Source organism: Rhizobium sp. BR 315, assembly GCF_050577975.1.
Lineage (GTDB): Bacteria > Pseudomonadota > Alphaproteobacteria > Rhizobiales > Rhizobiaceae > Rhizobium > Rhizobium miluonense.
On record NZ_JARWKZ010000004.1, the window covers coordinates 284,798 to 330,503 of the forward strand.

46 protein-coding genes and 5 pseudogenes (1 of these 51 only partly in view) are annotated in these 45,706 nt (G+C 54.0%); 24 read left to right on the plus strand and 27 right to left on the minus strand.

The window, feature by feature from the left end; translation table 11 throughout:
- Both QD409_RS07470 and QD409_RS07475 read left to right on the plus strand, forming a co-directional pair.
- Positions 1–166: the final stretch of a hypothetical protein gene (locus QD409_RS07470; protein WP_430762269.1), read on the plus strand. It extends 251 nt beyond the left edge of the window; the window shows 166 of its 417 coding nt (coding positions 252–417); its start codon lies off the left edge, out of view; it ends in the stop codon at positions 164–166.
- 69 nt (positions 167–235) lie between these two features.
- A complete protein-coding gene (locus QD409_RS07475) occupies positions 236–514 on the plus strand; it encodes a hypothetical protein (protein WP_430762270.1) in 279 nt (92 codons plus the stop codon).
- Between the two features lie 46 nt (positions 515–560).
- On the opposite strand, the gene QD409_RS07480 is transcribed toward QD409_RS07475, so the two are convergent.
- Together QD409_RS07480 and QD409_RS07485 are read right to left on the minus strand one after the other, a co-directional pair.
- A complete protein-coding gene (locus tag QD409_RS07480) occupies positions 561–800 on the minus strand; it encodes a hypothetical protein (RefSeq protein WP_430762271.1) in 240 nt (79 codons plus the stop codon).
- A 633-nt stretch (positions 801–1,433) separates the two neighbouring features.
- Complete coding sequence (locus QD409_RS07485) at positions 1,434–1,868, minus strand: hypothetical protein (protein WP_430762272.1); 435 nt, start codon at positions 1,866–1,868, stop codon at positions 1,434–1,436.
- Positions 1,869–1,919: 51 nt separating this feature from the next.
- Between QD409_RS07485 and QD409_RS07490 the strand changes: the two genes are divergently transcribed.
- Entirely contained in the window at positions 1,920–2,825 is a 906-nt protein-coding gene (locus QD409_RS07490; RefSeq protein WP_430762273.1) for a lysozyme inhibitor LprI family protein, read from the plus strand.
- A 69-nt stretch (positions 2,826–2,894) separates the two neighbouring features.
- Here the strand turns inward: QD409_RS07490 and QD409_RS07495 are convergent, their stop codons facing one another.
- The gene (locus tag QD409_RS07495) at positions 2,895–3,902 is read right to left on the minus strand and encodes a serine hydrolase domain-containing protein (RefSeq protein ID WP_430762274.1); all 1,008 of its coding nucleotides are present in this window, start codon (positions 3,900–3,902) and stop codon (positions 2,895–2,897) included.
- Positions 3,903–4,282: 380 nt separating this feature from the next.
- On the opposite strand from QD409_RS07495, the gene QD409_RS07500 reads away from it, so the two are divergent.
- Entirely contained in the window at positions 4,283–4,765 is a 483-nt protein-coding gene (locus QD409_RS07500) for a hypothetical protein (protein WP_430762275.1), read from the plus strand.
- Here the strand turns inward: QD409_RS07500 and QD409_RS07505 are convergent.
- Positions 4,762–4,998: pseudogene (locus QD409_RS07505) on the minus strand (Lrp/AsnC ligand binding domain-containing protein); the annotation flags it as partial. The gene QD409_RS07500 and the pseudogene QD409_RS07505 sit on opposite strands and share 4 nt — an antisense overlap.
- Between QD409_RS07505 and QD409_RS07510 the strand changes: the two are divergent.
- Positions 4,988–5,131: pseudogene (locus QD409_RS07510) on the plus strand (transposase domain-containing protein); the annotation flags it as partial. The pseudogenes QD409_RS07505 and QD409_RS07510 overlap by 11 nt on opposite strands.
- Here QD409_RS07510 and QD409_RS07515 read toward each other — a convergent pair.
- Positions 5,070–6,056 carry a recombinase family protein gene (locus QD409_RS07515; protein WP_430762276.1) on the minus strand — a complete coding sequence of 329 codons (987 nt, stop codon included), beginning with the start codon at positions 6,054–6,056 and terminating at the stop codon, positions 5,070–5,072. The pseudogene QD409_RS07510 and the gene QD409_RS07515 overlap by 62 nt on opposite strands.
- A gap of 372 nt (positions 6,057–6,428) precedes the next feature.
- Here QD409_RS07515 and QD409_RS07520 point away from each other — a divergent pair, with 372 nt between their 5' ends.
- Positions 6,429–7,304 (plus strand): acyl-CoA thioester hydrolase/BAAT C-terminal domain-containing protein, encoded by an 876-nt coding sequence (locus QD409_RS07520; protein WP_430762277.1) that lies wholly within the window; start codon positions 6,429–6,431, stop codon positions 7,302–7,304.
- A gap of 140 nt (positions 7,305–7,444) precedes the next feature.
- On the opposite strand, the gene QD409_RS07525 is transcribed toward QD409_RS07520, so the two are convergent.
- Positions 7,445–8,008, minus strand: a complete 564-nt coding sequence (locus QD409_RS07525; RefSeq protein WP_430762278.1) for a 3'-5' exonuclease — start codon at positions 8,006–8,008, stop codon at positions 7,445–7,447.
- A 374-nt stretch (positions 8,009–8,382) separates the two neighbouring features.
- Here QD409_RS07525 and QD409_RS07530 point away from each other — a divergent pair, with 374 nt between their 5' ends.
- The 4 genes from QD409_RS07530 to QD409_RS07545 all read left to right on the plus strand — a co-directional run bounded on the left by QD409_RS07530 (position 8,383) and on the right by QD409_RS07545 (position 11,039).
- Positions 8,383–9,438 carry a dipeptidase gene (locus tag QD409_RS07530; RefSeq protein ID WP_430762279.1) on the plus strand — a complete coding sequence of 352 codons (1,056 nt, stop codon included), beginning with the start codon at positions 8,383–8,385 and terminating at the stop codon, positions 9,436–9,438.
- A 160-nt stretch (positions 9,439–9,598) separates the two neighbouring features.
- Complete coding sequence (locus tag QD409_RS07535) at positions 9,599–10,123, plus strand: adenylate kinase (protein WP_430762280.1); 525 nt, start codon at positions 9,599–9,601, stop codon at positions 10,121–10,123.
- Between the two features lie 127 nt (positions 10,124–10,250).
- Entirely contained in the window at positions 10,251–10,565 is a 315-nt protein-coding gene (locus tag QD409_RS07540) for a hypothetical protein (RefSeq protein ID WP_430762281.1), read from the plus strand.
- Positions 10,566–10,634: 69 nt separating this feature from the next.
- Positions 10,635–11,039: an NUDIX domain-containing protein gene (locus tag QD409_RS07545; protein WP_430762282.1), complete on the plus strand. Its 405-nt coding sequence runs from the start codon at positions 10,635–10,637 to the stop codon at positions 11,037–11,039.
- 62 nt (positions 11,040–11,101) lie between these two features.
- Here the strand turns inward: QD409_RS07545 and QD409_RS07550 are convergent, their stop codons facing one another.
- The 3 genes from QD409_RS07550 to QD409_RS07560 form a co-directional block, all read right to left on the minus strand.
- A complete protein-coding gene (locus QD409_RS07550; protein WP_430762283.1) occupies positions 11,102–12,094 on the minus strand; it encodes a carbon-nitrogen hydrolase family protein in 993 nt (330 codons plus the stop codon).
- Positions 12,095–12,887: 793 nt separating this feature from the next.
- Positions 12,888–13,211: a hypothetical protein gene (locus QD409_RS07555; RefSeq protein WP_430762284.1), complete on the minus strand. Its 324-nt coding sequence runs from the start codon at positions 13,209–13,211 to the stop codon at positions 12,888–12,890.
- A 717-nt stretch (positions 13,212–13,928) separates the two neighbouring features.
- Positions 13,929–14,318 carry a hypothetical protein gene (locus QD409_RS07560; protein WP_430762285.1) on the minus strand — a complete coding sequence of 130 codons (390 nt, stop codon included), beginning with the start codon at positions 14,316–14,318 and terminating at the stop codon, positions 13,929–13,931.
- 110 nt (positions 14,319–14,428) lie between these two features.
- Between QD409_RS07560 and QD409_RS07565 the strand changes: the two genes are divergently transcribed.
- A complete protein-coding gene (locus QD409_RS07565; RefSeq protein WP_430762286.1) occupies positions 14,429–14,884 on the plus strand; it encodes a hypothetical protein in 456 nt (151 codons plus the stop codon).
- Positions 14,885–15,068: 184 nt separating this feature from the next.
- Here the strand turns inward: QD409_RS07565 and QD409_RS07570 are convergent, their stop codons facing one another.
- Positions 15,069–15,353, minus strand: a complete 285-nt coding sequence (locus tag QD409_RS07570) for a hypothetical protein (protein ID WP_430762287.1) — start codon at positions 15,351–15,353, stop codon at positions 15,069–15,071.
- Between the two features lie 124 nt (positions 15,354–15,477).
- Between QD409_RS07570 and QD409_RS07575 the strand changes: the two are divergent.
- Both QD409_RS07575 and QD409_RS07580 read left to right on the plus strand, forming a co-directional pair.
- Positions 15,478–15,666, plus strand: a pseudogene (locus QD409_RS07575) (transposase domain-containing protein); the annotation flags it as partial.
- Positions 15,667–15,793: 127 nt separating this feature from the next.
- The gene (locus QD409_RS07580) at positions 15,794–16,078 is read left to right on the plus strand and encodes a barstar family protein (RefSeq protein ID WP_430762288.1); all 285 of its coding nucleotides are present in this window, start codon (positions 15,794–15,796) and stop codon (positions 16,076–16,078) included.
- Between the two features lie 503 nt (positions 16,079–16,581).
- On the opposite strand, the gene QD409_RS07585 is transcribed toward QD409_RS07580, so the two are convergent.
- From QD409_RS07585 to QD409_RS07600, 4 genes are all read right to left on the minus strand, one after another.
- Entirely contained in the window at positions 16,582–17,088 is a 507-nt protein-coding gene (locus tag QD409_RS07585; RefSeq protein WP_430762289.1) for a hypothetical protein, read from the minus strand.
- Between the two features lie 86 nt (positions 17,089–17,174).
- Positions 17,175–17,951, minus strand: coding sequence for a GNAT family N-acetyltransferase (locus QD409_RS07590; protein ID WP_430762290.1), 777 nt, complete (start codon positions 17,949–17,951; stop codon positions 17,175–17,177).
- Positions 17,952–17,982: 31 nt separating this feature from the next.
- A complete protein-coding gene (locus QD409_RS07595) occupies positions 17,983–18,867 on the minus strand; it encodes an ornithine carbamoyltransferase (protein WP_430762324.1) in 885 nt (294 codons plus the stop codon).
- Between the two features lie 320 nt (positions 18,868–19,187).
- The gene (locus QD409_RS07600) at positions 19,188–19,955 is read right to left on the minus strand and encodes an IS5 family transposase (RefSeq protein ID WP_430762291.1); all 768 of its coding nucleotides are present in this window, start codon (positions 19,953–19,955) and stop codon (positions 19,188–19,190) included.
- Between the two features lie 53 nt (positions 19,956–20,008).
- Between QD409_RS07600 and QD409_RS07605 the strand changes: the two genes are divergently transcribed.
- Positions 20,009–20,428, plus strand: a complete 420-nt coding sequence (locus QD409_RS07605) for a hypothetical protein (protein WP_430762292.1) — start codon at positions 20,009–20,011, stop codon at positions 20,426–20,428.
- 69 nt (positions 20,429–20,497) lie between these two features.
- Positions 20,498–20,830, plus strand: coding sequence for a DUF6966 domain-containing protein (locus QD409_RS07610; protein WP_430762293.1), 333 nt, complete (start codon positions 20,498–20,500; stop codon positions 20,828–20,830).
- On the opposite strand, the gene QD409_RS07615 is transcribed toward QD409_RS07610, so the two are convergent.
- From QD409_RS07615 to aspS, 6 genes and pseudogenes are all read right to left on the minus strand, one after another.
- On the minus strand, positions 20,827–21,327 hold the full coding sequence (locus QD409_RS07615; RefSeq protein WP_430762294.1) for an HIT family protein: 501 nt from the start codon (positions 21,325–21,327) through the stop codon (positions 20,827–20,829). The two genes, QD409_RS07610 and QD409_RS07615, sit on opposite strands and share 4 nt — an antisense overlap.
- 120 nt (positions 21,328–21,447) lie before the next feature.
- Positions 21,448–22,146: pseudogene (locus tag QD409_RS07620) on the minus strand (amidohydrolase); the annotation flags it as partial.
- A 170-nt stretch (positions 22,147–22,316) separates the two neighbouring features.
- Complete coding sequence (locus QD409_RS07625) at positions 22,317–23,126, minus strand: DUF1963 domain-containing protein (protein ID WP_430762295.1); 810 nt, start codon at positions 23,124–23,126, stop codon at positions 22,317–22,319.
- 211 nt (positions 23,127–23,337) lie between these two features.
- Complete coding sequence (locus tag QD409_RS07630) at positions 23,338–24,147, minus strand: class I SAM-dependent methyltransferase (protein WP_430762296.1); 810 nt, start codon at positions 24,145–24,147, stop codon at positions 23,338–23,340.
- Between the two features lie 174 nt (positions 24,148–24,321).
- Positions 24,322–24,999 carry an HAD family hydrolase gene (locus QD409_RS07635; protein ID WP_430762297.1) on the minus strand — a complete coding sequence of 226 codons (678 nt, stop codon included), beginning with the start codon at positions 24,997–24,999 and terminating at the stop codon, positions 24,322–24,324.
- Positions 25,000–25,264: 265 nt separating this feature from the next.
- Complete coding sequence (gene aspS, locus QD409_RS07640) at positions 25,265–26,665, minus strand: aspartate--tRNA(Asn) ligase (RefSeq protein ID WP_430762298.1); 1,401 nt, start codon at positions 26,663–26,665, stop codon at positions 25,265–25,267.
- Positions 26,666–27,133: 468 nt separating this feature from the next.
- Here aspS and QD409_RS07645 point away from each other — a divergent pair, with 468 nt between their 5' ends.
- A complete protein-coding gene (locus tag QD409_RS07645) occupies positions 27,134–27,928 on the plus strand; it encodes a class I SAM-dependent methyltransferase (RefSeq protein ID WP_430762299.1) in 795 nt (264 codons plus the stop codon).
- Positions 27,929–28,008: 80 nt separating this feature from the next.
- Here the strand turns inward: QD409_RS07645 and QD409_RS07650 are convergent, their stop codons facing one another.
- Positions 28,009–28,743, minus strand: a complete 735-nt coding sequence (locus tag QD409_RS07650) for a hypothetical protein (RefSeq protein ID WP_430762300.1) — start codon at positions 28,741–28,743, stop codon at positions 28,009–28,011.
- 244 nt (positions 28,744–28,987) lie between these two features.
- Positions 28,988–30,160 carry an MFS transporter gene (locus QD409_RS07655; protein ID WP_430762301.1) on the minus strand — a complete coding sequence of 391 codons (1,173 nt, stop codon included), beginning with the start codon at positions 30,158–30,160 and terminating at the stop codon, positions 28,988–28,990.
- A 355-nt stretch (positions 30,161–30,515) separates the two neighbouring features.
- Here QD409_RS07655 and QD409_RS07660 point away from each other — a divergent pair, with 355 nt between their 5' ends.
- Together QD409_RS07660 and QD409_RS07665 are read left to right on the plus strand one after the other, a co-directional pair.
- The gene (locus tag QD409_RS07660; protein WP_430762302.1) at positions 30,516–30,704 is read left to right on the plus strand and encodes a hypothetical protein; all 189 of its coding nucleotides are present in this window, start codon (positions 30,516–30,518) and stop codon (positions 30,702–30,704) included.
- A complete protein-coding gene (locus tag QD409_RS07665; protein ID WP_430762303.1) occupies positions 30,701–30,913 on the plus strand; it encodes a ribbon-helix-helix protein, CopG family in 213 nt (70 codons plus the stop codon). The genes QD409_RS07660 and QD409_RS07665 overlap by 4 nt, the downstream gene beginning before the upstream one ends.
- Before the next feature lie 110 nt (positions 30,914–31,023).
- On the opposite strand, the gene QD409_RS07670 is transcribed toward QD409_RS07665, so the two are convergent.
- The 3 genes from QD409_RS07670 to QD409_RS07680 are packed head-to-tail and all read right to left on the minus strand — an operon-like array spanning position 31,024 to position 34,818.
- The gene (locus QD409_RS07670) at positions 31,024–31,779 is read right to left on the minus strand and encodes a hypothetical protein (RefSeq protein ID WP_430762304.1); all 756 of its coding nucleotides are present in this window, start codon (positions 31,777–31,779) and stop codon (positions 31,024–31,026) included.
- Between the two features lie 44 nt (positions 31,780–31,823).
- Entirely contained in the window at positions 31,824–33,560 is a 1,737-nt protein-coding gene (gene herA / locus QD409_RS07675) for an anti-phage-associated helicase HerA (RefSeq protein WP_430762305.1), read from the minus strand.
- Positions 33,561–33,567: 7 nt separating this feature from the next.
- Positions 33,568–34,818 carry a DUF4297 family anti-phage-associated protein gene (locus tag QD409_RS07680; protein ID WP_430762306.1) on the minus strand — a complete coding sequence of 417 codons (1,251 nt, stop codon included), beginning with the start codon at positions 34,816–34,818 and terminating at the stop codon, positions 33,568–33,570.
- Positions 34,819–35,738: 920 nt separating this feature from the next.
- Between QD409_RS07680 and QD409_RS07685 the strand changes: the two genes are divergently transcribed.
- Together QD409_RS07685 and QD409_RS07690 are read left to right on the plus strand one after the other, a co-directional pair.
- On the plus strand, positions 35,739–36,290 hold the full coding sequence (locus tag QD409_RS07685) for a PIN domain-containing protein (RefSeq protein ID WP_430762307.1): 552 nt from the start codon (positions 35,739–35,741) through the stop codon (positions 36,288–36,290).
- 150 nt (positions 36,291–36,440) lie between these two features.
- Positions 36,441–38,708, plus strand: a complete 2,268-nt coding sequence (locus QD409_RS07690) for a DNA cytosine methyltransferase (protein ID WP_430762308.1) — start codon at positions 36,441–36,443, stop codon at positions 38,706–38,708.
- Here QD409_RS07690 and QD409_RS07695 read toward each other — a convergent pair.
- Positions 38,705–39,370 carry a hypothetical protein gene (locus QD409_RS07695; protein WP_430762309.1) on the minus strand — a complete coding sequence of 222 codons (666 nt, stop codon included), beginning with the start codon at positions 39,368–39,370 and terminating at the stop codon, positions 38,705–38,707. The two genes, QD409_RS07690 and QD409_RS07695, sit on opposite strands and share 4 nt — an antisense overlap.
- 1,233 nt (positions 39,371–40,603) lie before the next feature.
- On the opposite strand from QD409_RS07695, the gene QD409_RS07700 reads away from it, so the two are divergent.
- The 4 genes from QD409_RS07700 to QD409_RS07715 all read left to right on the plus strand — a co-directional run bounded on the left by QD409_RS07700 (position 40,604) and on the right by QD409_RS07715 (position 45,570).
- On the plus strand, positions 40,604–41,455 hold the full coding sequence (locus QD409_RS07700; protein ID WP_430762310.1) for a hypothetical protein: 852 nt from the start codon (positions 40,604–40,606) through the stop codon (positions 41,453–41,455).
- On the plus strand, positions 41,452–43,746 hold the full coding sequence (locus tag QD409_RS07705) for a Mu transposase C-terminal domain-containing protein (RefSeq protein ID WP_430762311.1): 2,295 nt from the start codon (positions 41,452–41,454) through the stop codon (positions 43,744–43,746). Before QD409_RS07700 ends, QD409_RS07705 begins: the two co-directional genes overlap by 4 nt.
- A gap of 83 nt (positions 43,747–43,829) precedes the next feature.
- Positions 43,830–44,855 (plus strand): ATP-binding protein, encoded by a 1,026-nt coding sequence (locus QD409_RS07710; RefSeq protein WP_430762312.1) that lies wholly within the window; start codon positions 43,830–43,832, stop codon positions 44,853–44,855.
- The gene (locus QD409_RS07715) at positions 44,848–45,570 is read left to right on the plus strand and encodes a TniQ family protein (RefSeq protein WP_430762313.1); all 723 of its coding nucleotides are present in this window, start codon (positions 44,848–44,850) and stop codon (positions 45,568–45,570) included. The genes QD409_RS07710 and QD409_RS07715 overlap by 8 nt, the downstream gene beginning before the upstream one ends.
- 46 nt (positions 45,571–45,616) lie before the next feature.
- Here QD409_RS07715 and QD409_RS07720 read toward each other — a convergent pair.
- A pseudogene (locus tag QD409_RS07720) lies at positions 45,617–45,706 on the minus strand (ATP-binding protein); the annotation flags it as partial.

Below are 45,706 nucleotides of genomic sequence, written 5' to 3' on the forward strand. Positions count from 1 at the left end.
GCGACGGGAGCGATGCCATCCGACCGCTCGAAGGCAAATAGATAAACAGATCCGGACGGCAAGAAGACGAGAAGGTCCGACTATCTTCGACAATATCGTTGAGATTTTCGAGCGCCACAGGCCGGAAAAGAATGAGAGGTATAGCGTTGATTTGCGACTTCTTTAGGCCGGGACAACAAGGTGAGGTCTCGGTCGCCTAAACCGAACGGCATCAATGGCTGAAGCGAGAATCCAAATGACCGAAGCGCCACGTTTAGATCTTGAGCCGGAATGGAAATCGTTGGAAATATTCCCTGACGAGACAGCCTCACTCCGAGTTATCGTCGAGCAGAGCGAGGAGCACGGTCTGTTTAGATTTTCCTTAGAGCGATTTTTCGGTCCCGCCAGCGAAGATGAAGGCCAATGGCCTGACGGATTCTGGCAAAGGATAAAGGCGTCAGGACTCTATGCGTCTGCCGTCGAAGCAATGGAGGAAGCACGCGCTTCCTTAAAGTCGCTGGGAATTCGCCGGTAGAATGCCCAACCGCACTACGTTGGAAACAATCGAGATCGGCACCCCATCACGAGGTGGCGAATTTCACGGTCACCCCACGCTGCCGAAAGTAGGCCTGCATAAGTTTCCTGCCAGAACGATTGTTATGCGCAAGTCTGCTCGAATCGAACTCGGCTTCCTTCAAACCCGCCCGCGCCAAGGCTGCCTTGAGGGTCGCGATATGCAAGTCAATGTCGGCATTGTCCGCCTGAAGCGATTCATAAATGCGGTTGATTGCATCTGCTACGGTCGGTTCAGTCACTCTCATACTCCTGTTACGGCTTCGCTCGCGCTTATCACATTTGTCGGCCTGACCTTATTGTGGTGAAGTGCGCCGACGTCAATGAGTAACGATCGAGTGGTACGCCGCATTCGCGGTTCGAACTGGGCGACAGAAGTCGATCAGCATGCTGTACCGTTCAGGACTAATGTCGAACGCTTCATATCCGTTGCCGACGATAGATGTTCAACCTTTCTGATGAAGTTTGCAGGCCCTTCAAGAGGCCATACCGACCGGTTTCAACCAAGTTTCCGAAAGACGTTGGGTAAGCGATCCTGGTAACGCAATCCGTCGGATCATCGAGTTCCAGGCACTTAAAGGCGCTCAGTATTCGGCGCGATGGGGTTTCTCAATAGACTTTGTTCCTCGGCTCCGTAGCGGTCGCCTGTCCTGGAAACGCACGCTAAGAGCGGCAGACTTTGATCTCAGTATCGACCCTATCGATATCGAGGGCGTTGTCCCCAATTGGTGCTCTTTTTCCTTCGATGTGGGAATCCGAGATATCCGGAAGATCGCGCCTGCCGTATCACCGGCACCCGGTCGTGAACTGGCGACAGCGCTTCGCTGGTGGCGGTCATGGCATCGGAGAAGACTGGCCCCATCCGTCGGGAAGCTCACGAGCTAAATGTTTTCACATACAGTCTGAACCAAGCGGTCGTAATCGGCGTAAAATTGCGGGATCGTTGCGACCGCATTGCCCATCGTTTCCGGATTCGGATAGCGCGGCATCTGTGTAGACAAAGGCTCGTTGATGAATTCAATCATCTTGGCGACGCGCTCATCGTTGGGTAAGCCGAGGACGACAGACTGGCGAAGCAACTTCACCAGCCGGTGACCGTACTCTTTCCGCAATGTCTCTCGGTCTATTCCCTTGGAGAGCAGATACGCCTTCAACACCAACTCGATTGCATGGCCAAACAATGCGTGTTGGGGCCACATCGACATGAAGGCAGGATGAAAATCCGGCAGCACTTTGCATGCACAATAGAAGTCGTGGGCGCGGGTCAGATAATCGCGCGGAATAAATAAATCGGGATAATCTTGGCCATTGCTCATTGGCAAAGATGTAATACAGAGTTGCATAAATTTAGATAGGAATTTCGTTTGATGTCGAACGCTGAAAGATGCGCGTCAGGTCCCGCAATTGCCGCCCTTGCCGTTTTCGCACTGATAGCCTTTCCCCACGAAACCCTGGCGCTCGACTGCCAACGCGCGACGCAATTGCTGGACAAAGTCATTTGCGGGGACAGCGATTTGAAGGCAGCAGACGCAAAGATGGCAAAAGCTTACTTCGATCTCCTCAAGTCGACAAAGGACAAGGAGGTCCACGACCTGATCATCCTTAGCCAACGTCGGTGGATCGATGCCCGATATCAGCAGGACGTAACCGATCCGCTCGCCAAGCCAGAACCGAACTCCGACGATCTCGACGATCAGAAATCCATGCTTCTCGACCAGATGAAGGACCGCACCCGTACGCTGTCGGCTCAGCCATCAACGATGGCGCTGAACATAAGAGAAGAGCGAGAATTCATTTCCAGGTTTTCCGGAGGCTCTTTCTCCGGATTTCGTACCGGATGCTTTTTCGCTCCAAAAGGTTTTGGCGACGGCGCATATATTTGTCTGGGAACACAAGTTGCTCAGAACAATGATCGGATTTGTACAACTATCCAGGAATGGGCGAGCGGCCACGACACCGAATATCGAACCGTGTCTCAGGTTGTGGATGGCAAAGCGAAACTAGTTGCGGAGTGCTCGACAGGCTATGCGTCAACCGACGAGACCTGCCCTGATGAGGGGAGCCCGGCAGATGGTACCCAATCTGTGGGCTGGAACTTCCACCTAGATTCAAAGGACCCAACCTTCGATCCGAACGTCCAAGATGGGCCAAGCCTCAAACTTGATCCCGATTTTCCATTTGACGACATTTCGCACGGATGGACGGCGCAATGTTTGACCGATCCGAACTTTCCGCCGCAATCCCTGGAGAGCCCTGCTTCTCGGAGCCAGTAGGCACAAACTCAGCAGGACGATCTTAAGGCTCGGCCAGGAATTCCTTTAACTGCGCGAGGATGCGCTCTGTCAGGAACTCTCGCCATGCCTGCGAGATACCGCTTCCATCACCAACGACACCGCTTCCCACAATTTGGCCTCTTGCTCGGGCGATCTCTCGATGGACTGGGCAAGGTTGGCGATTACTACCTGCTTGGCAGGCATGACGGCAATCATTTGTCCAAAGGCTCCATGAGCGAAATACCGAAATGGGGGGAGATGGGCGCGATACTTCGATGCTTTCTCATTTTGAGCCTCTCCACGGTGGCCGGTCGTCCACCACATATAGCCATAGCCTGCTTGCCCGTCGAAAGAGTGCGCCGACACGCTTTCATACACCCATAGCTCGGGGACGACCTGCACACCGTCCCAACGCCCTTGGTTAAGATAGAGCCATCCGAAACGAGCTAGGTCCCTCGCCGTCATATGCAGGTGGTAGGCGGGATGGTGCGATTGAGGCCCACGCATGTAAGCACCATCCGATGGTTCAAAATCCTGCATGCCGACCTTGCCTGCGATGTCCGTCATGATGCCATCAAACACGGATCGTCCTGTGGCCTGCTCGTAGACGGTTCCCAGAGCGTTGAAATCCCAATTGTTGTAGTGCCAATAGCTTCCTGGTACCTGGCTTCCTCGCGGCGGCTTTGCGGCGGTCATCGCTTTCGTCTCGGCGAGTGCCGGGTGATAGATGCCTGATCGTGCCTGGAGAAGATGTCGAACGGTTGCCTGGCCTTCAGCTTCCGTCAGCCCTTCCACATCATCGATGTCCAGCCCCTCCATGGTGGCATCCAGACGAACATTGCCGCGTTGCACCTCAATGCCGATCAATGCACTGAGAAAACTTTTGCGAATGGAACGGATGAGAACCTTCTGGTCAGTCGCACCGGTTGCCTGCAGGACGCCCCCCTGATGAACCACGACGGTCCCGATGGAGCCAAACGCCGCAAATGCCGCTTCAGCTTGCGCCAGGAGTTCGCTGGACCAACCAGTTAGGCTAACCTCCTCCCATTTGCCATCCGGAAACATTGTGCTGTTCATGAGGTCTCCTCGTCAGGATGAAAACGGAAATGTTTGCCTATTCTTGAAAGCCAACAGACGGCAATCAGCCCATATCCACAAGGCTCTTTCGTCTCGCCTGCTGAGATGCCATGCGCTTGTCGCTCGCGGAAATGGCCCGCCACGCCGGTCCAACTCAGCAGACGTTAGGTTGCACAACTTTTCGACGTTTCCAAGCGAGACCCGTTGAACGGCATCGTCGTGCTCAATAGACCCTATAACCGGGCCGGGACGTTGATATAAAGTGGCAAGCCGACGACGTCAGAAGGGCAACGATTGCGTTCAATTCGAGAACCATGGCACTCAGGCAAACACATCGAGGCAGCCGTCGATCATGTGATGGCAATTTGAGGAATTCAAAGATGTTCATCAAACACCGACGACAGAAAGCCTGGCAATTCCTCTTGCTGCCCTTGCGGCTCGTCATAGCCGTGCTCGTCATCATCAGCGAGATCGCCCGACCGGTGTACCGGCCGCTCGTGCGCTGGTTCGCCTCGCTTTCCATCGTAAAGCACTTCGGCGAGTTTGTCGGTTCGTTGCCACGAGGCGTTATTCTCGTTCTTTTCGTCGTGCCGCTCGCGATTGCCGAGCCCTTAAAGGTCTACGCGTTGATCATCATCGCCAAGGGTCATGTGATCTCCGGGCTCGTAATCATTGCATTGGCCTACCTGATGAGCTTCCTCTTGGTCGAACGACTTTTCCACGCAGGCCGCGAAAAGCTGCTGACTTACGGCTGGCTCAAATGGATTATGGATCGCGTTGAGATCGTTCGAAACTGGGTCTCCGAGATCAAAGAAAGCGTCGTCGCGTCGGTGCGTGGCTGGCTTGGGTACCCCGGAAGCTAAGACGCCAAGGGCAACTCAAAGCTTCGCTTCAGCGTTTCCATCGGCACATCAGTCTTGACGTTCAATACGCTCGGGATACGCGTCAAATGGTCAGCCTGAAAGCGCCAGTAGCTGTGAAGGCCAGCCGTGACGATGCGCAGGACAGCGTCACGCTCTCCTGTCGTCAGATAACATTCCATGACCTCCGGGAACCTCCGGACGGCCTCGGTAAATTGCAGAGTGACCATCGCCTCGCTCATAGAGACCTTCAAGCTCAATTCCGTCGATCCGTTTGGCTATCTGACCAGCACGCTCACGGCCCTCATTAATGGCCATAAGCAGAGTCAGATCGGGCAACTCTTGCCTTGGAACTACAGGGCGGGGTAGACGCGCTCAACAGCTTCATTCGGCCCGATGTCGTTATCTGATGGCGCGGTGAAGCTTGCCTCCGTTTCACTCTTTTCCAGAGCGCGTCCTGGACAATGCGAAGCGTCGGAACCTCCTGAATGATGTGCTGTTCCGGCGAGTTGAGCCGAGACACCCGGCGTTCGCTTACGGGGTTCTTTCGGTAGGCGAGCCTGTTGAACACCAGGCGACCGATGTACATCTGGTTGTTCAGAATTCCGGTTCCTCTTCGGCGGTGTCCCCGGATCGCCGTTCCTCTCCAGGCCTGTCCGCGAGGGCCTGGTATACCCTGGCCATTGAGGATTTCCGCAATTGCGTCGGGGCTGAAGCCATTCGCATACTGTTTGAATATCCAGACGATTACAGCCGCTTCGTCGACATTGATCTCCCTCAGGCCCCGGATCGGATCACCGTCGGCCCCGATCACCTTTTTGATCGAGTAGCCATAACAAATGCCGCCGGGCACTCGACCCTTCCTCGCTACCGTTTTCATGCCTTCCCTGGTTCGGTATCGAACCTGCTCCAGCATCTCGTTGTTCAGCACTGCTCTCAGGCCAAGCTCCATAGATGACACCTGGGAACTGCCATAAACGGTCCAAAGCTCGATTTCGTGGAAATGGAGCAGCTTCAATACTTTAGCGCTGTGTTCAAGGTGTCGCGACAAGCGGTCAAGGGTCAGGCAAAGAAGTACGTCATATGCTCCCTCTCGTGCGCCCGTCAGCGCAGCCTGAAGGCCTGGCCGTGTTTCAAAACTAGAGCCGCTGACGCCAGCATCGACAAATGTCCCGCACAGCTTCCACCCACGCTCTGCTATAAACGAATCCCCCAGATCAAGCTGGGTTTCAATGGATGCAGGGTTTTGCTGATCCGTCGAATACCGCGCGTAGATAACCACTCGTTTGCACATTTTGGCCTCCCAATAACAATGGCAGGCCAAGGTATCACGACGCAGATGTGTTCGAGTGTTGGTCTAACCCTGCAGTCCTCGAAGGACCTGTCAAGGTGCGGGAGGAGCAACGCTTACACCCAACCTCACCCCAGCGCCGGAGAACCGGCATGAGCAAAGGGCTTTTGAATGCAATGGCTTGCAATTCCGCCTGTTCGCTTGTCCTCATGACCCTACCCTTCTGAAAGTGGGATACCCAAATTCTGGCCCAGTGCGGCGCTGAAAATGATGAACCGAGAAATCGTTCCGTTCACAATTCGTCGTTGCATCCTACTTGCCGATCAAGGAAAGAATATCGAACATCAAACGTGACCTTCAACCCCGAGAAATCCAATGCAGGGCCCCCGACAATCGACGCTCACCGGAAAGGTACAGGGCGAATTTTTGACACCCGCCGAGCCGAACGAATGGGGCATCCTCGTTCTGGGTGGATCGAGCGGTCGTGTGGATGTTCGGAGAGCTTCCCTCTTCGCCGATTTGGGCCTGACAGCACTTGCCCTACGATGGTTTGGCGGCAAGGATCAAACCCCGGGCGTCTGCGAAGTACCGTTGGAAACGTTCGTCGACGGGATAGACGAGCTTCATCGACATGGCTGCAAACGTATCGCGATTATCGGGACATCAAAGGGAGCAGAGGCTGCTTTGCTTACCGCCAGCCTGGACGAACGCGTACAAGCTGTTTTCGCCATAAGCCCCTCCTCCGTCGTTTGGGGCAACATCGGGCCGGGTCTTGACGGAGTTTCTTGGCCAGAGCGGTCATCATGGTCATGGAAGGGCGAACCTCTTCCGTTTGTGCCTGCTGATCCATTCTGGCAAAAAGAGTACCATCAGGCTCTCGTTGTCTATCGAGGCCTTTTCGAACACTGCCTCCGAAAATTTGCCTCATCTGTTCCGGCAGCCGCTATTCCGGTGGAAGATACCCGAGCCGATGTCATCGTAATTGCAGGCGGAAGGGATGCCTTATGGCCATCAGATTTGTTTGCTCGTGAGATTGTTGAGCGCCGACGCCAATTTGGAATGGACACCAAATTGGTTTGCGATCCAGATGCGGGACATCGCGTTCTTCTTCCAGGTGAATCCACGCCTCGGTCATCCCTTCATGCACATGGCGGCGACGATGAGGCCGATGCCAGGCTCGGTATCGCCGCCTGGGCTGTAATCACCAAGACCCTACGTGCTCCGCCAGGTATCTTTCCGCGCCATCGATAGGGGGCGCACAGCAGCATTCCAAAATGCGCGTTCGTGGCTCGCGATTGCGTTCGAATGCGCGAAGACACCGTTCCCGGAGGAGCGTGGCAATCGGGTGGTGCTCCCGGGTAACGCCCGACTTGCGGCCACGACAGGCCACATTACAGAAAGGACAATTGCGCAGGAGTAATTCCTCGGAGAGCAAGGAAGACCTTCATGCACAAACGCGCGTCGTCCCGGGCATTATGCATGTCGCTTGCGGCGATATCCGGAACCTTCAATGCCGAAGCGACGCTACGGAGGCTATAGGATGGCAGACCCGGCAGCGCCTTCCGAGCCAGGATTAGTGTGTCGATTGTTTCCAGCGGTCTCCATCCCGGCAAGTGACGCTTTAAAATGCCAACGTCAACAGGCGCGTTATGAGCCACGATCCAGCGATTGGACACTGTGGCAAGAACGTCCGATGCGAGATCGCTAAAAAGCGGTTCAGCTCGAAGTCTCTCTGCAGTAAGACCGTGGACCCTCCAGGCATGATAAGAAATCTGTGCGACTGGCCTGAAATACCAATGGTGTTCAGCTCGCTCTTGGCCCGCCAAATCGAACTCGAACGCGCTAAGCTCAAGGAGTTCAGGCTCATGCCCGCCACTCCCCTCGGTGTCTATCGCAAGATACTTACAACTTTCAGTCGTCACCCTGAAGCATCCGATGTCGGCCGGAGCATACACTCGAACTTACGAGGTATGATTGTCATGCAATTGGAAGCCAATTCCGTGCTGCAGATTAAATCGGGGAGATGCGTCCAATCCTACTTTGAGCGGTCCTGCTGAATCTGTGAGGAACTTTGTTATTGATCTGTACGACGTAGTCTCGAACATCGTCCGTATCAGTTCAAAGCCGAAAACGGGCGGGGGTATCAATCTGAGCGTCTCCTAGCGCCCAGTTTGCGCCTTTCGTCGGTATCCAACTGAGGCCGACGGCCTGAACAGAACATACGGTAGTAGCGCTTCTTGCACAACACCGAGGGTTGACGAGCTACGGCGTCGTCAAACAGGATACAATCCGCGTAACCAGGCCGCATTTAGCAGGGAGATCAATTCGCATGGACAGCGTCAGCATATTCGATGGGCACAACGACGCAATCATATCCATGGTCGAGTATACGGCTCAAGGTCGAGACTTCCTGTCACGCTCGGAAAACGGTCACCTTGATCTCCCTCGGGCGCGAGAAGGACAGATGGCCGGTGGGCTATTTGCAATCTCTGCCTATCCGGAGCGCGAACCAGAAAATGATCTGACGATTACCAATAATGGATACCAGGTTCGTTACGCTGATGCGTTAGACCCTGAGCATGCCCGTCGGCAGATTGATGGCCAGCTTTCTGCGATAAAATCCTTGATCGGCCGATCGGGTGGGCAAATGCGCCTCGCAGCGAGTGTGGATGAGATTCGGTCTGCTCTGAACTTGTCGGCCTTTGCTGTGGTGCTTCACATGGAGGGTGCCGAGGCTATCGACATCGATCTGAGCTTTCTTGACACCTTATACGATCATGGTCTTCGATCTCTTGGCTTAGTTTGGAGCCGTCCCAACATTTTTGGTTTCGGCGTGCCCTTTGCATATCCACGGTCACCTGACACTGGACCTGGGCTGACCGACGCAGGCAAGAGGCTCGTAAAAAGATGCAACGATCTCGGGATCATGATTGATGTCTCGCATCTGAATGAGCGCGGATTCTGGGACGTAGCTGCACTGAGCACTGCTCCACTCGTTGCCACGCATGCTTGCGCTCACGCCATCTGTCCATCGACCCGAAACCTGACGGACCGGCAGCTGGACGCCATCCGCGACACGGACGGCGTCATTGGGCTGAATTTGGCCGTCAATGACCTCCGTGCGGATGGCAACCTCGACAACGACACCCCGCTTGACGTCGTCGTCCGTCATATTGAGTATCTGGTCGAGCGCGTGGGCATAGACAGAGTTGCCTTGGGATCGGATTTCGACGGTGCTGTCACGCCACGCGAAATCAAAGATGCGAGCGGGCTGCAACGTCTTATCGAAGCCATGCGCAAGGCGGGGTTTAATGAAGAAGATGTCAGGAAGTTCGCCCTCGACAATTGGCTCCGCGTATTCCGGCTGACATGGAAGGATAGTTGACCCCTGGAACTAAGGTGCGACTGGACTTCTTCACTTTTGCCATAAGGCTTTCGCTGATGATAATTTTCGGCGGACGCACATCGGAAACCGCTTTTCAGGTCTGAATTGTCCGCTGCGTTGGCCATGCCGCAGGAAGGCACTCAATTAAGGTCGCTAGCTTATGTCGCGCATCATCATTCTTGGAAATGCCGGGGGCGGAAAATCGACCCTTGCTCGCAAGATCGCTCGCAGTCGCGATCTCCCTCATTTCGAAATCGACAAGTTCCTATGGCTGGAAGGATGGGCCCCCGCCCCAATGGAAATCTATGCCAGTAAGCACGGGGAAGTCATTTCGGGCGACACCTGGGTGATCGATGGCGTCGGACACTGGAATTCGATACCCGCCCGGGTGGAGCGCGCCACAGAGATCATCCTTATCGACATGCCTCTGTGGATGCATTTTTGGCTTGCTGCTGAAAGGCAAATTGTCTGGGCTTCTGGCGAACTGGCAGATTCCCCCGGTGGCTTTTCGGCGATGCCGCCGACCCGCGACTTGTTTCGGACGATATGGGAAATCGATCAGGAACGGATGCCCGGCATCCGTGCCCTCTGCACGAACGCTGAAAGGGACGGCAAAACCCTTCATTGTATTCGCAGCGTCGATGCGCTTGAGGCGTTTTCTAACGACCTTGATAAATCGGAATGACAGGCTCACCATCACACGGCGTTTGCCAGCCAAGGACAGCGGACCGAACAGCAGAACTCCGACTTGACTTAGATCGATCAGCGACCAACTTTGACGCGAGGATTTTGGTTGCGATTCTAGGATCACCGTGAGCGCCACAACAGATTTTATTGCCGATCTTGTGCGAGCAGCAAATGCGGTCGAAAAGCTGTCCCCGAACGAGGTCAGCGATTTGCTGGACCGGTCGGTCGATACAATCCGGCAGCTGCGGCAGGAACTCGGCATCATCCCTGTGCCTGGCAAGGACGCGCTGATTTATATCCGCACCGTAGCGGCGGGAGCTGCGAGGGTGCCGCCCGAGGAGTGGCACCACGGTCTCCTACACGCCGCTGAGATGATCCGCAATCTCCACATCGTTCGCGATACGGGTACCGAGTTCCGATTTTCCGAAATCGAGTCCTGAGGGCCTTGAAATCTAGACTTTCGTGAAGTCCCCAGGACGATTCTGCATGTCGAGACACCGAGGAAGATCATGACGATCATCGTGCTTGCAGCTCTGATCGAAAACGACAGGGTGTTCATGGCGCGACGTGCCGCGCATAAGCAAGCGTACCCTGAACTTTGGGATCTGGTTGGTGGCCATGTCGAGACTGGTGAATCCTTTGAGATCGCACTCATCAGAGAGGTCCGCGAAGAAGTCGGCGTGACACCAATCACCTTCCGACCTTTGGGTTCGTTCGAAGACAGTCAACGCAAGATAGCCTACCACCTTTACGCGGTTACCGACTGGTCGGATGGGCCGCCAAGATTGATTGGGGATGAGCACACGGATTTCAAATGGGTGCCGATAATCAATACGGGCACCGTCGCGCCCCTTGCCCACCCAGAGATCTGGTCGTTCCTTGCCTTAGCTAGGCCCGAACGCGCCACATCGTGACTATAAGTCGCGAGGCTGTGGTGTCAGTGGGACCCTGTCGCCCCACTGACCAGCATGTTTCCTCAGAAATGATTGCGACCGTCACTCCGGGGATCGTCGTTCACCTGGTGGGGAATGTAGAGATCGGAACGAGCCTTTCGTCTCCAAGGCCGCGCCAGGTTCTCCGGATCTGTCTGGATATCAGCAAAGGCGACGCCGGGACTTCCATTCGTTGGGCAAAGAGCCGCCCAGCGGCCATCCGGAGCGGCAATTCCGGAAGGCATGATGACGCTTTGCGGCGCATGTGCTGCGTAGCTTACCCAATATGTATTGCTGGCGGCATGCCCCAACACCTCCGCAGCAAAGGCGGGAGCGGCTTCCGGGAGTTCCCCTGTCGTCGAGAACAGGACGCAATCAACACCAAGTCGCTCGTATTCGAGAAATATCTCTGGGTAGTGAGATTCCATTCCCATGGCGCAGCCAAAGCGAAAGCCGTTGATATCGAAGGTGATTGGAAATTTGCCTGGCGAATACATGAAAGAAATCTTGGTGTGCGACAGCAACCGTTCATCGTAACGGGTAACGATTTCGCCACGATCGGAAATCACATACAGACTGTTATGTGGTCGGTGCGGTGGCGTCAGTTGATGAACCGAACCAAGAACCACCCAAAGCTTGAGATATTTCGCGAGTTTTGCGGTCTCTTGCAATTCTTCCTGCAGGACAGCCCATTGGAAACGGCTCCAATCGGAGGGACCGATTTCCCTCGGGCCGATTTCGGACATGATGCGCTTATGAGGAGAGCATGTGGTGCCTTCGGAAAAATGAACAAGCTGCGCACCTCCTGCCCTCGCCTCCCTCATCAGCTGTCGTATCTCCAACCCGCAGGTGCGAAGCCCTTGCGTATCGCGAGGGTCATTAAACAGGCTAGTTTGGGCCACGGCTAGGCGCAAAGTTTTGGCAATGGGGAAGCTCGGTGGCATACGACGAACATGCATGAGTGCCGTGGTGTAGGATTCGCCGGTTTTTGCCGAGCGGGCACGGACACGGCGCTTGAGATTTCCATTCTTTGTCATTGTCAGACCTTCCCGTTCGAACGAAAGCTCCCCGGCAACAACGCCCAAACGATAGGACCAAGACAACGACCCGAGACGGAAGTCCCTTTGCCTCCGTTGAACGCCATGCTGGGGAAGGCTCTGGGAGGTTTGGCGAAGGTCACGCCGAATGGAAGATTGTTTTGTTGACGCCGATTCGTCAAGTTGCCGCAGCGACCGCATTTGAGAGATACGAATGAAAGAATATTTTAGAAGTTTAGTAGGCGATTTCATCGCGATGGCTTGGTTCGCCCCACCTGATAGCGGAACGGAGAAATTACTCCGCCTTGTCCTATCCGGTGCCTTGATTATCCTCGGAGTGCATTTTTCTTATCCAAGGTTACGAACAAGCTTACAGCGGTGATGGTTCGTTTTTTCGACCCGACGGGAATGGCGATCATTATTATTTCGGCGTGATCGGCGGCTTTGCTTGGATTGCCGTTCTTCTTGGCAATCGCCTTAGAGCTTTGGCATGGGCATTCGTGATCTTTCTCGCGTGGTGGTGCTATGGAACGATCAGCGACTACCTTAAAGACCAATACTAGGTCTTGGGAAAAGACGGCTGTCCCGCCTGTATGGGGTGGGCTGCCGAGCTGCATTTGGGCGCTGGGGCGTTTGGTCTCTGTGCGTTCGTGTTCGTCGCCATTCTTCGATTCAGAGAGACCCCGGATTGGCAGTTTTTTGCTGCACCCGTGTTAGTATTCATGTGGCTTTTCATGGGCGTGGGGCTCGGCTAACGACGGAGCATTGCTACAGAGCTTATCGCCCCATGGTATTAATCAGGGAGCACGACGGACGGTTCACCGCGCAGGTAACGATCAGCGGCAGTGCGCAAGAAATGCTCTGCCTCGTCACGGGGCATATATCCGGCCTGAAAACGCTCGCCGACATGGTAAGGCTCTTCGTACTTCCACTCTGGCACAGCGATGGGGCTTTTGCCGATTGACAAGGACCAATAGCTGCCACGGGCACGAAAATAAAACTCTTTGCCGTCAATGCCACCAAAGCCCTGAACTGGGGTGATGCCTCCTAGCCAAGCAATCACCACCTTGCCGCCGTTGCTTTGTTCGGCCGCTTGAGCCATCTCCTCTTCATACATGTCCAGTGCACCGCGTCCGCCGAGATATACTTTTACAGTACGCCTGTGATTAGCTGGGCTGTCGGATAGCAGTTCACGCTTAGGATCAAGTGGCAGTATGGAGCAGAGCAGCGATTATCAAACCGGCGAGCAATACGCCGACGCATGCGGGTGTCCCGAAATACCGCAAACTCACAAACCATCCCTGACGATGGATCTCGGAGCATCTCGCCACGATTCCCACTCGCAGTTAACCTGCGACCGGACAATGCGATTATTGTCTTTATTGCACACATGAGATTGCTCTCTATTTGTGAAATCCACGAAATCCGTTCCAGACGTATCTGGATATCTCAAAGACCCATGTGAAGCGTAAATCTGGCTGCGGCTTATACGCTTCGTTTCGAAGAAACGGAAAAACATATCGAGAAAATATTCCGGGCAGAATAAATATAAACCATATTACCAGAACATCTTTAGATCTGCTGTAGCACATATAGAAGACCACCAAGGCAACAACAATAATTATTCTGCATACCAAAAGATATAATCGTGTCGGCATTCCTTGCCTTTCCCTCTTACCAACTTGGGCACCCCTTGCGGCAGCCGAACCAGCCACCAGGTTCAGCGAAATGAAGCCAGGATCCGCGAAATTCCTTGGACCTGTGGACGCCGCGCCAACGGGCTCCGATGGCGATGACACAAAACCTACCGGATTCTCAGCGCCCCTACCCGAGGTTAATCGAATAGCCGTTTATCTGGCAAAGGTGGCTGCTGCAACAACGCCACCGTAAGAGAAGAAATTGTCCAGAGAACGCCCAACACGCCGGACACAAAGCATAGCTGAGAGATGCCTGCCAAGAAATTAGCCCTGTTCGGCGCAATGAATTCGTACAGCCAGGGAATACCCGCGCCGACGAAGGGGGTTGCGATCCAGGCCAGCCATCTGACGCCGAGCCGGGCGGCGACATATTCAATTGGCGCGAAAATGAACACGGACATCCCGATTGCAGGTACCACGAGAAATAGGGCCACTATCCAGACCAGACCGCCACCTGCCAACGGAACGAGCACCAAGCCAAATAGAAATATGAGGGCCACTCGCCCGAAAAGTCCGCCAAGCGTCATGTTCGATCACCTCTCCTGCATCACTATTATCCCAGGTGGAGTTGCAATCGCATTTCGTGCACGCGTAAAATGCGAACGATCCGGCGAATGTTAGGGAGATCATAAGGCGTATGGGACTGTTCGACTTTCTAAAGCGCAGGAGAATGCCAGCTACAATCGAAGACGCCATGGCCTCTCAGGCAGCGGATTTTGTGAATGCGTTCTCTCGCCCCGGAGCACCCATCGATGGATCGAAACTCGATTACTCAGAAGACTCGTTGAACCTGGTGGATCAGGTGCTACAGGACTTCTACCAAAACCAGGCACAGCTCCCTGACGACCTTCATTTCGTAGCCTCTGCTTATGTTTTCGAGACTGCGCGACGTCGGTTTGGCGGACGCTATCTTCGCGGCGATCAAGACAACCCATTCGTCCTGGTTGTCGGCGAACCGGATTGTCGTATCGGCGTAATGGTAATGGGAAAAATCAGAGGCCGGACTACGAATGGACCGGAAGACAATATTCCATTCTTCTTTGCAGGTATCGCTCCGCTGGTTGAAGGGCGCAAGGACGCAACGCTCGAATAGGGAGCGCTGCGCCCGGTCGTCGACGCCTTGATTGCCGATCTGAAGCGGTCGATGAAGCTGTTAATGGATGAGACCCGTGCGTAAGCGGTGGAGCGACCACACATGGCTACGAGTAAAGGGCCGCCTTGACGAGCGGCCTTCAAACCACAGTGGCTCTGGATTGTTCGCGGCCAGTTCCACAAATTCACATGCTATCCATAAAGGAGCGTTGGATTAACACCCATGCATCAGGATATGGCTCGTGATCCTGCCTGTGCTCCGTCCGGTATTCGCCCCAACCCTGGAGCTTCCAGTATTTCGTCATGACATCGAAATGGCTATGCCCAGCTACCTCGCCGACTTTCACAGCGCCCTCATTAAGTAGCGCTCTAAAGCCGTTCCCCATGGGACCAGCAAGACAGAGACCGGGTAGCAGTTGACCATCTGGCTCGGGATCGAGCCAGATTTCGTGGATCAGTTCGTTTTCCATTGAGGTGTCTTACTTCATGAACCGCCCTCTCGGAAGAGGCACCTTGGAGACAAAGGTGGCTACAACTACATATGGGAAAGGTTTGCTACGCCCCGAAATTCCACGGTAAAAGCTTATCGATCTGGCTCTGTTTGTGGCCGTTGACGATGCCGGGGCCGAGAACTGGGCGACCATCGCGTCGCTCATCGAGACCTGCAAACTCAATACTGTCGATCCGCTCTCCAATCTAACCGGCACGCTCACCGCCATCGTCAACGGCCACAAGCAGAACCGGATTGAGAAATTGCTGCCGTGGCATCATGCGGTGATATAACAAGCAGCCATAGGCTACGGTTGGTCGCCGTGCTTGGCCGATGTGACGCGAAACAGTTATGTGGCTATTGCCTCCACCGGCGAGAGAACGGGGAAGAAGGCACAAACGAGAATCCGAAGGTTGACTAATGCCATTAATCATAGATTGCGATGGGATCGTGAATGTCGAAGAATTCTGGGACCGGTACGAAAGCTACGTCGGTGCAGAAAGCGCACGTTTCTTTGGCCGTAATCTTAACGCTCTTTGGGACGCCCTGGAGGGCGGAGGACCAGGCTGCCCAGATGCCGCCCATGTCATCTTCAAGAATGCCGCAAAGCTTCGCGATCTGAAAACGCACTCTGGCGATAATTTCCTGGCGATACTTCGCGAAATCACGACCAACGTGTCCAGCATCCGAGTCGAAGTGCTTTAGATCCAAATCAGTCAAGGTGATAGCGGAACGCCGCTTACTCATTGCTTTAGGATGGAGATTGAAATTCGGACCCCTTTCGTCCGACCAGACGCCTAACCAGCCACCAAATCAGCGCAATAACATAGCCGACGGCTATGACTGCTGTTTCCAGCAGTATTGGGAGCACCAAGAATCCATCACCTGGGCCTGGCTCCTCGTCTGGCGCTAGCTTCGGCATGCCAACTAGGTCGAAGGTGTATACTGAGGTTAGCACCCATAGAAACGCGAGCGTATGTGGCAGCCATTTTCGGCGCTCCGCAGCACGCGCACGAAGAAATGCCAAAATCAGCGCAAGGATGTTCAGAGCAAGAATTAGGGGTTGCGCGATAAGGGGAGGCAAAAGGGTGGGGTAATACGGGTCATAGTGCACAATTTTCTCCCGGGGTCTGCTTGTCTGGCATGAGCCGTGCCACGCGTGAGATGACAGATCAAACCTATCGCACCAATCCCTGGTCGATCCTACCTTAAGGAGCTGGCCAATGATGAGAAATTTCCCCATCCTCCTTAAGGCGGGCGTCGCGCAGTCGCCCCTCGCCCATAAGGGTGCCGAATACTTCGTGGTATCTTTGCAAGAACACGCCTCGATCTGAGATCACTTCGTAGCCACCTTCATGCTCCCCGCCACGTCTCCAAAACAACTCACCCTCTCCAGACTGAGAGCGCCAGTGTCCTCGCAGGGTTACTTTATAGGAATTCCCCTCTCGCGAACCGAGCGCAAACGTGCGTCCATGATTTTCGGGCGCAAACCAAAGTGTTTCACCAGTTGCCGGGTCGTCCATGGTCAAACGGCCGCAGGCTGAGCATTGATAGATTGCATGCATACTGCGGTGGAGGTCGTAAATTGACTTCTGATCGGCATCGGGCTCCTCAGCTACTGTGTCCCAATCTTGATCTGGAAGCAGCCAACTCTTGTAGGGCAATGCGTCGGTTTGATCGACGATGATGTTGTCGCAAAGACATCTAAATTTCATGGCAGTTCAGAAGCCTTACTTTCTGATGTTGTGCAGGGTGGCCTGTTCCAGTCGAACAGTGGGCGTCTGTTGGCCGAAAACAAATCTCATACCACGTTGCCAGTCGTCGATCGCTTCACGCGGTAATGATAGTCATAGACGTGGAGATCGAAGCCGCAGCTACGATAAAGCGCAAGTGCGGGAGTGTTGTCTGCTTCGACGGAAAGACAGGATTGTCGAACACCCTTTCCATTGGCCCAATCCTGGAGCGCGGAAACCACCAAACGGGCATAACCACATCCTCGGTGGTCAGATCTCGTGGCTACAGCGTCGACACCCAGACGACCTTGATGAAGGACACCATAGGCCATCGAGACTATCTGTCCGCCGACCTTGAACGCCGCGTAAACTTTCGGCAAGACGATCTTTCTCATCGAGTTTTCAAAAACGGAACGCGCTTCAGCCGACATGGGTTTCGCGATGGTAGCCCATGCATCGAACCACTCGTTGTCTGCGTTGCCGACCTGAACTTTCGCAATCGACGTGTCAGGACTGCGTGCTGTATGTTCCGCAAGAAGAACATGGCTACGCCCCTCGCTCCTATATCCCCTCTCTTCGAGCAACCCATCGATGTCGTCTCCCATGGACAACACCTTGACGATGGTAGGGCGGCCCAGTCTTTGGAAAAGATCTTCACTCGTTTTCAGTACCGTTTCAAAGCGCGATGAGCGAAATTGCGTGGCGCAGATGGCATTGATGCGCCGAACAGGTCCTCCGGAGGCCCGTATCAGCCATCCTTCCATGTACGTTTCGACTGGGGCCGGGCGGAGGTTCAAGCCAACCTCCTCGACCTGCCAGGCCACATCTACCAGAGACCGTTGCATCACTTTACCTCCGCGTCGCATCCAACACACCTCAGTCGGATGGTTGGGACAGCGCCCATTCCATCAAGGCGTTCTGTGCATGAAGTAGGAATGCCTTGGCCGGGCGGCTTTGGCAGGCTCGGTGTAACATGGCATCGGCCGCCACTTCCTTACCCCGCGCGACTGGAGGGCACGGCAGAAAGATCGCATCTTTTCGTCCGCTGTCGAGAAGAGAAGCCGTCACCTGGTAAGGCAAAAACTCGTTCTCTGTCCCGTCACTGGGCCAGGAATCTGTGACGATCACGTCGGCTTCCGAGACGTCGCGTATATCGATGCTAGTCTGGAAATTCTCGTTCAGCAGGTCGGGATCGGTAACGTGCCAGCGTTCTGGATAAACCTGCGTGACGTGAATAGGCATGACCTTCGATGCCTCGACCCAAGATCGAAAGATGTTGGCATCCGCAGCAACTCCGACGACCTTCAGACCGTCCAATGTTCCTCTGACACTCTTGATATAGGCAAGATCGCCGAGCGTCTCACAGGGATGATTGGTCTTGGTTCGGGCATTGATGACAGGCGCTTCGGCTATGAAAGCAAGCTCTCGCAATGTGGCAAGCTCCTTTGTCCGGATGACAAGAAGGTCAAACCAGTTGTCGAGGTATCCAGCAAGATCGGCAGTAGTTTCGCGGACATTGAAGCTGATCGGAGATTGAACGCATATGCCGCCCATCGCCTTCGCGCCAAGATCGAACGCCGTCGTATTTCGCCATCCCGTATCATCGACAATAATGCCAATGCGCTTTCCCAGCAGCGATTGCGGCATGGTCCGCTCGTGCCAATGAATCGCAAGTTGGCCTGCTCGATCAATAACCGCAAGGATGACGTCCAGCGGCAAGGAGTGAAATTCAAGAAAGTCCCTGTTCAGTATAGAAATCATAGTGCTTCCAGGATGGAATTCGACAGGTTCCGAGTAATGGAGGTTCGGCTGCCACCTTAGGAGATTTTGTGCGCTGCGCAACGACCTCACCTAACGTGCTCGGTCAAATACTTAGCCTCCATTCCCTTTGCGGCCATGCGTTTGGGGTCAGGCTCGTTCATGCAAAAGGGTGATGACGGTGAAATAGAAGGACTTCTGACAGGCGGCTGCTTTGGCCGTTAGCAAACTCGCGCCAGACGAACAGCCTCATCTCCGCACTGTCCATAGCCTCTACAATCGGCTCATCGCTTCGGAGGTCAGCCAGCCATCCAACATTCGATTTAGGCTGTGGACTCGTTATGACGGAGTGTGATGCGAATGCAAGCAAGCTTCGTCATTGCGAGAAAAGTCATTCCCAGCTTGTCGTATCGGGTTGCGACCCTTCTGTAGCATTTGAGCTTGTTGAAGAAGCGCTCGATGAGATTACGCTTTTTGTAGAGCCAAGGGCTGAAGACGACCGGCTCTTTTCGATTAGACTTTGGCGGAATGTTTGCCCACGACCGTTCCGCTCTCAACTTTCCGCGTAGCCAGTTGGCATCATAGGCTTTGTCCGCAAGAAGCATCGAACCCGACGGAAGATTATCGAGAAGTTCGTTCGCCGCCGTCAGGTCATGGGCATGGCCGGGTGTGATGGAAATCTTGATTGGCAGCCCTTTTCCATCGGTTAAAGCATGGATTTTGGTTGTGAGACCGCCTCGACTTCTTCCAAGGCAGCGATCCGGATGATCCGCCCTCAACGTTGCGGCTGAATGATGTACGCGAACTGAAGTGCCATCGATCATCGTGATCCCATCATTTGATGCGCTGGTGATGGCGTCCATCAAACTGTCCCATATTCCGGCTTTCATCCAGCGTCGGAAGCGATTGTAGCAGGTGGTGTAGGGGCCATAGCGCTGGGGCACATCACGCCAAGGAGCACCTGACCGCAGAACGCAGAAAATGCCGTTCAGCACGCGGCGGTCATCGACGCGCGGCACGCCTCGTGGCTTGTTGGGCAACAGCGGTTCAATCACGCCCCACTCGGGGTCGGTTAGATCGTATCGGCTCATGCCGACACTGAATCCGATGTTGACGGGTCATGGAAGATGTATAGCGTTGCCATATGAAAGACGACCCTGAGATGCTCCTCCCGGACACACTGCAATCTGCTGCTTGCCGCAGCGGCGGTGAATGGGGCTGGCAACCTGAAACGATACCGCTGGTGATCGATGAAGCCGAGAAATTGGGCCTTTGTAACGTTGGCGGGCAACTGCAATTCCTGATGCCGGAAGGCACCTGCGAATGTTATTGGGTAGAGGTAAATGCGATAAAGAGCGAGCCAGACGGCTTAACCTGGGCCGAGCGCGTCGCCCGCTCCGCAACAGCCGCACGACAGCAGATGGTAGATATCAGCCGTCGCTACGACTTTATCGAAGAAGGGCGAACGGCATTTCCCGACCCTTTCGCAGCTTATGAAGCTACCGGTGGCGACGTCCGCGACTGTATGTGCTTTATTTGGTATTTACAGGCTGACTGCCCATAGTCGCCTTGCCGCCCGTTTATGGGTTCACGACCTAGTTGCAACCATCAAGTCCAGATATAAGATGTCGGCATGAAGCTCCATCCCGACGTTTCCTACTTTGCCGATCTATTGCGCCGCATTGAGAACCATTTAGCAAGATATGAAGAGGCTCAGTGGGCGGCCATGATTGGCAGCAGTCGCGCTTCCGTGGAACGGTCTGATACATGGGGCGTTTATAGCTTTCTGGCAATGTTTGGCGGCATGGGCTCGTTAAGGGACCTTGTACTTCAGCATGACGGCATGATCCTCACAGCCGAGAGCGATGAGCTATATGAAATGTTGGGAGAAGCATGGGAACTGGGGACAAGATTGAAGCGCGAAGAAACCGCCGCAAGAAATAGCGCAAATCCGCCGAAAGATTAGGCGATCCTCCATATCGTATTGCGCAAAAGCTCAATGACTTCGGATACGGACGGCCCTTGAATCGGAGGCGGATCGGGCCGTTCACAGAACTCGCGCCACACGAACAGGGTCATCTCTGCTCCGTCCGTAGCTGTCTCTCCTGGCCCGTCGGCAAATGCTTCTAAGATCCGGTAGCGAGCATCATTCCAGAACAATTCCTCAACCCAGCCATATAGCGGAATCACGTGAAAGTGGATCGGATAACCCGGGGTGTGACCATAGCGGCCGAAATACACCCGCTCAGCCCCCAAACCTGACTTCAACGCGGCCTGCGATTTCGCGAGCAACGGCCCAAGTTCAGCCAAAGCTCCGGCCGAAAGCTCAGCCAGGTCGTTGGTGAAGATCTTAGAACTGATCATCAGATAGCCAGGCAAGGCCGAATTGATGCGATGGTTTACCAGCCAGTCGTCGGTTTCGGCAATTCGGAAGCGTTCGGGGATACTGTCAATTTTGCTCATACCCAAAGCTAGCCGCTTTTGTGCCGGAGACAATGGCCGCAGCTCGCGCACTCCAATCGTCTGACGGTATGCGGATTACTTTGCTGTCGGCATCATTCTAACGCTGACCCCATTTGGAATAACCACCGCGCATTGGCGAGGATGTACGTTGCGAGAAACGATGGTTTGAAGCGCAAGAATGATATTCGCTCCGACAACAAGGGGGTCGATGCTGACTTCCGGGGAAGCGCCATGCGCGCCCTTGCCATCAATCTTGATCCGAAACCCGTCAGCCGATGCCCCCAGCGGTCCGCTGGCTGTCGCGAATTGCCCAATTGGCAAATCCGGCTCCGTATGCATCGCGTAAATTTCGGCAATCCCAAAGCGATCCATGAGGCCATCATCATCCATCGCCTTACCGCCGCCGCCACCTTCCTCGGCCGGTTGGAAAACGACTACCGCTGTGCCGTCGAATTCGCGCGTCCTAGCCAATTCCCGCGCGGTGCCCAACAATATCGCCGTGTGGCCGTCATGACCACAGGCATGCATCACACCCTTTGTCTTTGATGCCCAGAGAACGCCAGTCTCTTCCTCGATCGGCAGTGCATCCATATCCGCCCGCAGAGCAACAACTTTGCCACTCCCCTGCTTCTTGCAATGAATGACGCCCACCACGCCTGTCCGCCCGATACCTGTCACCGCTTCATCACATCCGAACTCATTAAGTTTGGAAGCAACGAGCGCCGCTGTTCTGTGGACCTCGAATTGAAGCTCAGGATGCGCGTGAATGTCTCGCCGCCATTCGACTACATCTTGGTATTCCGCGTCCACGACACCCATTGGCGCTCCTCTTGCGACCCGCTGCTTCAGGTTGCTTTGATGAGAAGGATATGAAAATTCGGGAAACGCGCAATGGCCACCATTAGCGCAGGCCGGAGTAGAGGAGCGCTCTTCGGAACAATTCTGCACCGAAGCTTAATCGATTGAGCATGCCCTTGGCCATGAATTGGTCAGTAGAAGTCTGATCTGATTGCCCAGCCGCGCGGCGTCCGAAATACATATATCGATCCCGAATCTCCAACATGGAAGTGCCCTTTATCAGTACTGTCGACTTGAAGGCAAAACTCCGCGTCTTCAGGCCAGTTTTCGCCTTGAATCCACGTCGGCCAACCGCCCAGCTTTACAGGGCATGCCGCGCGATACTTGTTGGTTTGCACCGCATATTGGCTTTCAAAAAACCATTCCGAATTGCTGGATCGTGCGACGTTAGTCGGGATCTCGAAGGCGATGTCATCCCAGCTTGGCTGCTCCAGCCCACTTGTACGCCAAACAACCGGGAAAGTTGGAGCATCAGCGCTTTCCCGATAACCCGGACCGACCGCCACCAAGTCTGAGATCGTCTCATAGGTGCGAACGGCAAAACCTTTGCCGTTTTCAGCGGCATTCAGGGGGATGTTTTCTAAGTCTATCCATAGATTCAGGAGAGCGAGCCCTGAGAAAACAGGCGGTGTTTCCGGAAGTTCGTCAACTCGGATTTGAACAAGGGGGTGCATAGGTCGCCCCGACTGCTCGCACACTGGCACCATCTCGCCTTCGGCACCGAGAAAGTTTCCTCCCCACCAGCTTGCGGCACGGTTGTTCCTTTGAGGTTTTTCACCGCCGATCTCGCCAAAAACGGCTGGCCGGACCATTTGCTGCAGCGTACGCAAAGCTAACTGCATCTCCTCATCGGTAGGAGAGCCTTTCACCTGCGAAACGTCCGATCCGTCGTGCGGCTCACGAACGCCGATTAGCGATCTAAGCCATCTCAGCACATCCATTCACCTGCTCCCTTCGCAATGTCGTAAAAGGAAAGGACGATACGGCCTCTCTCAGGCCGGATTCGCCAGGCTAATGTCATGTCACAGGCTTGGTGGCAGCCGATTGATCCACAAATGTCTTCCCTTTTGATGTATCGAGCGTCGAGAGCGACAACTTCCAACTCGGCGAAGGCTTCAGCTGAGCGCACTCGTGGCGGGCCATTGTTAATGTTCAATTAGGCTGGGCCGTAACGATCCATATTGCGGCGGTAAGGCGTGTGCTGACTTGGTCGCCAAGGCCCGCCAGAGCTTTTCGTAGCTTCGGCTCCACCGTAGACCGGATGGCCGGGTTCTCTCGGACGATCTTGCCAAGCGGCCCTACTTTGAGCAGTACCCGCGTCATCGCTTCCACGTCACCACTGGTGACGAGTTCTTTGCAAGGTCTGACCGCAACGGCGTCGAATCCGGCGGTAGCAAGGACGGTTTGAACGTGCTGTGGGTCAGAAAAACTGAACGGTCTCTCGTCGACGGCATTAGGAAACCCCGCTGCCTCAAGCGGAAAGCGATCTAATTCGTTCTCGTGCAGAGCCTGCCAACAACAAAAGGCCAGCCGACCGTCAGGCTTCAGAATCCGGCGAAAATTCGAGAACGCAGCAACTGGGTCATTGAACGACATCACGCCAAATCGAGAAAATACGGCGTCGACGCTGTGAGATGGTAGATCAAGAATCTGAGCATCGGATTCGATCAGCGTCACATGACCAAGATGCGCGGTCCTTTGTGCGGCGACTTCGAGAAGCCGCCCTGCGATATCCACACCCAAAACGTGGCCGTTGTCCCCAACTCGCTCTGCCAACTGCAGAAGTGTTTGCCCGGTGCCGCAGCCGACATCGAGCACCGTCTCTCCACGAACCAGTTGCAACTCCTGCATGGCTGTCAGCCCGAGCGAGGAAAACTGGCGATCAATGAGTTCGTATTCTTCAGCCCATGCCTTTGCGTGCAAATAGTGGGGATCGAGTTCGATAGCGTTGTTATCCGTCATACCTGCATCCACTTTTTCATTTCGTCGGCACTTCCTTTAGCCGCGTGGTCGTTCCTGCTGCGGAGGACCGAGTTGCGGACCCAAACGAGCTGGCCTACCGAAGCGGGCATCAAGACAAAGGCTGTGGATGGCGCGGCACCGAGAGTTCATCGCCTCCTCAGCCAAGAGACATTTTCATTCCAGAGTCGTTATCAGGGCCACGATATCACCAAGGGAGCTGCAGGCGCGAGGTGGCTTGGGCAGCTCGCCGGGCCATATCTTGATGTCCCCGAAATACACTGCGCTCATTCCGGCATTCAGAGCCCCCATCACATCGGCGGTCGGATTATCTCCAATGAACACGCATTCAGCAGAGAGTAGGCCCAACCTATCCGCAGCCATTTCGAAAATCTGGCGATCAGGTTTCCGAATACCTAACTCGCCAGATATGAGGGCGAATTCAATCAGGTCAGCAATGCCCGTAACTTCAATTTTCTTCCTCTGTACGATCCCCTCACCATTGCTGATGATCGCACAAGGCAATCCGAGCTTCCGAAGATCTTGGAGAGCCTCGTACGCTCCTAGCATCGGGCGAGCCATCTCGGGATAACGCAAACGGAAATGATCCAGGAGCGGACCGAATGCCTCAGATGGTAACCCGAGTGACGATACGAGTGCAGGATAAAGGTCGGATTTTTTGACGAGACCTTCTTCTTCCAGTTTGAAGTAGCGTGCGGCATACTGCTCTTCAGAAACGGCGTCACCGAATTGTTGAGCGACCAGCTCTCGATACTGCACCTTCAAGAATTTGGCTGCCGATGACCGCCTGTCTACCAGGGTTTCGTCGAGATCGAACAGGACGGCTTTAATCATTTCGCTACCCTAGAATTTAACAACTATTCGCATCGCACAGTGTAAGCGAAGCCGTAACAGACCACTTGGGCGTATTGCAGCCGATTTTTACAGCTTTGAAGAATAAGGAGTTCTGAGACGGCGGCAATGACCACACCAGCGAGTTGCGGCGGAGATCTATCGCCGATCCACCCAACTAATGCGATCATTCCCCCCATAAACTGGCTAAAGAGTGCGGCACATCATTTTGACGTGCCGCTAACTGTTTTCACGTGCCGATCCCAATTTAGGGACGCAGCCGTCTGGGGGTTCGGCTGAGCAGCGTCACCTCTCTGATGCTGGGGGTGTCTAGCATCCGCATTAAGATTCGACCTAGACCAACACCCATGCCTCCATGTGGAGGGCAGCCAAACCTAAAGAAGTTGAGGTAATCGGAAAGTGCGTCCAGTTTGTATCCGCGCTCCGTTGCTTGAGCCACGAGGCGCCCATAGCGATGCTCCCTTTGCGCACCGGTCGTGATCTCTATCCCGCGCCATAGAAGGTCGAAGCCCTTTGTCAGATCGGGCCGGTCATCTCGACGCATGTGATAGAATGCCCGGTGCTTTGCTGGATAATCGGTGATGAACAGAAACTCGTGGCCAGTCGCTTTTGCCATGTGTTCGGCGAGGATACGTTCGCCTTCACTGTCCAAGTCGGCGCGTGTTCCAAGCGCATGTCCCAGCTTTTCGAGCGTTTCACGCGCCTCTTCGAATGTAAGTTTCGGAAACGGACAGCCTGGTGGCTCAATCTCGACGCCGAAATGCTGCTTGATTTCCTCCCCGTGAGCTTCGGCGATGGCGGCAATGGCATGGGTTAGCCAGCGTTCCTCAATTTCCATCAACTCATAATGGCCCTCAATCCATGCGATTTCCATGTCGATCGACGTGAACTCTGTTTCGTGACGGGAGGTAAATGACGGTTCTGCGCGAAAGGCCGGGCCAATTTCGAAGACCTTCTCCATGCCTCCAGCGATCGCCATTTGCTTGTATAATTGCGGCGATTGGGCAAGGAACGCCGTTGCGCCGAAGTACTTCACGGCAAATACTTCCGCTCCGGACTCGCTGAATGTTCCCATCAGCTTCGGTGAATGAATCTCCCGGAAGCCATGTTGCTTCCAGAAGGAACGCATGGCCCCTTCAAGTGTCGTCTGCACCGCGAAAACGAGTTGCTGACCTGGATACCGCAGGCTGACCTGTCGGTGGTCGATCCATTTATCCAGGCCCGAATCCTCTGCTATCGGAAGGCGTGCGTCAGCCAGACCGCAGATTTCTCCGGTCTCGATCACGACCTCCAAACCGCCAAGCTTCACGCTGGGCGCGGCAACCACCCTCCCCGTGACAATGATGGAACTTTCGGGCGTGAGAGCGTCGAGTGCGGCCGAAAGCCCGGCGACGACTTTTGCCTGTGTGAGCTGAACCTTGCCGGTCGGATCACGAAGGACGATGAAGCGCATATGCTTCTGGTCGCGGATGGTTTCGGCAAATCCGCATACCTTGACCCGCTGCCCAATAAGCGAAGGCAGATCGGTGACAAAGGAACGCGTCAAAGATGAAGTATATGACATGACTTTCTCCTGAAAACGGAAAACCGGATCGGAGAAGCCAAAACACCAAGCCCATCCGAAAACCGGCAGGGCTGTGGTGATCAATGAGCTACGCTAGCAGGCGCACACGATATCCACGACCCCGAAGAGGCCGTTATTATTGATCGTGCTTTGCGACAGCGTGCTCATGGCGCACATCTATTCGCAAGAAGATCGACATGTAAATACCAGTCTGGTCCTGTCGGCCTCTCTCTATGGGCTTTCCTGCGGGGCCGGATCGACGATGACGCGATTTCTACGTATGAACCCGTCAATCTGCGGACGCGCACGCTTGCAGAGTCAGCGCCTTGCAATTTTCGGCATTATAATCTAGCTTGCATTTGTCACGGGCCGCCACACGATCTCCCTTAGGAGATGTGTAAAAGGGCGGCTCTTCGCGTTTAATTCGATACTGCATTAGGCAGCCTTCGCTAATGCCCCTTCCCTTTCAAGTATTGGACAATGGCTGCCCCTGGATCAGGTTTGCAAGGCAGTCCCTCCGATGACCACCCATGCATCCACAGGGAGCGAGACGTGACCGCACTTTCCGAAGACGATGTTGCTAGCCACTGGAACAAGAACGCCGATCAATGGGCTAGTGACGTCCGCAGCGGCTACGACGTTTATCGCGAGCATTTCACCCTCCCCGCCTTCCTGAACTTTCTGCCTTCGATCAGCGGTTTGGACGTGATCGATTTTGGCTGCGGAGAAGGATCCAACACCAGGCGGTTCGCATCGATGGGAGCCCGGATGACAGGCATCGATCTGTCTGAACGTATGATCGGCCATGCACAGGAAGCTGAGGCTCGTCAGCCTCTCGGTATCCAATACAAGGTCTCCTCTTATAGCCAGCATACCGGATTCGCGGATGCCTCCTTTGATGCAATTGTCTCCACCATGGCCTTGATGGACGGGCCGGATTTTCCCGCTGCAATGCGAGAAGCGTTCCGGTTACTCCGACCCGGCGGCTTCATCGCCTTCAGCATCTTGCATCCATGTTTCATCACCCCTGGCCTTCAATGGCAAAAGGATGCAAACGGCAAGACAACGGGATTGGTATCGTCGCACTATTTTGATCAGACCAATTTTGTCGAAAACTGGCGTTTCGGCGCAGGCGTGAATAATGAGGACGTTGTTCCCTTTGCAATCCCGCGATTTCCACGAACAATCGGAGATTATTTAAACGGGGTCAGCGATGCCGGATTTCGGATCAGCGAAGTCCGCGAGCCGCGCCCGACTCCACAGGCTTGCGAGGCAATACCCCGCTTCACACGGTGGCGCGATCTAGGGGCGTTCCTCCTGATGGTTCGTGCGGAACGCCCTCTATAGGTAGCAGCATCAACCATTGTTTGGCCGATGGTTTCGCAAAAACCAGGACTTTGACCACTGACCATTGCGTAGCAGCTGCCCTACTGAAACCATCTTCTCAATAGGTTTTTGATCGAGCTGTGCAAGGGCTGACTCCCAAGCGCCTTTTCCTGTTCAAACGGAGCAACCGAAGGCGCGGATTCGACTGTTCTGTAGTATCCATATTCCGATGGCTCACCGTCATCGAAAGGCGACCAGCCGTATTCGGCCCGAAGCAACTCATCAACGAGATAACTATTCACCTGTGTGTCGTCAGCCAGTATGCCGGTCGTTGTATGGCGGAAGAAACGCCGTTCGTCACCGTCTTCGAAACCCTCATCAATAATCTCCTGCTCTGTTAAAATGGCCGGTTGCCATTTTTCTTCGACCGCAAGCGGTGTGCCACTTTCGACGTGCCCTTCATGTGCCGTGTACAATTTGCGTCGGAGTAGTTCCCCGTGCGCAAAAGCGGAATATCCATAAGAGCCACCAGAATCGTAAAGACAAAAGAAGATCATCCTATCGATGGTTGGGAATTCCCTCGAAATCACATGGTAGGAAGTGAGATCGTTTTCGAATAAAAGATCATCAGCGACCTCCGTGTTCATAATACAAGTATGTTTATTCCCGCGATTTACGATGAAATCTCCCTTGTTTCTGGGGTCAAACATCGGATTTGTTAGCAGATAAAGCTTTCCTTCGATTTTCTGTAAATTCAGTTCAAAAGCTCTATTCAAGAGGGAAACATCGAAATCTGCTATCGGAGCAAAAATAACTCCACTTACGGCAATACCCATAATTATCTCCTGCGTCTCCCGACGCTATGTTGCCCGCTCCGCTCATGACCTCTTAGGAAAGAGGTGTTTGGCGTTTTTTCGATTATCTACGAGCTGCAGTAGATATCCGAATAAAAGCTGTGATTGTGCAGACTTAACGGCGTTCCTCCCACTGGTTCGTGCGGAACGGGTCTTACATGCGGCAACACCAGCTATTGAAGGCTGGCAAAAGGGGGGCATCCTGGCTGCAACAATCAGGATGGCTCTAGGACGCGCCTGCCACTACTTCACCTGTTGGACGGTGGCTCCTCAGTAAAAGCAACACGAAGATTGCGCTGCAGGAACAGGCCAACGACAAGATCAACACGCCATCGCTTCCGAAATTAGTCATCAGTGAAATCAGAACGGGAGGCGAGATCGCGGATATCCAATTTAACGGAAGCGCGATCCGTGAGAGTGCCTTTGCAAAGTCACCCTTGTCATAGAAAACGAGCGGAATCGTTGATCTCGCGACGGCAAGCGCCCCGCCGCTTACCCCATAAAGAACCAAAAAAGTGGCAATTGCCGCTGTCGAGCCGTGAGCCAGCAAGAGAATTGCGAGCGAGACGCACAAGACTACCGATGATCCGAAGCCCATCGCCAAGCCATCCCACCTCTTTTCTAGAATGATATTTAGGCCACGCGCACCGACTTGTATGACGCCAAGTGCCGAACCGAAAGCCAAAGCCTGGTTCGAACTCAACCCTTCCGCCTTCAGCAACTCGATCAGAGTGGCGCTAAAGCCGAACGTGATGAAAGCATTCAACGCTATAGCGGCGACGACAAGAAAAAATGTCCGATCATAAAATTTGGCCGAACTCTGAGATACCATCGCCTTGATGTGTAGTGGAGTTTTGCCCCTGCGAGGTAAACCGAAGCTGTAAAGCGGCAAACACACCGTTACCATGACCAAAGCATACACCTCACAAGTACCGCGCCAACCGATTTGCCCCGACAGGAACGACGTGAGGGGCCAGAACACAGTTCCATACAAGCCAGAAACGAGCGACAGAGTGGCAATCGCCCGTGCGGCATTCCGACCGGCGATTTCGTTGAGAAGGATATGTGCAGGAATGGTGAGCGTAGCGCTTCCCGCGACGCCGAGGAGGAACCAACACAAAAAGTAGGCAACTGGCGAGTGCGAGAACGAAAGCAGTCCCAAACCTAACGCCGAAATAACCGTCCCTGCGATCATAACCGGGCGTGCACCAATGCTGGTGAAAAACCGCGAGAGTAACGGGGCGCAAGCGCCCATTGTCACATAGAAAACGGTAGTACCTGCAAACACCGTCGAAATGTTGACGTTAAGATCCGCAGCGACTTCCCGGCTTGTCACCGACAAGAAACTTACCGTGCCCCAACCTATCAGTTGGGCGAACGACAGAACGATCAGCGGCAACAAAATTCTCCTGTCCGATCCGGACTTGTCCATAACTCGCGCCCAGCTTGCAATTCCAAATCATTAGCAACTGGAATCTATCAGTTTTATGACAATTCCCTGAGTGTGTACCTGTGACGAGAGCAAGATGTACCGACAAAGAGGTCGCCCTCGAACTCATTGGACACCACACCGAGCAAAATATCGTTCGCTAGCGCTTGGTCGGCCCCGGCTAAGCGCATTCAACCTGCTTGGCCAAAGCTCAGGGTACCTTATGATTTCGTTGCCGGGTCGTCGCGCCAATTGGAAGCGGTGCACTATTAATTAAATATTAAGCCTGTCTTTTTAGACTGTGGTCATCAATCGGAGCCTGATCATGACGACCACGACGTTGATGCGAGTTGCAGGGATTTTCCTGATGATTCTCTCGCTTCTGAAAATCGCCCCATTCGGGCTCGACCAATATCTGCCAATTGGGGGAAGCGAGGCGGCCCAACTGGCTCTGATACTGGGCTTCGCATTTGTCGCCTCGGAAGTTGTCGACCTCATCCGGGAGGCGAAATGAGCGTAAAAAATCGTATCTCGGTTTCGTTTGATGACGCAGAATTCGAGATTCTAGAGCGCCTGTCTTCACACACACAGAAGAGCAAGGCCGAACTCATCCGGACGATGGTGGAGGAATTCCTGCGCAATAACCCCAACCGGTTTCGTCTTAAAACGGGAACATCGAGAGAGACGAATATTCTTCTCGATAACGGAACTGACGACAACTGACTGCGCAAGCACGTTTCGCAACAGCGAGTCGGCGATTTGCGTCGGCGGGTCCATCAGCCGGAATGTCGATATAACCTTAGGGGGGGGCGCGCTCGATATTGCGTCGAAACCTATTTCCAGACTGATATCCGCTGCTTACCCTCTGCTGATACGACAGCCTCTAGGAAATTGCTGCAACGCTCGTGATCGATTTCGCGTTTCACGGCTTTAATGACATGAACGGGTTGAGGGTCAATATAGACATTCTCGATCAATATCAGCCCGACGCCGTGTCGCGAGCATTCATCTTTGACCCGAGCCTCTTGCGCCGGGTCCGACTTAGCCCATTCGGAGGCATCAATCGGGAAAACGACATAAGCTCTGGTCGCAGCGGTCGCATGCGACAAAGCTTCGAAGACCGCCAGGACATTACAACTGTCAGGCCGCTTGACTTCGAACGTAACCACGTCGAATTCGTGCCCAATAGTCCACGCGAATTTCTTATGCGAGATCATTGTAAAGTCTGGCCGAGTCCAGCGCCCCGCAATCTTGCTATCCCTTGAAGCAGTTTCCTCCAAATAGAACTCGTTCTCGTGAAAATTCTCAGCCGCCCAAAGTCTCTTTAACCCAGTTTCCACTGAAGGGTAAAACCGCTCCTCACTGATCGTGAACGGCTTGTTTACGGTAAAGAAATTGTACTCAGCCCTTTGCAGAAATTTTTCGCTGCAGCCGTGATCGAACGCTGCATTTAGCTCGTCGTCGCTGAGCTGGAGTTGGTTCCTCAGCTTTGTCCTCGACATGGATCCGCCGTTGAGCTGAATGGCTCGCACGATTTGATCAAGGTTATAGGACACTTGAAGAGAAGGCTTTTCCTTCGTAGCGCTCATTCCGATCTCCGTACTCGAATATATTGGCAACACGGGCGCGTATCTCAGCCCCGCCAGTTTTCTGCTCGCTTTTTGAAATCGATATCCTTCCACTGTTGTTTCCAGAGTGTAAGATATTCCACGTCGCTGGAAGCTGGTTCCGGATCGCACTTCTCCACATAAACGACGCACGGCATGATGACGGCGTCACCAATGAGCAAGGCTTCGCCCTGCTCAAGTGCAGGCATCCCCTCAGTCAGATTGCCGAGGGTGTCCGGCAAGAGACGCCGGACGTAGCTTTGGTCATCCGGATTGGTAAGGCGCATCGCCAGGAAATTACTGCACTGAGAGAAAATGGTCTCGGAGATTTCCGACGGCCGCTGGCTAGATATCAAAAGACTGATGCCGTACTTGCGGCCCTCTTTCGCGATCCGTTCAATCGCAGCTAGCGACGCTTTATAGCGAGCAAGGCCGCTCTTCGGCGCATATTTGTGCGCTTCTTCGTACACCATCAGGAACGGCTGCTCGGTCAAACTTTCCGCACGCCGAGCGTAATAGCAAAAGTCGAACATCAGGCGAGAAATCAACGAAACCGTGATACTCAGCAGTTCAAAGGGAATGCCGCTGAGGTCGATAATTGTTACGTTAGTTTCGGATTGTTTCTTGTATCCGGTAAACTGACGCAGAACCGCTTCCAGGGTCGCCTTCTTCGCTTTCTCACCGAACAGGAAGCCGAGACGGGAGTTTGTAATCTTCGATCTCACACGCCGTTCGAATTTATCGATGCTTCCGTCGGCGTAAGGACCTTTTTTCACGCCTGTAGCTTTGATTGCGAATTCAAACGTCTCTGCGCAATAATGAGTTATCTGATCATCCGTATCGACGAATTCCGTTGATGTCCCGTCCTTAAGCTTGATGATCAGAGAATTATCGCTGTCGATCTTTTCGCGCGTTAAATTGCGCAAAGCGTTCGCCAAGTGATCTACATCATACCGAAGGGGGCTATCGAAATTGACCTTGGTGACCGTTGGATTGGCCACGCGCTTCGCGATGGTGATGATGGTGCGTAGCAGCGCTTCCTGATTGTAATTGTTGTTGTCCCCGGATTCGAGGAACATATCTTCCATCTCATCCTCGTTCAGCAGCCAATACGGAAGAACGAGATCATCGACGGTGATTACGTTCGCCTTGGGAAACGCTGCGGCATATTCAGAATGCAAATCGAATATCACGATGTGGGAGTTATTTAACCCGTTGTATTCGCCATCTTTCGCCGCCATCGCCTTTTGCAAAATCGACGAAACGCTTGAGGACTTTCCCGACCCCGATGCGCCAACGACGGCAATATGCTTGTTGAAGAAGCGGTCCCCGTGGACGGGTACTTTTATATCCCGCTGGCGTGTCAAGGAAGAAAATCCAAAACGATCTTTAGCTTCAAAGGAGTCCGCATAGATCGCGGCAATCTCTTCTTTCGTGGCAGGCACGACCTTTTTGGGCGGGATCGCCAGCTCGTCGCCACCACGATTGAATTTCCCGTTCTTCAGCGTCCCCAAGGGATAGGCGTCTATCATATAGACACGTTTGGAATCTGGTACGCCATCGACAGTGATCGCCTTCATCTCAATAGAAAAGCTTTCGATGATACAGATCAACGAGACATTATCGTTGTCGGAAACTTTGAGGAAAGAGCCAACGCGCAACGATTCACCGGCCGCTTGAAAATTTACTAAGTCATCGACCGCAACGCAGACCTTGTTTGGATAAACGGCAACGACTTCCGCGTTTGCAATCTCTTCGGTCATGTCTACCTCAAATGATTTTCTTGATTGTGGAGATGTCATCGACTGGGATCGAGAACGTACGGACCTTAAGGTTGCTAGGACCCAGCGCCATGGGACGTTCAAGGAAGAAGTCGTACAGATGGCAAAGCTCTCGCCCAACATCTGCGAGGGCGTCCAGGAGCTGATTCAAGTCGTCGGCAAAGCGAAGCGCTATTGGCCGCTCCTTGGTCTGTGGGGTTTGAAGATGTTCGACCCGAAAAGCCGAGCCGTTGTAAGGATAGCCGTCGATGAAATCGACGCCGGTATCAAAAAGCTCGTTCTTGACCTGCAAAATTAGGGCCGGAGGTGAGTTTCTAAGCATAACAAACGGGGCGTACCGATCCCTATTCGGCATATTCTTGTTTTTCGCCGAACTCCATTTACGAGCCATCTCTCTTAGCTGATCGCAGATGGCCGCACTGTCGCTGTTTGGCGCGACTTCGACGATGAACGCCCTCACAACACCAGCACTGTTAGTTGGCGAGAAGTATAGTCGACGCATAATGCTCCCGTACTCGGAGCTTTCTTTTTCGCGCAATAGCAATCGATGATGAATCGCTTGTGTGCCCTTCAAATGCTCTTGCAAGGCTCGGCGTGTCGTCGTCCGATCCCGATGGTCTTTCTTGGTCGCGAGTGTGGCGATGAAGTCAAAGGCTTTAGGATAGTGAAACCCTTCAGCTTCAAAAACCGAGACATTTTGGTTTTTCCGGACTGCCTCGATGACTGCTGTGCGGTGAACGGAAAATTCCGTGGAGACCTTTATTTCGAACGCTTTGCAGAAGGCCTCAATTGTTTCATCCGACACTGCCATGTCGTCGAGCAGAGATTTCTTTTGATAGGATTTAGCGCCAGCCGCGTCTTTTACTTCCTTTCGATACTCCATTACCGATTTGAAGCGCTCTACTGAAAACTGGGTGATATCGATCCTTACGTCAGCGAAGTGGCCATAGAGCAGATATTTGCGCCCGGCGCGATCTGCCTCGTCAAGCTTGTGAAAGTGAACAAAAAGCTTGTGTAGAGGGTCTCGGATTACTGAATCAGTAAGTGTTTGCTCCGCGTAATATTTCACCTGGCTGTAGATGACACTTTCGTCTGTGTATCGGTCGAAGTCTTCAATACCTTCGATAACGACGTCATCGTCCAGACCAGCACTTAGGATTTCCAACAGAGCTGCATCAAGCTGGTAGAAATAGCCCCTAATTGAAGCCGTTGCTTCACGTTTCTTATCGACCTCTGTCACACAACGCCCCGAATCAATCCCTGATTAGCATCATAAGCATTGGATCGCATCCGAGGCGAGTATGAGCGCTTGTGCCGGTTGAAGTCTAACCAAAAAATATTTGGGCTATCCGTTCTCAGGTGAACCCTATGTCCAAGCTGACACAGGCAAATATCTACGTTTGCGCCTCCAGGCGCCGGGAGAAACAACCTTAAATTGAGTCTCGGCCAATGAGAAGTTGGAGACCAACTTGTGGTATCGAGTGCCGATACGACAAAATCTTCGAGGCAACAAAAGGCGTTTTCGATCAGGTGCCTGAGCCGGTACTACTGCAGGTCATAGTAGCGAACGGGATTCGTTCGGTTGCGCGGAATAGGTGTGACGTGAGTTGCCCTGTTCGCACGCCGCATCATAGGCTAATCCATTTCCAGTCCGTCATCACCGCCAGGCCCACCCTGAATCATCATGCGACGAGCCCCTTCGGAGACTCGACCATGCGAGATTGTGACTACGAAATGCTCGGTCCCATGCTCAATCGTCACGCTGCCTCGCGCACGAACATATTCAAGGAATTCCGCGAGAGATTCCTTTCCACTCAGCACAAGAATTTCCTGCGACTTTGTCAGTTTTTGTCATCCGATCTGGTCAGGGTGCATGAGCAATGTCGCTCAGTCTGCGGCAGATGTCGAGAAATCCTTTGGGCTAGCACAGGCGCGTTATGGGGCGATCAGCAGCACCTTCGCTCGAACCGCGTGTAACCCCCAATGCGGAGTGTGGGACGGCGCAAAAACCCGTGCCTCCTGCCAATTCTCAGCTCTACATGATTATTCGTTACGCGATTGACCGTAGGATTGTTGGCGCCTATCGTCGCCAGCTTCAAAGGACACAGGCGCAGCGGGAGTACGAAACATTCGGAGATAGCGATCAAAGGAGGCTCTCCAATGGGCATGGCATTCATACTCGACACATCAGTCCTTTCTGAAACGAGCAAATCCCGGCCCGACCCCAACGTGGTGCGATTTCTTCAAGAAGCCGATGACCTGAACATCCCGGCCGGGGTCATTATGGAGATTAGCCTTGGCATCTCGCTCATATGTGGGCGCAATCCGTCTAAAGCGGTCAAGCTGAGCGAGTGGTATCAACGCCTCCTCAATAGCGGCCTCAAAATCATCAATACGGATACACGCATCGCGGAAACATGGGGAACGCTCCTCAGCGCACGCGATCTTTGGAGCTTGATGTTCCTCTCCGTAGGGTCGGAACGCGTCAAAGGCGGACAGGATCTACATATAGCGGCCGCCGCTCTTATCCACCGCCTGCCCATCGCGAGTCTGAATCCGAAAGACTTCTTGAGAATTCACAGAGTCTTTCCGATCCCAGGCCTTTACGATCCACGAAGCGACACATGGCACGTCCGACCGATATCAGTAGCAGATATCAGCCCGAAGCGAGTTCGCCTCACCGAAGTGGTACGATGTTCTGAGAACAGATGACGTCCGATTTGGCTCTGTCCGCAACAACAGGGGGTAGCGTCGCGGCGGAATTTCGCGATGGCGTAACATGTAGGATTTTACCTATTCCCTTTTCGGGGCGGAAATTTCTCAATGCTAAATTGCACTCGATATTATGTCGGGTGCAATTTTATGACTGAAGTTAAAAGACCCAGGGGTCGCCCGCGCAAGGACCCAAATATCGATCCGCTTGTCGCCGCTGCTCAGAAGTTGAAAAAGCTTCGAACCCAAATGGCCGCGCTTGTGGTCGAAACAAATTTCCAATTGGCTCGCGTTCGCGAAAAAACCTGCGCAGCCGAAACCGGCGCTATTGAGCGCTTGAAGAATGAGGGAAGTTTCTCAGAAGACGACCTCCTCCTCTTCGAGCAATTGCCGGTCTTTCTGCGGACCTACAGAGACGCCATGCGCGAAGACCCGCGATGGACGGGACATGTCGACATGGCGATTGATCAAAGGCTCGTCAAAGAGGCACTCCCCACTACGACCTTGAAGGCCTTGTCCCTAGCCGGTGATACGGTTCCCGATCAGAGCAGCCGGGCACTCATAGATGAAGGCAGCATCAGTGTCGGTCGTATTGCGCAGTTTGAAAAGGGCGTCTTCGAAGCAAAACGCACCGATAAACGGCTGTGGTTGGACAATCGCATCCTATTGATTGATCAAGCAATTCAGAGAAGCGGGTCGACCCGCTTTACGAAGTTCGCCGAGGATGCCGAGCAACTGGCTAAAGCAATCGTTGCCTTTCAAAACGAATTCTTTTCACCTGCGCCTCCGTTGACAGAGGAAGAGCGGGAAAGCTCCCGCTTCGAGCATTACACCATCGACATGCAGACTGAACTCCTTGGTCGCATCATCGAGACGCCGGAGCGCGACGCAGCACATGCGCGTATTGTTGAGATGGCGGCAGACTTGCTGCCTCGTTTCGGAGAGTTCTTCACCGAAAACCATCCAGAAGCCGGAGACTGGCTAGAGGTGGGGCTATCCAATCCCCACGCGGCGCGATTGGCGCAGGCTCAGTATGCTCTTCGCATACTTGCAATGGGTAAGTTTGGGGCCTCTGGTTTTGGTCCTTTTGGCCCCATCGAATATCAAAGTTCATTCCTCTCGAATGCGATAGATTACCTTGCCGGGGGCCTCGCCCTCGCCCCCGAGCAGAGAAACCGCCGTCACGCTCCTCGTCCAATTAAAAAGCTGAAAGCACTTGAAATATGTTCCGGTATCGGAGGGATTGGCATCGGCCTGGTATCTGCCGGTTTCAAGCCGGTCGCGATGGTCGAAGTCGACCAGGTGGCTGTCAGGACACTGCGGAAGAATTGGCCGGACTGGAATGTACTCCAAGCGGATCTGAAAAGTTCAGACACCAAGGCAACGCTTGCTCGTTTCAAGGGCGAGATTGATTTGCTGGCTGGTGGGCTTCCGTGTCAGCCATTCTCGCAGGCGGGTAAACGGAAAGGTGAGAACGATCCACGCAACCTGTACGACGAAGGCGTGGAGTTAGTCGGCTTGTTGGAGCCGACTGGTTTCTTCTTCGAAAACGTGTCCGGGTTCGAACAAGACCAGTTCGCCGACTATCAGCAGCGGGTTCTGGAAAGCTTCAAGCGCCTTGGATATAGTGTCTGGGCTTTTAACATGCGCGCAAACCACTATGGCTTGGCGCAGAGAAGAACGCGCTGGATTATCGTGGGGCTTCGGGGACCTGCTGCTAGGCGCTTCGAGATTCCAAATTTGCGGAATCCATACCGTCGCCAGCTGCGGCATCTGAAAAGCGTGCTCTTTCCCCATATCAGCCCACCGGGCAACAAGTCTCCAAGCACCGCGCAGAAGCTCTATGACGACTGGGCGGCCGAATGGCTTCGTGTCTATGGTCGTCGGACCGCTGCAACCGTCATCGGCAGGATGGACCAGGCCAGGCCGGAAATCAAACAACAGTGGGTGAAGCTAGGCTTCGATTTGAAGGAAATCGCAGCTAATCCAATTGAGATAGGACAAGTCACAGACACTGCGATGCTGATGCCGCTATCCCTGCCCCTGCTGATGAGCCTTCAGGGCTTCCCGAGAGAGTGGAAGTTGCCCGAAGTTGATGCAAAGAGTGCCTCGCAGTTGATTGCAAACGCGTTTCCTCCAGCGGTAGCCCGAGCCGTCGCGCAAGCCATCCACAATGCAATCGTCCCGGAGGAATTTGTCGATCTCGACCGTCTTACGAGAACGCCCGTGATCAATGCAGGCATGATCGGGCGAAAAACACCACCGCCCAAATTCCTTGATGCAGTTTTGAATATGCATCGATATCCTGACGACCCGGTCAAGGAGCGCCTAAAGCAATATCAGCGCTACCTGAGTTACTACAACTCGGAGGACGACTCAGAACCGCCCGAAGTCGATTACCCGGATAGCATCTTCTAAAATTTCTTCATTGGGCATTCTCGGAAATCTTGGATGCGTGAACGTATTGAAGCGTAAAGCTCATGGGTTGCTTCGGCAGCTTCGAGTGTCTCCATTTCCCCATTCACATACAGGGTCGCGGCCTCATGGAAGTGCTCCATTTTCACTTTGAATTCATTTCCAAACTCGTCGAGGAATTCAACGCTTTCAATCCGATCTTTGTCCCGCTTGCAGATGAGCACGACGCTTTCGAATAGCTCGTCCAAGAGTCTCTTGAGGTCCATGACAACGTAAGCGAAACGAGGATCATCCGCTCTTTTCGCATCTTTCTCCCGAACGAGCGGTCCGCGCCTCAGGAAGTTCTCCAGTGACGCCAACATTTCGTCGGGCGTCACCTCGCTTGCGTATATTACGTCGGGGTCTTCACAATCTTCGAGATACCAGCCGTTATCGCCGAATTCGGTCCGGGTTATGTCGTCAGACCTAACATAGGTCACCTCCCAATCGGCTCCCTTCCAGCTGAGCCCGACCTCTATCGGCAACCTCATACCCTGCTCAACCGTACTGACAAAGTGGATAAGGCGGCTGTTATTGTCGCGAACGATCTTCATACGGAGGTTCAATTCGTTAAGAACGGTACCGAGCCGCCCCTCAATTTCCTTTGCTCTTTTCCATACCGACATTCCACGCCCCTCGGATAACCGACGGGATGATGGTGCGGCGCGTATATGCAAGGGACACCGATATAAAAAATCGCGATGCAGCGAGTACCCGAAAGGTGTCTAGACAAAATCGCTAAAATACCGCACTCTCTACAGATGAGAGGGGATAGCAATGCGACGCGAACGAATACCGTTGGGTTTTGATTGAACGTGATCGCGCCGTAAGTGTGTCCCGCGTCATTCTGCTCGATCATGACCGTTGTAAAGGTCAGTGAAGCGCGAGCAGAAGTCATGACGACCATTGCGAATATCCAACTCCTTATCCGAGATTTTCATGATCGCACCGATGGCGGTGCGGGAACGCGATGGGCCCGAGCACAAAAAAGTGCACCCGGGCCCATATTTCTTTTATCGCGGGACCTGTTTTCCCTTTCCACCTGTGCAAGGATCGCGCCTACATTAGACGTGAAGGCAACAGGTCCGAACATGTATCCCAGTTATTTGGCACCCGTTTCATCAAGCGTCGTTCGCGCGCTTCGCAAGCGCCGAACGACGAATCCTGACAGCTTGATACGGCTCTAGGGAGCCCCAACAGCCCAATTTTTCTTCAAAGGCAACGAGCGGACGATCTGTCTAACCGCAGAGCGATCCCGTTCGCCTGTTCACAGTCGAGCTTCATCATGACCGAAACGAAGACGATCAACTCTACGGCGCCACCGCGCTAATCAACGGCTGACAACCCAGAACCACGCGCACGCGATCGGACAACCGATCGCGATCGGCGAAGCTATGCCCGCATAGCCACAAAACTCCAAGGACCCATCATGTTCTTCGCGATCAGATACCTTCTATACCGGCTTACTGGACGAGACATCCCAACAACCTGGCCGTTCTATCCACCTCGTTTCCTTGAGGACGAACCTCCTCGAGGTCGTCGCCTTTCGCGTGATGACATTGCAGCCTTGCGCATCGCCAGAAGAAAGGCCGCTGAACCAGGAGGTCGACTCCAGTGATCGTTACGTCCTTTGATAGGCGAATTGCCTGGCGATCGCCGCCCGCAACAGCGCCGCCGATCTAGGCGCTTGCCTGACACCATTGCCGGAGATCAATGACTACGGAACCCCGGTTCGCGTGACGGCGAAGCTGTGTCTTCGCCCCAGTTCTGATCTCCCCGGCATCATTCCCGATCCCTTATCGAGCCTCGGCACTTCGGTCCGGGATCCGTCCCTTATTTCCAAACGCAGGATGGAAACAATGCACAAGATCATGGACGCATACCGCTTTATGCGCGCCTTGCAAGCAGGCCACAACCGCACGCTTGATCCATTACCGCCAGCTCATACCACATTCCTTGATCCAGATGCCAAAACTTCGTGGAGGACTGGGCTTTACATCGTTGACGATGACGACCTATCCCATCTGCCCGACTATCCGGAGACGTTGATCGATGTGGCAGAACCGTTGGCGACGGTTCTGCCGCCTGCATCGACCAAGGCCCATAGTCGCGGCCGTTTGGTCGACCCCCGCACATGGCGAGCCGTCAGCTTTGCTTCAACGCTCGAATACTGTGCGGGCCAGGTTCTCGCATCAATGAAAAAAATCACATATTTCCAAGAGCAGCCCGATGCGCTGCCATACCGGTGGGACGGGGTCGATCACACCCATAGACCCGATTTTAAAGTCAGACTGAATAGGAGCAATCGCTTTGTCTACATTGACGTGCGGCCGTCGTGGCTCCTTGGAGACCTTCGCACCCAGGTTGCGCTGATCAACAACGGTGTCCTCTGCGACACCGGCGACGAAAATATCATCCTGACCGAACACGAGCTTCCATGGGCGGTGCGATGGAACGCCAAGTCAATGCTTCGTGCATTGCGCGCTTACAACCGGCGTGACTGCGATCGGTTGGCGGATCGCTTGTTCGATTTGCCCGACGAAATCCAGATCACCAGCCTGATCGAGGGCCTTCCAAACGCGACGGCTTGGAACGCGGTTTGGTGCTTGATTTTCGAAGAGATCCTAAAACCAGTCTCGCCAAAATCGATGCTTATCGACGCGCCAAAAGTTCGCGTCAATCGTGGGATGCTGCGGGAGCTGTATCCATGACAGATGTAAACGATGGTTCACCGCAGAGATCTTACCGCTTCTACGAAGACGACAAGCTGATCATCCGGAAAATCGATTATCAGCCGGTGAGTTGGTCGAAGAAGGGACTGACGGCGCGCCGGATGGACGGCAGCGTTGCGATCGAATCGTTCACCACGGAACAGATCGCAGCCATGTTGGACGATCCCCTCCAGCCGTTCGAACGCGTTCCTCACTTCTACGGAAGCCAACGAGCCAAGAACCGCGTAAACGGTCGGGAGACGTTGAACGCGCTTCCGTTCCAATGGCAATCCCGAAACATGGGTCGCACCATGTGGGTGGAGGCGCTGCTCCATGCGAAAGTAGAACGCGATCAAGAGCGCCTCGACGCCCGCCGGAAAGGCATTCGCCCGCTCCCGCCAAAGATTAGCCAATCTGCCGACTCACTGCGTCACGTCATCGACAGGTTAGAAAGGGATTTACGTCGACGGTATGAGGGGCTGTTCACGCCGGGAGCCAGAGTCCACAAGAGGGGTAAAGCCAACAACGAGGAGGCCATCGAGCTTTTCGTTCCGAAGCCTCGCACCCTGAATGGTTGGATTACCGCATACCTTAGCGCCGACAAAGACCAGATGGCGCTGGCGGATTCGTACAAGGCGAGAAACTACCAATACTTCACAGCCGATGAGAATGTGCATATCGCAGAGGGGCTCCGGCAATATCTCTCGCGGCTGCTTACGAAGCCCGTTGATGTTCACGGGTTCATTGAAGGGAAAATCAAAGACGCGAACAAAACCCGCCCGGAGGGCGAGAAGTTGCGTGTGCCGGACTACGAGACGATCCGCAAGAGGATTGCCGCAATGCCCCACGCGATCGCTGACGGGGCAAGACTTGGCGCAGACGCCGGGGCTGCCCTTCACCAAGCGACAGGTCGCGGGCTGGACATCATTCGGCCGCTCGAACTGGTGCAGATGGACGAATGGAAGGTTGATCTACATGTACTTCTAGCCATCGTCGGCTTGTGGGAAAAACTATCAAGAAAGGAGCGACGAAAGGTCAAACGAGTCCGGCTTTGGATAACAGCTGCAATCTGTGTGGCTACCCGCTGCATTGTCGGCTTAAAGGTTTCGGTCAGCAGCCCCGGCATTAATTCCGCGCTTGCGGCTCTAGAAATGATAACCGTCGATAAGACGCCGTTGGCAAGAAAACTGGGATGCCTATCCGATTGGCCTATGCGTGGTACTCCAGAGGAAGTCGCGGTGGACAGCGCGGCTTGGTACGCGAGCCGCATTTTTGCCGTAGCGTTGAACTCACTCTCGACCACCATCTTCCTACCAGCCGCCGGGCAGCCATCCCTAAGAGGATATGTCGAGAGGCTGTTTCTGACGCTTTCGACCCAAGCACTTCCCTACTTTACCGGAAGAACGTTTTCATCCCCGGATGAGAAGGGCGACTACAACTCGGAAGAGGAAGCCAGTGTACTTGCGGAGACGTTGGCGGTCTGCATCACGCGTTTCATCGTCGATTGCTACCACAACACGAGCCATGATGGCTTGAACGATGAAATTCCGCGCCATGCTTGGGCTCGCCTCTCTGCGGAACATGGGGTCCTACCGGAGCCCACTGGCGACGAACGCCGCGCTGTCTTCGGCATCACCACTTATCGAAAGGTTTCCCGCCACGGCGTTCTTGTCGCTGGCCTTCATTACAACAGCAGACAGCTAGCGGACATCTATAGAAAGTCACCTCATGGCGAAGTCCGCTGCAAGGTGCACCCGGCCGATCTTGGCTTCATCTCTGTATGGACTGCGAAAGGCTGGATCAAAGTTCCGTGCGCGTTCGAAGAATTCATTGGAGTCAGCCTCGTTCAATGGGTCGCAGCCTGTCAGATGCTGCGGCTTTTCAATCGTAAGAACGCCGAAGCGCAGCGCCACATCTTTTTGGACACTTTGGCGTATCTGCGCCAGCAAGGGGAGCTTAGTCGAATTCAGGCGGAACTTGCATCTCCTATTGCCGATGACCACACCTTGGAGCGGTTCGAGAAGCGATTGAACTACGCGTTCGGCTTCAACGATAAAGCTGTCACTCCGCAACTTGACCTTCGTAGCGGATGGACGGCGTCCAAGGAGTTCTTCGATATCCTCGGCATGGAACCCGTCGTCTACAAAGAAGACGACGTCAAAACTTCCAGCAAGAAACCGAGAGCGCGCAGCAGGCTTGCCCATGACGACCTCCAGTCTCCTGCCCTTGGTACTCAGCACCAACCTGAAGAACGCGAACGCCCGCGTTTGAGTGACCTGTTCGACGACTAAAAGCAGGGGCTGGATCCCTGGCTGAACCAAGCCCCGCCTCCCGCTATCCCAATCGCAATCAGAATTCCAGATTAGGAGCACACATGACCCATCATATCGACCACTTTCGCAGCCTCTTGGACCCTCGCGAGCTTGAAATCATCGACAGGGTTGAAGCTATGAACTCAAAATACATCGCGTTCGGTCGCGACGAGAACCTGGCGAGCGAACTACGAATCCTTATAGCCTCTCTTGCCGCTCGAAGATCGGTACACGCAGATAAGCGCCGCATTTTGACTTTGGTCGGCCAATCGGGCGCTGGCAAGAGCTTTGCACTCAAAAGGCATCTGTCCCGCTTGAAGCAGCTTGCGCCCTATGCCGACGAGGACAACGTACGGATCGACCCAATTTTGTGCTTTGATTCACCGTCTCCTTGCCTGCAGAAGTCGATTGCGCAGCAGGGGTTGACGGAAATGGGTCTGTCGAGCCGCCCATCCGACAATGATTCTGAGGTGTGGGATGATTTTCGAAAGGCGCTGCGGCAATTCAAAATCCAGTTGCTCGTTGTCGACGAGGCGCAGGATGCAATCGAAACCGCCAACAGGCTCCAGGAAGAAAGAGTTGCCGATGCCTTGAAGAAGGTTACCCAGATGGCGGACTGGCCGGTTCGCCTTATCCTTTGCGGAACACGCGAGATCGGCGACTTCGTCCAAGTCCACGACGAACTTAGAAACCGCAATCGGTTTGTGTTTTTTGACCGAGTGAACCCCGAGGTCGATTTTGAACTTCTGATCGACGTCGTACGCATGATTATCGAAGTTCATGCCTCGTTGATCGCACACCCTGACTTGCTGACAGGCGATTTCGTGGGTCGGCTCGCGCACGCGTACACTTATGACCTTGGGACAATTATCAAAGAAATTCGGGCGGCGGTGGAACTCGCGCTCTACGCCGATAGGGATCAGGTTATCCTCGAAGATTTCATTACCGGCTTCCGATCAGCCAACGCCAATGTCCGCAATGTCTTCACAACGGAATATTACCACGACATTGACGTGCGTGAGGACAAAGGCCCAGGAGACTTAAAGTCTAAACGCGGCACCAGGCGTCGGAGCAAGCGCGATGAATAGGCTGCGCGGGCTCCTCACGTTCCACACTGACGAAAGTATCGCGAGCTACTGCTCCCGTATCGCGGGAGCTTTGGGCCATGTGCATGCGCAATACTTTTGCTCCAAGCAGCACTTCAGCTTTCATGGCTTGGCCGTTGGAAGGCCCGGCGATTTCAGCGCTTTCGCGCAGCTTCTTGGCGTGGAGGATGTAGAGTTAAGCTCCGGGCTGATCGTCACAGAAGGGCATTGGCATCGTTTGCGAGGTCAGACGCTGGACCGTACACTCGTTATCCGAAACGCCTTGAGAATTTGCCCGCATTGTATTCTAGACGACGAGACCCGCCCCTTCGGTCGCGCCGGTTTTCGGGCTTTCGGTCGGCTACTTTGGCTCGTCGAACCTATCAGGGTTTGCGAAAGGCACGGCACGAAGCTCGTCACCGCTCCTCCAACTAGCCTTCCAATCTGGACTCACGACTTCTGGGCAAAACTCTCGGCAATTAGGCATGAGCTTGAGAGCTTTGCTTCGCAATCGAGATCGATGCGGAGAGACGATCTTGATACATACACCACCGCTCGATTGTCCGGCTTGCCCGCGCCGTCATGGCTCAATGACCTCCCGCTATATGTGGCGATACATCTAGTTGAAATGGTCGGCGTGCCGATTCCGATGAAGCCGCCCCATTGTTCCGAGATGATTGCGCCCCTTGATTCCGGGATGATCTCGCCCCCTGTTTAATGGGGTCTGCAGGCGATAATTGTTGTCAGTTCATTCAGACGAAGTGTCAAGCTTTGCGCGGCAGGTTTCGGCGCAGACTGTCGCCGCTCAAATCAATGCGATGGGCGTTGTGAATGAGACGATCCAGGATGGCATC

Coding starts and splice junctions, on each gene's coding strand:
- QD409_RS07475 (WP_430762270.1), top strand. CDS start 236: ATGACCGAAGCGCCACGTTTAGATCTTGAGCCGGAATGGAAATCGTTG.
- QD409_RS07480 (WP_430762271.1), bottom strand. CDS start 800: ATGAGAGTGACTGAACCGACCGTAGCAGATGCAATCAACCGCATTTAT.
- QD409_RS07485 (WP_430762272.1), bottom strand. CDS start 1,868: ATGAGCAATGGCCAAGATTATCCCGATTTATTTATTCCGCGCGATTAT.
- QD409_RS07490 (WP_430762273.1), top strand. CDS start 1,920: ATGTCGAACGCTGAAAGATGCGCGTCAGGTCCCGCAATTGCCGCCCTT.
- QD409_RS07495 (WP_430762274.1), bottom strand. CDS start 3,902: ATGAACAGCACAATGTTTCCGGATGGCAAATGGGAGGAGGTTAGCCTA.
- QD409_RS07500 (WP_430762275.1), top strand. CDS start 4,283: ATGTTCATCAAACACCGACGACAGAAAGCCTGGCAATTCCTCTTGCTG.
- QD409_RS07515 (WP_430762276.1), bottom strand. CDS start 6,056: ATGTGCAAACGAGTGGTTATCTACGCGCGGTATTCGACGGATCAGCAA.
- QD409_RS07520 (WP_430762277.1), top strand. CDS start 6,429: ATGCAGGGCCCCCGACAATCGACGCTCACCGGAAAGGTACAGGGCGAA.
- QD409_RS07530 (WP_430762279.1), top strand. CDS start 8,383: ATGGACAGCGTCAGCATATTCGATGGGCACAACGACGCAATCATATCC.
- QD409_RS07535 (WP_430762280.1), top strand. CDS start 9,599: ATGTCGCGCATCATCATTCTTGGAAATGCCGGGGGCGGAAAATCGACC.
- QD409_RS07545 (WP_430762282.1), top strand. CDS start 10,635: ATGACGATCATCGTGCTTGCAGCTCTGATCGAAAACGACAGGGTGTTC.
- QD409_RS07550 (WP_430762283.1), bottom strand. CDS start 12,094: ATGACAAAGAATGGAAATCTCAAGCGCCGTGTCCGTGCCCGCTCGGCA.
- QD409_RS07555 (WP_430762284.1), bottom strand. CDS start 13,211: ATGTATGAAGAGGAGATGGCTCAAGCGGCCGAACAAAGCAACGGCGGC.
- QD409_RS07560 (WP_430762285.1), bottom strand. CDS start 14,318: ATGACGCTTGGCGGACTTTTCGGGCGAGTGGCCCTCATATTTCTATTT.
- QD409_RS07565 (WP_430762286.1), top strand. CDS start 14,429: ATGGGACTGTTCGACTTTCTAAAGCGCAGGAGAATGCCAGCTACAATC.
- QD409_RS07570 (WP_430762287.1), bottom strand. CDS start 15,353: ATGGAAAACGAACTGATCCACGAAATCTGGCTCGATCCCGAGCCAGAT.
- QD409_RS07580 (WP_430762288.1), top strand. CDS start 15,794: ATGCCATTAATCATAGATTGCGATGGGATCGTGAATGTCGAAGAATTC.
- QD409_RS07585 (WP_430762289.1), bottom strand. CDS start 17,088: ATGAAATTTAGATGTCTTTGCGACAACATCATCGTCGATCAAACCGAC.
- QD409_RS07590 (WP_430762290.1), bottom strand. CDS start 17,951: ATGCAACGGTCTCTGGTAGATGTGGCCTGGCAGGTCGAGGAGGTTGGC.
- QD409_RS07595 (WP_430762324.1), bottom strand. CDS start 18,867: ATGATTTCTATACTGAACAGGGACTTTCTTGAATTTCACTCCTTGCCG.
- QD409_RS07600 (WP_430762291.1), bottom strand. CDS start 19,955: ATGAGCCGATACGATCTAACCGACCCCGAGTGGGGCGTGATTGAACCG.
- QD409_RS07605 (WP_430762292.1), top strand. CDS start 20,009: ATGAAAGACGACCCTGAGATGCTCCTCCCGGACACACTGCAATCTGCT.
- QD409_RS07610 (WP_430762293.1), top strand. CDS start 20,498: ATGAAGCTCCATCCCGACGTTTCCTACTTTGCCGATCTATTGCGCCGC.
- QD409_RS07615 (WP_430762294.1), bottom strand. CDS start 21,327: ATGAGCAAAATTGACAGTATCCCCGAACGCTTCCGAATTGCCGAAACC.
- QD409_RS07625 (WP_430762295.1), bottom strand. CDS start 23,126: ATGGATGTGCTGAGATGGCTTAGATCGCTAATCGGCGTTCGTGAGCCG.
- QD409_RS07630 (WP_430762296.1), bottom strand. CDS start 24,147: ATGACGGATAACAACGCTATCGAACTCGATCCCCACTATTTGCACGCA.
- QD409_RS07635 (WP_430762297.1), bottom strand. CDS start 24,999: ATGATTAAAGCCGTCCTGTTCGATCTCGACGAAACCCTGGTAGACAGG.
- QD409_RS07650 (WP_430762300.1), bottom strand. CDS start 28,743: ATGGGTATTGCCGTAAGTGGAGTTATTTTTGCTCCGATAGCAGATTTC.
- QD409_RS07660 (WP_430762302.1), top strand. CDS start 30,516: ATGACGACCACGACGTTGATGCGAGTTGCAGGGATTTTCCTGATGATT.
- QD409_RS07665 (WP_430762303.1), top strand. CDS start 30,701: ATGAGCGTAAAAAATCGTATCTCGGTTTCGTTTGATGACGCAGAATTC.
- QD409_RS07670 (WP_430762304.1), bottom strand. CDS start 31,779: ATGAGCGCTACGAAGGAAAAGCCTTCTCTTCAAGTGTCCTATAACCTT.
- herA (WP_430762305.1), bottom strand. CDS start 33,560: ATGACCGAAGAGATTGCAAACGCGGAAGTCGTTGCCGTTTATCCAAAC.
- QD409_RS07685 (WP_430762307.1), top strand. CDS start 35,739: ATGGGCATGGCATTCATACTCGACACATCAGTCCTTTCTGAAACGAGC.
- QD409_RS07690 (WP_430762308.1), top strand. CDS start 36,441: ATGACTGAAGTTAAAAGACCCAGGGGTCGCCCGCGCAAGGACCCAAAT.
- QD409_RS07695 (WP_430762309.1), bottom strand. CDS start 39,370: ATGTCGGTATGGAAAAGAGCAAAGGAAATTGAGGGGCGGCTCGGTACC.
- QD409_RS07700 (WP_430762310.1), top strand. CDS start 40,604: ATGCACAAGATCATGGACGCATACCGCTTTATGCGCGCCTTGCAAGCA.
- QD409_RS07705 (WP_430762311.1), top strand. CDS start 41,452: ATGACAGATGTAAACGATGGTTCACCGCAGAGATCTTACCGCTTCTAC.
- QD409_RS07710 (WP_430762312.1), top strand. CDS start 43,830: ATGACCCATCATATCGACCACTTTCGCAGCCTCTTGGACCCTCGCGAG.
- QD409_RS07715 (WP_430762313.1), top strand. CDS start 44,848: ATGAATAGGCTGCGCGGGCTCCTCACGTTCCACACTGACGAAAGTATC.